Source organism: Uliginosibacterium sp. sgz301328, from assembly GCF_041807905.1.
In the GTDB taxonomy this organism is placed as follows: domain Bacteria; phylum Pseudomonadota; class Gammaproteobacteria; order Burkholderiales; family Rhodocyclaceae; genus JBGVSA01.
Genome location: NZ_JBGVSA010000011.1, coordinates 1 through 57671 on the forward strand (window position 1 = coordinate 1; position 57671 = coordinate 57671).

Annotated in this window: 45 protein-coding genes (1 of these 45 running past the window's edge); 21 read left to right on the forward strand and 24 right to left on the reverse strand. The window is 60.2% G+C overall.

Features of this window, described 5'->3' with window-relative positions; genetic code table 11:
• From ACDA63_RS09950 to ACDA63_RS09960, 3 genes are all read right to left on the reverse strand, one after another.
• Positions 1-648: endonuclease/exonuclease/phosphatase family protein (locus ACDA63_RS09950; RefSeq protein WP_373663080.1), on the reverse strand; the 648-nt coding region annotated here is incomplete at its 3' end.
• Positions 649-793: 145 nt separating this feature from the next.
• Positions 794-1789: a formylglycine-generating enzyme family protein gene (locus ACDA63_RS09955; RefSeq protein ID WP_373663081.1), complete on the reverse strand. Its 996-nt coding sequence runs from the start codon at positions 1787-1789 to the stop codon at positions 794-796.
• Between the two features lie 8 nt (positions 1790-1797).
• On the reverse strand, positions 1798-3036 hold the full coding sequence (locus ACDA63_RS09960) for a nucleoside recognition domain-containing protein (protein ID WP_373663082.1): 1239 nt from the start codon (positions 3034-3036) through the stop codon (positions 1798-1800).
• A 174-nt stretch (positions 3037-3210) separates the two neighbouring features.
• Between ACDA63_RS09960 and ACDA63_RS09965 the strand changes: the two genes are divergently transcribed.
• Positions 3211-4338, forward strand: a complete 1128-nt coding sequence (locus tag ACDA63_RS09965) for a methyltransferase (protein ID WP_373663083.1) — start codon at positions 3211-3213, stop codon at positions 4336-4338.
• On the opposite strand, the gene ACDA63_RS09970 is transcribed toward ACDA63_RS09965, so the two are convergent.
• The 4 genes from ACDA63_RS09970 to ACDA63_RS09985 are packed head-to-tail and all read right to left on the reverse strand — an operon-like array spanning position 4329 to position 8716.
• Positions 4329-5219 carry a Rossmann-like and DUF2520 domain-containing protein gene (locus ACDA63_RS09970; RefSeq protein ID WP_373663084.1) on the reverse strand — a complete coding sequence of 297 codons (891 nt, stop codon included), beginning with the start codon at positions 5217-5219 and terminating at the stop codon, positions 4329-4331. The genes ACDA63_RS09965 and ACDA63_RS09970 overlap by 10 nt on opposite strands.
• A gap of 9 nt (positions 5220-5228) precedes the next feature.
• A complete protein-coding gene (locus ACDA63_RS09975; RefSeq protein ID WP_373663085.1) occupies positions 5229-5498 on the reverse strand; it encodes a hypothetical protein in 270 nt (89 codons plus the stop codon).
• Positions 5499-5554: 56 nt separating this feature from the next.
• The gene (locus ACDA63_RS09980) at positions 5555-7990 is read right to left on the reverse strand and encodes an ATP-binding protein (protein WP_373663086.1); all 2436 of its coding nucleotides are present in this window, start codon (positions 7988-7990) and stop codon (positions 5555-5557) included.
• A gap of 60 nt (positions 7991-8050) precedes the next feature.
• Positions 8051-8716 carry an HAD family hydrolase gene (locus tag ACDA63_RS09985; protein ID WP_373663087.1) on the reverse strand — a complete coding sequence of 222 codons (666 nt, stop codon included), beginning with the start codon at positions 8714-8716 and terminating at the stop codon, positions 8051-8053.
• 246 nt (positions 8717-8962) lie between these two features.
• Here ACDA63_RS09985 and ACDA63_RS09990 point away from each other — a divergent pair, with 246 nt between their 5' ends.
• The 17 genes from ACDA63_RS09990 (at position 8963) to ACDA63_RS10070 (ending at position 34179) form a co-directional block, all read left to right on the forward strand.
• Positions 8963-9316, forward strand: a complete 354-nt coding sequence (locus ACDA63_RS09990; protein ID WP_373663088.1) for a hypothetical protein — start codon at positions 8963-8965, stop codon at positions 9314-9316.
• A 920-nt stretch (positions 9317-10236) separates the two neighbouring features.
• Positions 10237-11616, forward strand: a complete 1380-nt coding sequence (locus ACDA63_RS09995) for a YfjI family protein (protein WP_373663089.1) — start codon at positions 10237-10239, stop codon at positions 11614-11616.
• Between the two features lie 900 nt (positions 11617-12516).
• Positions 12517-13464 (forward strand): DUF932 domain-containing protein, encoded by a 948-nt coding sequence (locus ACDA63_RS10000; protein ID WP_373663225.1) that lies wholly within the window; start codon positions 12517-12519, stop codon positions 13462-13464.
• Positions 13465-13556: 92 nt separating this feature from the next.
• On the forward strand, positions 13557-14576 hold the full coding sequence (locus ACDA63_RS10005) for a YqaJ viral recombinase family protein (protein ID WP_373663090.1): 1020 nt from the start codon (positions 13557-13559) through the stop codon (positions 14574-14576).
• Positions 14577-14707: 131 nt separating this feature from the next.
• Positions 14708-15664, forward strand: coding sequence for a hydrolase or metal-binding protein (locus ACDA63_RS10010; protein ID WP_373663091.1), 957 nt, complete (start codon positions 14708-14710; stop codon positions 15662-15664).
• A 53-nt stretch (positions 15665-15717) separates the two neighbouring features.
• Complete coding sequence (locus ACDA63_RS10015) at positions 15718-15864, forward strand: hypothetical protein (RefSeq protein WP_373663092.1); 147 nt, start codon at positions 15718-15720, stop codon at positions 15862-15864.
• A gap of 292 nt (positions 15865-16156) precedes the next feature.
• Positions 16157-16372 carry a helix-turn-helix domain-containing protein gene (locus ACDA63_RS10020; protein ID WP_373663093.1) on the forward strand — a complete coding sequence of 72 codons (216 nt, stop codon included), beginning with the start codon at positions 16157-16159 and terminating at the stop codon, positions 16370-16372.
• Positions 16373-16459: 87 nt separating this feature from the next.
• The gene (gene brxF / locus ACDA63_RS10025; RefSeq protein WP_373663094.1) at positions 16460-16915 is read left to right on the forward strand and encodes a BREX-3 system P-loop-containing protein BrxF; all 456 of its coding nucleotides are present in this window, start codon (positions 16460-16462) and stop codon (positions 16913-16915) included.
• Positions 16916-16961: 46 nt separating this feature from the next.
• Positions 16962-20690 (forward strand): DUF6079 family protein, encoded by a 3729-nt coding sequence (locus tag ACDA63_RS10030; protein ID WP_373663095.1) that lies wholly within the window; start codon positions 16962-16964, stop codon positions 20688-20690.
• Between the two features lie 2 nt (positions 20691-20692).
• The gene (locus tag ACDA63_RS10035; RefSeq protein WP_373663096.1) at positions 20693-22141 is read left to right on the forward strand and encodes a hypothetical protein; all 1449 of its coding nucleotides are present in this window, start codon (positions 20693-20695) and stop codon (positions 22139-22141) included.
• A 26-nt stretch (positions 22142-22167) separates the two neighbouring features.
• Positions 22168-23823, forward strand: a complete 1656-nt coding sequence (locus ACDA63_RS10040) for a hypothetical protein (protein WP_373663097.1) — start codon at positions 22168-22170, stop codon at positions 23821-23823.
• A gap of 81 nt (positions 23824-23904) precedes the next feature.
• Positions 23905-26745, forward strand: coding sequence for a DNA methyltransferase (locus ACDA63_RS10045; protein ID WP_373663098.1), 2841 nt, complete (start codon positions 23905-23907; stop codon positions 26743-26745).
• 1 nt (position 26746) lies between these two features.
• Positions 26747-27973: an AAA family ATPase gene (locus ACDA63_RS10050; protein ID WP_373663099.1), complete on the forward strand. Its 1227-nt coding sequence runs from the start codon at positions 26747-26749 to the stop codon at positions 27971-27973.
• 2 nt (positions 27974-27975) lie between these two features.
• Positions 27976-28629 (forward strand): hypothetical protein, encoded by a 654-nt coding sequence (locus tag ACDA63_RS10055; RefSeq protein ID WP_373663100.1) that lies wholly within the window; start codon positions 27976-27978, stop codon positions 28627-28629.
• A gap of 2 nt (positions 28630-28631) precedes the next feature.
• A complete protein-coding gene (locus tag ACDA63_RS10060; protein WP_373663226.1) occupies positions 28632-31439 on the forward strand; it encodes a DEAD/DEAH box helicase in 2808 nt (935 codons plus the stop codon).
• Entirely contained in the window at positions 31436-33451 is a 2016-nt protein-coding gene (pglZ, locus tag ACDA63_RS10065; RefSeq protein WP_373663101.1) for a BREX-3 system phosphatase PglZ, read from the forward strand. Before ACDA63_RS10060 ends, pglZ begins: the two co-directional genes overlap by 4 nt.
• Positions 33448-34179, forward strand: a complete 732-nt coding sequence (locus ACDA63_RS10070) for a hypothetical protein (RefSeq protein WP_373663102.1) — start codon at positions 33448-33450, stop codon at positions 34177-34179. Before pglZ ends, ACDA63_RS10070 begins: the two co-directional genes overlap by 4 nt.
• Before the next feature lie 16 nt (positions 34180-34195).
• Here ACDA63_RS10070 and ACDA63_RS10075 read toward each other — a convergent pair whose 3' ends face one another.
• The 4 genes from ACDA63_RS10075 to rng form a co-directional block, all read right to left on the reverse strand.
• On the reverse strand, positions 34196-34852 hold the full coding sequence (locus ACDA63_RS10075) for an inovirus Gp2 family protein (protein ID WP_373663103.1): 657 nt from the start codon (positions 34850-34852) through the stop codon (positions 34196-34198).
• Positions 34853-35069: 217 nt separating this feature from the next.
• Positions 35070-35945, reverse strand: coding sequence for a DUF6387 family protein (locus ACDA63_RS10080; protein ID WP_373663104.1), 876 nt, complete (start codon positions 35943-35945; stop codon positions 35070-35072).
• Entirely contained in the window at positions 35923-37143 is a 1221-nt protein-coding gene (locus tag ACDA63_RS10085) for a tyrosine-type recombinase/integrase (protein WP_373663105.1), read from the reverse strand. The genes ACDA63_RS10080 and ACDA63_RS10085 overlap by 23 nt, the downstream gene beginning before the upstream one ends.
• A 159-nt stretch (positions 37144-37302) precedes the next feature.
• A complete protein-coding gene (gene rng / locus ACDA63_RS10090) occupies positions 37303-38757 on the reverse strand; it encodes a ribonuclease G (RefSeq protein WP_373663106.1) in 1455 nt (484 codons plus the stop codon).
• A gap of 49 nt (positions 38758-38806) precedes the next feature.
• Here rng and ACDA63_RS10095 point away from each other — a divergent pair, with 49 nt between their 5' ends.
• A complete protein-coding gene (locus ACDA63_RS10095; protein WP_373663227.1) occupies positions 38807-40072 on the forward strand; it encodes an NAD(P)/FAD-dependent oxidoreductase in 1266 nt (421 codons plus the stop codon).
• Between the two features lie 4 nt (positions 40073-40076).
• On the opposite strand, the gene pdxH is transcribed toward ACDA63_RS10095, so the two are convergent.
• From pdxH to hemF, 11 genes are all read right to left on the reverse strand, one after another.
• Positions 40077-40679, reverse strand: a complete 603-nt coding sequence (gene pdxH, locus ACDA63_RS10100; protein ID WP_373663107.1) for a pyridoxamine 5'-phosphate oxidase — start codon at positions 40677-40679, stop codon at positions 40077-40079.
• Positions 40680-40742: 63 nt separating this feature from the next.
• A complete protein-coding gene (locus tag ACDA63_RS10105) occupies positions 40743-41849 on the reverse strand; it encodes a glycoside hydrolase family 105 protein (RefSeq protein ID WP_373663108.1) in 1107 nt (368 codons plus the stop codon).
• Positions 41850-41990: 141 nt separating this feature from the next.
• The gene (locus ACDA63_RS10110; protein WP_373663109.1) at positions 41991-42908 is read right to left on the reverse strand and encodes a substrate-binding periplasmic protein; all 918 of its coding nucleotides are present in this window, start codon (positions 42906-42908) and stop codon (positions 41991-41993) included.
• A gap of 180 nt (positions 42909-43088) precedes the next feature.
• Entirely contained in the window at positions 43089-44105 is a 1017-nt protein-coding gene (locus ACDA63_RS10115) for an MBL fold metallo-hydrolase (RefSeq protein ID WP_373663110.1), read from the reverse strand.
• Positions 44106-44224: 119 nt separating this feature from the next.
• A complete protein-coding gene (locus tag ACDA63_RS10120; protein WP_373663111.1) occupies positions 44225-48148 on the reverse strand; it encodes a DUF3683 domain-containing protein in 3924 nt (1307 codons plus the stop codon).
• A 166-nt stretch (positions 48149-48314) separates the two neighbouring features.
• The gene (gene uraA / locus ACDA63_RS10125; protein WP_373663112.1) at positions 48315-49598 is read right to left on the reverse strand and encodes a uracil permease; all 1284 of its coding nucleotides are present in this window, start codon (positions 49596-49598) and stop codon (positions 48315-48317) included.
• A 97-nt stretch (positions 49599-49695) separates the two neighbouring features.
• On the reverse strand, positions 49696-50430 hold the full coding sequence (locus ACDA63_RS10130) for an ABC transporter permease (protein ID WP_373663113.1): 735 nt from the start codon (positions 50428-50430) through the stop codon (positions 49696-49698).
• 6 nt (positions 50431-50436) lie between these two features.
• Positions 50437-51129, reverse strand: a complete 693-nt coding sequence (locus ACDA63_RS10135) for an ABC transporter permease (RefSeq protein ID WP_373663114.1) — start codon at positions 51127-51129, stop codon at positions 50437-50439.
• A gap of 58 nt (positions 51130-51187) precedes the next feature.
• The gene (locus tag ACDA63_RS10140) at positions 51188-51970 is read right to left on the reverse strand and encodes an ABC transporter substrate-binding protein (RefSeq protein WP_373663115.1); all 783 of its coding nucleotides are present in this window, start codon (positions 51968-51970) and stop codon (positions 51188-51190) included.
• Positions 51971-52011: 41 nt separating this feature from the next.
• Complete coding sequence (locus tag ACDA63_RS10145) at positions 52012-52773, reverse strand: ABC transporter ATP-binding protein (protein WP_373663228.1); 762 nt, start codon at positions 52771-52773, stop codon at positions 52012-52014.
• Positions 52774-53123: 350 nt separating this feature from the next.
• Complete coding sequence (gene hemF, locus ACDA63_RS10150; RefSeq protein ID WP_373663116.1) at positions 53124-54110, reverse strand: oxygen-dependent coproporphyrinogen oxidase; 987 nt, start codon at positions 54108-54110, stop codon at positions 53124-53126.
• A 231-nt stretch (positions 54111-54341) separates the two neighbouring features.
• On the opposite strand from hemF, the gene ACDA63_RS10155 reads away from it, so the two are divergent.
• Positions 54342-55514 (forward strand): class I SAM-dependent RNA methyltransferase, encoded by a 1173-nt coding sequence (locus ACDA63_RS10155; RefSeq protein WP_373663117.1) that lies wholly within the window; start codon positions 54342-54344, stop codon positions 55512-55514.
• Positions 55515-55595: 81 nt separating this feature from the next.
• Here ACDA63_RS10155 and ACDA63_RS10160 read toward each other — a convergent pair whose 3' ends face one another.
• Positions 55596-55805, reverse strand: coding sequence for a hypothetical protein (locus ACDA63_RS10160; RefSeq protein WP_373663118.1), 210 nt, complete (start codon positions 55803-55805; stop codon positions 55596-55598).
• A 157-nt stretch (positions 55806-55962) separates the two neighbouring features.
• Here ACDA63_RS10160 and ACDA63_RS10165 point away from each other — a divergent pair, with 157 nt between their 5' ends.
• A complete protein-coding gene (locus ACDA63_RS10165; protein ID WP_373663119.1) occupies positions 55963-56619 on the forward strand; it encodes a hypothetical protein in 657 nt (218 codons plus the stop codon).
• Between the two features lie 39 nt (positions 56620-56658).
• Here ACDA63_RS10165 and ACDA63_RS10170 read toward each other — a convergent pair whose 3' ends face one another.
• Positions 56659-57671, reverse strand: partial view of a PilT/PilU family type 4a pilus ATPase gene (locus ACDA63_RS10170; protein ID WP_373663120.1) — the 3' portion only. It continues 121 nt past the right edge of the window; 1013 of the gene's 1134 nt are visible here — the last part of the coding sequence; its start codon lies off the right edge, out of view; it ends in the stop codon at positions 56659-56661.

Here is a 57671-nt window from a genome sequence, read left to right on the forward strand (position 1 = left end):
TAGCAGTGGGCGGCGTGAAGGGAACGTGCGCGCCGGGCGCCCATGCGCTTCATCGAACACTTCGCGCAGACCGCCCACATTCGCCAGCAACGGGTGTCCCTTCATGCGCCAGTCATTGAAGTCCCCGGCCACCACCAGCGGCGCGTCGTCCGGCACCTGCGTCTTGATCAGATGCGCCAGTGCGTGCAGTTGCTCGCGGCGGTGTGTCTCGCGCAGGCCGAGGTGAACGCAGATCGCATGCACCTGCTGGCGACGATGCGGCAGGTCGAGTACGCAATGCAGCAGCCCGCGTCGCTCGTGCTTGCCGAGTGAGACGTCGTGGTTCTCGTAATGCAGGATGGGGAATTTCGACAGGATCGCGTTGCCATGGTGACCGTGCGGATACACCGCGTTGCGGCCGTAGGCGTAGGCGGACCAGATCGAATCGGCGAGGAATTCGTATTGCGGCGAAGCAGGCCAGTTGGAATAGCGGCGCGAGTGGTGCTCATGGCTGCCGAGCACTTCCTGCAGGAACACCAGATCGACACCGGCGCCGCGCACCGCCTCGCGCAGCTCGGGCAGCATGAAGCGGCGGTTGAAGACGCTGAAACCCTTGTGCGCATTCACAGTGAGTACGCCCAGGGTCAGTTCGGGATCGCTGTCTCTCATTGTCGTCACCGTGCGGATCGGCGGTGCAGCCGGCCGCCGTGGCGGCGCATGCGACACCCTGCCGGATGACTTCAATGTACGCCAGGGCACGCAGCGCCGCCGACAGCGCGCGGCGGCGGCAATGTAGGTGCTGGTCCGACGCAGCTCAGGGATTCGCTTCGCGCACCAGTCGCATGCCGACCAGCGTGTAGCGCGTCTGCGGTGTGTTCCAGTTGCGGTAGCTGCACCGCGTGTAGAACGACCACGTGTGCCACGAACCACCGCGGCGCACGCGGACGTTGCCATCCGCCGGGCCTTGTGGATCGATTTCCGGCGAATGCGCGTAGTAATCCTCGCCGTACCAGTCGCCGGTCCACTCCCACGCGTTGCCGTGCATGTCGTACACGCCGAATGCGTTGGGCGCAAAGCTGCCGACCGGCGCGGTGAAGGGATAGCCATCGTGGCCGTCGAGGGCGCGATCCCGCCAGCGCGGCCAGTTGGCGGCCGCGTCCTGGTCGAAGGTATTGCCAATGCGCAACACGCCCTGCGGATCGTCGCCGTTGGCGTAGCGGGTGCGCGTGCCGGCGCGACAGGTGTATTCCCATTCCGCCTCGGTCGGCAGGCGATAGCGCACGCCTTCGCGCTGCGACAGCCACGCCGCCAAGGACTGGGCGTCGTTCCACGTTACGTTCAGAACGGGTTCATCGTCGCCCTGCGCGAAGCCCGGATTGCTCCAGCTATAGCGTGTGTCGCGTCCCTCGAACGCATCGCCGCGCTCGGTCGTCGAAGGATCGTAATCGGCGCGATAACCGTAGCCGCCGGTGCCGTCGCTGATCGATTCGGGCACATATCCCGATGCCTGCAGAAAACGCCGGAATTGCCCGACTGTGACTTCATACTGACCGATGTAGAAGTCGCGGCTGATGCGCACGCGATGCACCGGTGCCTCATCGGACAGCGCGACAAAGCGCTCGCGTTCGTAGCCGGGGTAGCTCGCCGCCAACGCCTCCAGCGACTCGTCGCTGCCCATGAGGAATTCACCCGCCGGGATGCGCACGAAGCGCATGCCCAGTGTGTTGTCGAGCGTTTCGGGCGCATGTCCGCCCGTTGCGCAGGCCGTCAACATCATGAGGGGCAGCACTGCACAGATGGCGCGGGCCATGTCGTTTCCTAGTAGGGTGGAAAGAAGAAATACGCCAGCGCGATCGCTGCGATCACGCCGGCAAGGTCGGCGATGAGACTGCAACCGATGGTGTGGCGCGTGTTGCGGATGCCCACCGCGCCGCAATACACGGCGACGACGTAGAAGGTCGTGTCGGTGGCGCCCTGGAACATGCTCGACAGGCGGCCGACGAAGCTGTCGGCGCCATAGGTCTTCATGGCGTCGATCATCATGCCGCGCGCGCCGCTGCCTGACAGCGGCTTCATCAGCGCCGTGGGCAAGGCCGGGACCACGTCCGCCGGCAAGCCCAGCAGACCGAGTACGGCAGCGACGCCGCGCATGACCAGATCCATCGCGCCGCTGGCGCGGAACACCGCGATGCCGACGAGGATCGCCACCAGGTAGGGGATCACCATGACTGCCGTATTGAAGCCCTCGCGAGCCCCCTCGACGAAGGTATCGAACGCGTGCACACCGCGTCGCGTCGCCAGCGCGAGAAAGCCCACTACCAGGCCGAACAGAATCAAGCCGCTCACCAGTGCGCTGCGATGTGCAAGCTGCTCTGCCGACAGGCGCGCGAAGTACCACAGCGTGCCGCACACGGCGGCCACCATGCCCACGATCCATGCCAGCACCACCGGATGATGCAGGCGGATCTTCTGCACCATGCTCACCGCCACCAACCCGGCGAGCGTGCTGCAGAAGGTTGCCAGCAGGATCGGCAGAAAGATGTCCGCCGGATTGGCGGCGCCGAGTTGCGCGCGGTAGGTCATGATGCTCACCGGGATCAACGTCAGGCCGCTGGCATTGAGCACGAGGAACATGGCCTGCGCATCGGTGATGGTGTCCGGGCGCGGGTTGAGTTCCTGCAATTCCTTCATCGCCTTGATGCCCAGCGGCGTGGCCGCGTTGTCCAGGCCGAGCATGTTGGCGCTGATGTTCATGAGGATCGAGCCGCTCGCCGCATGGCCCGCCGGGATGCCCGGGAACAGCCGGCGAAAGAGCGGATCGACCACGCGCGCCAGCATCTGGATGGCGCCGGCGCGTTCCCCCACCTTCATAATGCCGAGCCAGAAGGCCAGCGTACCGGTCAGGCCCAGGGCGATTTCGAAGGCTGTTTTCGACATGCCGAAAGTGTCTTGCACGATGCGGTTGAAGACTTCCGCGTCGCCCAGCACGAGCCATTGCACGAGCGCCGCGACAAAAGCGGCAAAGAAGAAGAACAGCCAGATGTAGTTCAGGACCATGAGGCGGCAGTGTAATCGCCTCGCCGGCGCGGATGGCGCCGTTTGCACGGAAACGACAAGGGGCGCGGACCGTGCACGTAGAATGGCGGCTTCGTCACGCATCCGCACCTTCAGGGCCGTCCTCATGCATCCATCGCTCGTTGTCTTCAGTTTCCACGCCGCGCGAGGTGCCGCATGAGCGATCTGCCGATGATCGAATGGGAAGAGGGCGGCGAACTGTGCCGTGCCCGTTGGCGTTCGGAAGCCGGTAATCCGCCGCCACGACGCGTGGTGGTCGCCGACGATACGCTCACGGCCGACGCCGCCTATCGGTTGGCCTGCGAAGGTACCGCGCTGCTGTGGCGGGCCGATTTCCAGAACGCCCGGCAACTCTTGCAGGCCATGGCGCGCCGCGCGGATCGTCGCCCTGCCAAGACATCCAAAGACCCTGCCGAAGCCTTTCACCTGCATCGCCAGGCCCAGGCGCAGCGCGCGCGCACATTGGGCATGCTGCTGATTCCGTTCGAGGCCGATCACAGTATTCCGCTGCGCCGTGCGCCAGATGCGCGCGACGCCTGCCAGCAAGTCTATGGTGAGGCGGACGGCCCGTACGCGACCTCGCTGCGCGAACTGCAGGGACTGATCGGCGCGTACGAATGGCGCCGCAAGGGGGTCGAAATACCTGCGCTCGGCGCCCGCATCCATCCGTACTACGGCGTGTTTTCGCCCGTGCGCGGCGAATACCTCGATCTCATTGCGCGGGCGCGTCTGCCGGCTGCCGATCTTGCCTTCGACATCGGCACCGGCACTGGCGTCATTGCCGCGCTGCTGGCAAAACGCGGCGTTGCGCGCGTGATCGCCACGGAACAGGATGCGCGCGCCATTGCGTGCGCACGTGACAATCTGTTGCGCCTCGGCGTTGCGGGGCAGGTGGACGTTGCAAAGGTCGATCTGTTTCCGGAAGGCCGCGCGCCGCTGGTGGTGTGCAATCCGCCGTGGGTGCCGGCGCGCCCCAGCTCGGCCATCGAGCACGCGGTGTATGACCCGGACAGCCGCATGCTGCGCGGTTTTCTGGCGGGGCTGCCGGCGCACCTCGAACCGGGCGGCGAAGGCTGGCTGATCCTGTCGGATCTGGCCGAGCACCTTGGACTGCGTACGCGCGAGGCGCTGATGGGCTGGATCGAAGCGGCCGGGCTGGTCGTGCTGGGCCGCGACGACATTCGCCCGCGCCATCCCAAGGCCACCGACGAGAACGATCCGCTGCACGCCGCGCGGCGCCGCGAAGTCACCTCGCTGTGGCGATTGGGGCTGCGTCAGTCCTGAGTATTCGGGGAATCGATCAACGCGGCGATCGCCGCCAGTGCCTGCGAATGTTGCGTGGCCGTGGGGCGCTGCCGCGCCAGTTCCAGTGCGCGGCGCGTAAGCGCGCGGTAGAGCACACCATGGTCGCCGCCCAGCGCATCCAGCGCTTCAAGGTGTCGAGCCACGATGCCCGTGTCGCCACGCGACACCGGACCCGCCAGGGCGTCCGATAACGGCCGGTCGTGTGCGGATTCGAGCGTACCGGTGACGAGCGGCCACAGCGCTCGCACCGTCTGGGCACGATCGATTCCGGCATGCGTCCACAAAGTGGCGGCTTCTTCGAGCAGGCTCAGGATGAAGCTTGCCGCGTAGTTGGCGCCCGCGTGATAGAGCGCGCGCTGGCCGGCAGGGATCGTCAGCGGCCGGCAGCCGAGGCTGTGCGCTAGTTGATTCAGTGTCTCGACGAGTGGCTGGGCGGCTTCGATCGTGATGCTGCAACCGGCCATGCGTTGCGCGTCGTCGTCGCGTCCGGCAAACAGAAACAGCGGGTGGAGTCCACCGACCTGCGCTCCTGCTTGGCGCGCAGCATCCAGCACCGACAGTTCGCTGGCGCCGGAGAGATGGACCACCGCCTTGCCGTGCAGCGTGCCGAGTTGTCCGGCGATTTCGGCGAGCAGATCGTCCGGCACGGCAAGGACGACCAGGTCGGCAAGCGCTGCCACGTCTGCCGGACTTGCCACCGCCACGCAGCCTTCGATCTGCGCAGCAAGTTGCATGGCACTTCCACCGTGCCGGCTGCATACTGCCACCACGGTTTGCCCGGTAGCGTGCCACCGCCGGGCCAACGCCCTGGCGATTCGGCCGGCGCCGACGAACCCGATGCGGGGCGCTGCGGCAGTCATGGGCGGCGTTCAGCCTGCCAGGCCGCGGCGCAGCAGTTCGGCGACCAGTTCGTTGATGTCGCGCTGCTGCGTTTCGGCCTGCGTGCGCAACTGGGTCACCAGATCGCCTTCGAGCTTGACGGCGAACGGAATCAGCCCGCGCGCCGCGTCGAGCTTGCGTTGCTCGCGACGGTCCGGCACCTCGCCCGATGCCGCGCCAAAGCGCGTCGCCGAGGCGCCTTGCTTGAGCTTGCCATTGATCTTCAGGCCAAGGTTCTTTTCGAGGTCGGTCTTCTTCATACGTGTCTTTCAGGGGCTGCGCCGAGCGATTCTTCGCGGGCCGCCATTGTACGCGCTCAGGCCAGCGCCGGGCCTCGGCGCGCCACTGCCTCGATGAGCCACGGATTGAGCCGGGCCGGATCGATCGGCTTGGTGCAGTGATGGTCGAAACCTGCTTCGGTCGCGCGACGCTGGTCTTCGGACGAACCCCATCCGGTTAGCGCGATCAGCATCATGCTCTTGCCCCAGTCCTGGTCGCGGATGCGGCGCGCCGCGTCATAACCGTTCAGGCAGGGCATGCCAATGTCGAAGATCGCCACATCCGGGCGCTCGCGGGCGGCCAGTGCGACGGCCTCTTCGCCGTCGCGCGCGCACAACACGTCGTGCCCGTCGAGCGACAGCAACAATGCAAGGCTCTCCAGCGCGTCGATGTTGTCGTCGGCGAGCAGGACCTTGCACGGTGCGGCTTCCGTGCGCGGCGCCGGGGCGGCGGCCGTCGGGGGCGCCGAACGTACTTCGGGCAGCGGCAGGCGGACGACGAACTCCGCGCCCTTGCCCAGCCCCGTGCTCATGACTTCAATCGTGCCACCGTGCAGGTCGACCAGGCCCTTCGTGAGCGCCAGCCCGATGCCGAGGCCGCCTTCGGAGCGGTCCATCACGGAGCTGACCTGCGAGAACATCTCGAAGATCAGCGGCAGTGATTCCGGCTCCAGACCGACACCGTTGTCGAGCACGCTGATGATGACGTGCGTCGCATCCGCGCCGACCGACAGCCAGATCCGTCCGCCCGCATCGGTGTACTTGGCGGCGTTCGCCAGCAGGTTCGACAGCACCTGCGCCAGCCGCAGCGGGTCGGCCTGCAGCGAGATGTCGTGGTCCGCCATGTCGATCGTCAGCGTGTGGCGCTTGCCTTCGATGATCGGACGCGAAGTCTCGAGCGCAGCGTCGATGACGTCCGCCAGCCGGACCTGCGATTTGCGCAATTCCAGGCGGCCTTGCGAGATGCGCGACACGTCCAGCAGATCGTCGAGCAGCAAGGCCATGTGTTCGACCTGCCGTTCGATCACGTCCTGGCTCCAGCGCAACTGACGCTCGGTGACATTGGGCGAGCGGCTGATGTGCACTGCCTGCCGGATCGGCGCGAGCGGATTGCGCAGTTCGTGCGCCAGCGTGGCAAGAAAACGGTCCTTGCGGCGGTCCGCTTCGCGCAGCGCTTCGACGAGCTGGTGCTGCTCGGTGATGTCCCAGATCACGCCGATGAATCGCCCCACGGCGTTCGAGCCGTCTTTCTGCTGCTCGAACCGGACGCGGCCGATGACGTGCGCCCATCGCACCGTGCCGTTGCGGTGAACGACACGGTGCTTCACTTCATAGCGTTCTTCGCCGTCGGACGCGATGCAGCGGTCGATGCTTTCCTTTACGAGTTCGACGTCGCCAGGATGGATGCGTGCATATGCGTCTTCAATGTGAATGACCTCCTGATCGACATCGAAGATGGCGCGCGCCTCGGCCGAGAAGCGCAATGCGCCTTGCGGAATGTTCCAGTCGAAGGTGCCCAGCGATGACGATTCGGCGGCGAGCCGGAAGCGCTCCTCGCTGTCGCGCAATGCCTGCGCAAAGCGATATGGCTCGGTGACGTCATAGCCCTGCGCAAAGATGCCGGTGACCGCGCCGTTGGCGTCGCGCACAGGCTGGTAGGTGAGGTCGATGAAGGCCTCGGTCAGCGGTCCGTTGGGCGCGCGCTGCAGGACGACGCGCAGATTGCGCCCCGAAAAAGGCTCGCCGGAGCGGTATACGGTGTCCAAGATCTGCTCGAAGCCCTGGTTGCGGACATCGGGCAGCGCGTCGAACAGCGGCCGGCCGAGCACCTCGCGATGGCCGATGAGCTGGTAATAGGCCGCGTTGACCTTTTCCAGCACATGGTTGGGCCCGCGCAGCAAAGCGATGAAGCCGGGCGCCTGGTCGAACCACTGCTGCAGGATGCGCTGTGAGGCGCGGCTCTCGGTCAGCAGCCGGGCGCTTTCGTTTTCGGCTTCGCGCCGGCGTGTCATGTCGATGAGCGTCACCAGCACGCCGGCAACGGTGCCGCGTTCGTCGCGTACGGGGCTGTAGCAGATGGTCAGGTAATAGACTTCGCGATCACGCGTGGGGTAGAGGATGTACTCCTGGTCTTCGAGATAGACCGTCTCGCCCTGCGCGACCCGCTCGTAGATCGGCCCATTGAAGTGCCATACCTCGGGCCAGCATTCCGCCGTCGGCTGGCCCATCGCGCGCGGGTGCTTGGCGCCAAGGATCGGCTGGTAGCCGTCGTTGTAGATCTGGATGAGTTGCTCGCCCCACAGCAGGATCTTGGGAAAGCGCGATTCGAGCACGAGGCTGGCGGCCACGCGCAGCGCAATGCTCCACTGTTCGAGGGGGCCAAGCGGCGTCGCCGACCAGTCGGTGGCACGGACCAGTGCGCCCATCCCGCCGCCACGTGGCGGCCAGCATTGACCATTGTCCGCTTCGTTCATGTGCAATCTTCTCCCCAGGGGCGGCATGGCCAGCGTTGTGCCACGCCGGCTCGCCGTACTTCAGACCGAGAGTGCCGCCAGGACTTCGCGCAAAGAGTCGACCACGGGTACGCCCAGCCGGCGGATGTCGGCGTCCGGGCGCAGCATGTCGGGCACCATCACGACTTTCATGCTCGCCGCCACCGCGCCGCGCACGCCGGCGTTGGAGTCTTCCAGCACCAGGCACTTCGTTGGCTGCGCGCCGATGCGTCGTGCGGCAAGCTCGAATATCTCGGGCGCGGGCTTGCCGCGCGTGACTTCATCGCCGCACGCCAACGCCTTGAAGTGCGGCAGGAGATGCGCGCGGATGAGCTTGGCTTCGGCCCGCGTACGGCGTGTCGACGTCGCCACAGCGCAGGGGATGCGCTGTGCTTCGAGTCGCGCGAGCAGCTCACGCACGTAGGGCTTGGGCTGGATGAGCCCGTCGGCGATGGCTGCTTCGTACAGTTCGCCGAAGCGCTGTCGCAGATCGGCCACCGGGTAATCGGCGCCGTATGCGTCGAGCATCAGCACGTCGGAGTCGCGCGAATTCAGGCCGACCATGCTGAAGCCGACCTCTGCTTGCCAGGGCAGCGAAAGCGAACTCGCCGCCTGGGCGAGCAGGTCGAGGGCGACCCGCTCGCTGTCGAGCAGCAGGCCATCCATGTCGAAGATCACCGCTTCGGGGCGGGCGAGAGTCAGGGGCATAGCCAGAGCGAAATCCCAGATGCAGGAATCAACCGGAGTGTGCCGCATTCATGAAGCAAATGAAGGGCATCCGACCAAGTGGGCAAGTGTAAGAGATACGCGCGCTGGCGGGGCAGGGCGAAAGGAAGCCGCCGCCCCGGAGCCGACTGATCGGGGCCCGAAGGCGGCCTAGCGGAATCGCCTGAGCTGAACCCGGCCGTCCGGCATGAACCATGTGCCGAAACGCACCAGCCCCGTCTGCCGTAGATGGCAGACCAGCGTGTAGGTGAGCGTGATTTCCTCGGTCGCCGGATGGAGTTCGATCTCGATGCCTTCGATGCGTGGCTCGTCGAGCTGAAGCTCAGCAAGGTCGCCGATCGCCTGGCGCGTCACTATCGCACGCGGCTCGAATACGACGGGCAGGTGTGCGATTACATTGCAGCAGCGTGCCTCGCGCCCGACACTGGCGCTCGAAACATCGATCACCTGCTCAATCAGCAATTGCTGCCCACGGTGTCGCAGGCGCTGCTGCAATGGCAGCGCGACACAGGCGATGCGCCGAGTGTGGTGCGATTGGCGTGGAATGAGGCCGAGGCGGCTCCGAGCCTCGTGATGGAGTAGCGGCAGAGCGGTATCGCCCTGCCCCTGCCGCACATTCCCGTTCGGCACTCGCTGCGCCCTCGCTGGGCGCAGGTATTGTCAGAGCAGGACGATGTCGAACTGCCATAAACAAAAATAAAAATAGCTATAAATCATTAGCTTACGTAATGCATTTTGTGATTTAAGCCTCCTGGCTACCCATACAGCTACCCAAACAGAGAGTGCTACGTCGAAGTGTCCCACACGAACGACGCGAACGCAGTCGCCACATGTGGCTCGTGATCATCGGTCAGTACCCGCTAGATACCTGTACCAGGTCGTACTCAGCATGCAGGCGCCTCTGTCTCCTCATGAGAGAAGACATACGCCGCCATCGTTGGCTCGATCATCTCGATCGAAGATGGCTGCAATCCATCCCTTAAGCACCACAGTTCTCACGAATGTCAAGGCATGAATTCTTGCGGAATTTCATGCCTCGCGAGATCCCGATGATCCGCGAACAATTCACTTCGACGCCAGCCACTCAGGATCAACTCAACGGCCCTGGAGTCTGCCCCAAACGACGGGTACGTGCTGACGATCATCAACGAACCTTGGAGATCCATCTATGACATGTAATGACGCAATCAATTTCGACGACCTGCCAGATGCTGCTCATGTGGATGTGCATGCAGTAGCGGTGCTGTTCGGATGCAAGGTACCGACGATTTGGGCAAGGCTGCGGCGCCACGAATTGCCCGCGCCTCGAAAGTTCGGAGCGCATACGCGCTGGAATGTTGGAGAACTCAGGGTTCTTCTTGCTGGCAGCAACCAACATTCTGCCGTCAGTGCTTAACGAGTCTTTTCCTTCCTAACCGATAAAAGTTGCAGGCTGAGCGAGGGCCCCGCGAAGCTTCAGCGATGTCATTAAATGACAAACACATTGCCTGAAGGGGCTTTTCATGCACAACCAATTCCCTGTACTAAACCCGACTATCTTTCCCGTCGAAAAGCTTACTCCCAAGCTCCGTGCCGCAGTTGAGGAGGCTGCATTGTCAACCAAGGCGCCTGTCGCGCTCATCGCCAGCACTGCGTTGGCATCAGCATCACTTGCAGTGCAAGCCAGGTTCGATGTCAAACGCATGAAGAATCTGAAGTCGCCCTGCTCGTTGTATTTCCTGACCTTTGCCGAGTCTGGAGAAAGAAAAACAACGATCGATGAGATGTTTTTCCGAGCATTCCGCGAGTTTGAGAAAACCTGCAAGCTCAAGGCAACCGATACCGATGACGAAATCGAACAGGATCCGCAAGACAAGCCCCAAAAACGGCTGCGCTTGCTGTACAGCGACACCACACCCATTGCCTACCTGGAAGGTTTGTCAAAGTACGGCTGCTCCGCTGGTGTAATCGAAGATGAAGCGGGTCGAATCTTCAAGAGCCGGATGGTTGATGACATTGGACTGTTGAATAAACTGTGGGGCGGTCAAGACCTAAGCGTCGATCGCAAGAGCGGAAGCTTTGTCATCCGATCACCTAGGTCGACGATCAACTGGATGGTGCAGCCATGGATCTTCAAGGAATACATGGAGCGCAAAGGCGAAAGCATTAGAGGGATTGGGTTCCTCGCAAGATGCCTGGTTTGTTACCCCCAATCCACACAAGGCTGGCGGTTCATCGATTTCGATGCCGTTGAACTGCCAGCCATTGAAGCATTTGGCAAAAGAGTCTCGGATCTACTGAATGATCAGCTCAACTACTTCATCAATCCCGATGAGCATACCAAGACAGAATTGCATTTCTCTCAGAATGCTCAGCACGAGTGGGTGAACATCTTCAACGGCATCGAGCAAGCGCTACAGCCAGGCGGGCAATTCTGCGAAAACCGCGACTACGCCTCCAAGGTTTCGGAGATGATCGCTAGGGTGGCCGGCGTCCTTCATGCCTTTGAAGGCTACGACGGCAGCGAGATTTCGTTGGGAACGCTTCGGTCTGCGACCGGCATCGTTCTGTGGTACGCGAATGAGTTCCTTCGCCTCTTCTCGCCTCCCAGCCCAATGGACGTGCACAACAGGAATGTGGCAATGCTGGACAACTGGTTGCTCGGGTGGGCACGGCAGGGCGGCGCTCGTGAGATTCGGAAGAATGATCTGCTCCAGTTGGCTCCCAAGCCCCTCCGGCTGCGTGCCGTCATGGATATGTGCTTGGCAACCCTGAATCAGTGGGGGCGTCTGGATTACGGCCAGGCTTTCATTCAGCCTCCCACTGCAATGACAGCACCGCCGAGGCGTCCGACTCAGTTCGTTATCCTTCGCGACTATTACTACTACCAACAACGCGTGTGATTTCTTGTCTCGTTGAAGCGCCTCTGCGGAGGCGCTTTCTTTTGACACTCCGCCAGCTACAGTTGGCTGTTCGCATACAGCGGAAGTCCTCATTCATGCTGCAAGTGGTGCTATTCGGCTATTCAGTAGCCGAATAGCACCACTCATCGCTTCGACGAGGTCTCGCAGCGTTGTGAAATGACATGCGGGTGTTGTTAGCGCCATCGGACATCGTTTTCGATTTCTAGATTTTTTCAGACACATATCACTCTCCTGAGAACGGGAATGGCTCGCCCAAAGCGAGCTCGATCCGGACTCTCCTGCAGCCCATTTCCTGATCGTCGGTAGCTGTGGTCAGGGATGGGCTCCTTTCTGTGTACTTGTCCTCAGGAGATTGTCATGTCTGTTCAATGCCCTCGTTGTGAATCCTTCCGCATCGCTACCCGCGACGTTGCCAAACGTGCCGGTGGTGTTATAGGTGCGGCGAGTGGTGCCGCGACAGGTGCGGCTGGCGCTGTGTCCGGCGCGGAAGTGGGTGCGGCAGCTGGTGCTGTTGCCGGGCCGATTGGTATGGCGTTGGGAGGTTTGGCCGGAGCCTTAGTCGGAGGTCTAGTCGGCGGAGCTGCCGGTTGTGTGGCGGGAGCCAAATTCGGTGAAGTCATCGATGAAAAGGTGCTTGGCAACTGCGAGTGTCTTGATTGCCGCTACGTCTTCAGCAATCCCATGCAGCATCACCAGTAGCTCTCAAATCCAGCCGGGACAATCAACGCCCTGGCTACCCATACATCTCATCGATCAGCAGCGCCCCCACTCATCCCCCTCAATGCGTGATCCGTATCAGCTCCACACAGGCTGAGGGCATGTCACGTGTTGTGGACTTCATCTGAAAGGAGGCCCACCATGGCCCATCTTGTTTCTCAAATGGCATACGTTGGTGATACTCCGTGGCACGGCCTCGGAAATCGCCTGCCCACCAAGCAATCTCTCGATGTCTGGCAGGAATCTGCCGGCATGAACTGGGCGATTGAAGAGTCGCCCGTGCGCTACATGGCTGACAGCATCGGTAGTCTCGGCACCATCCATTCCTTCCCTGAACAGAAGGTGCTGTATCGCTCCGACACCAAGGAAGCGCTGTCGGTTGTGTCGCAGCGCTACCAGGTCGTGCAGCCGCGTGAAGTCTTGGAGTTCTATCGCGATCTCACCGAAGTCTCCGGCTACGAGCTGGAGACGGTTGGCGTGCTGAAGGGCGGACGCAAGTTCTGGGCACTGGCCCGTACCGGGCAATCCACCGCCTTGAAGGGGAAGGACGAGGTCAATGGCTACTTGCTGCTGGCTACCAGTTGCGACGGTACGCTGGCAACGACGGCGACACCGACCACCATTCGCGTGGTGTGCAATAACACGCTGAGCATTGCGGTGAATGGCGCCGCCCAGGCTATCAAGGTGCCGCACAGTACGCGCTTCGATTCCCAGCTCGTGAAGCAGCAACTGGGAATTGCCGTAGGCCAGTTCGAGAGCTTCATGTACCGCATGCGCATCCTCGCCGAACGCAAGGTGAAGTCGCATGAAGCCATGGCTTACTTCCTGCGCGTGCTCTGTGAAACCCAGCCGGGCAACACCGAGCCGCAAGGGTTGGCCAACGAGCGTGCCTTGAAGCGGGTGCAAGCCCTCTACGACGGCGCGGGTCGCGGTGCGGAGCTGGATGCCGCAAAAGGTACGGCTTGGGGACTGCTCAATGCTGTCACCGAGTACGTTGACCACGAGCGTCGTGCGCGCAGCAACGAGTACCGCCTTGACTCTGCATGGTTCGGTCAAGGTGCGGTGCTCAAGCAACGCGCACTTGACGCGGCGCTGCAGCTCACCGCCTGACTGGCTGACGCCTTGTCTGTATTCCCTCAACCACCCCGAGCCCCGTGATTGGCTGATGCCATCCGGGGCTTTTCTTTTTTCTGGAGACCCCCATGGCTCAGCCGATCAATTCCAACCCTTCCACACAACAACCTAGCTCACGCAGGCGCGCTGCATTGCGCCTCGTTCCCACAGTCGATCTGCCGCGCGAAGACTGGCTCGAAGTCCGCAAGCGTGGCATCGGCGGTTCCGATGCTGCTGCCAGTGTTGGGCTCAATCCTTACAAGAGTCCGCTTGAACTGTGGCTGGAGAAAACCGGCCGTGATGCACAGCTTCCCAAGATTGATCCCCACGACGAGACGGATCCGACGTACTGGGGACACGTCCTTGAACCCTTCGTGGCAGCCCACTACACCAAGCGCACAGGGCGCCGTGTCCGCAAACTCAACGCCGTGCTTCAGCATCCTGATCCCGACTTGCCTTGGATGCTCGCCAACATCGACCGTGAGGTTATGAGCTGTCCCGATGTTCAGATCCTCGAATGCAAGACGGCTGGCATTCAAGGAGCCAAGCTCTGGCGAGACGGCGTGCCCGAGTACGTGCAACTCCAGGTTCAGCATCAACTGGCGGTCACCGGCAAGCAGGCCGCCGATGTTGCCGTGTTGATCGGAGGGCAGGAGTTGGAGATTCATCGCATCGAACGCGACGAGCTTCTGATCCATCGTCTCATCACGCTGGAGCGCGAGTTCTGGCGCTATGTTGAGACTGACACGCCACCGCCTGCGGATGGCTCGGATTCGTCCGAGCTCGCTTTGCGCTGTCTCTTCCCTCAAGACTCAGGTGCAGTGCAGGACTTCCGGCAGGACCGTGATCTGTCAGCAGCATTCGCTGACTTGATATCTGTACGGGAAACCCTTGCCGAGCAGGAGAGGCTGGAAGCGCAATTGAAGCAGCGCATCCAGCAGGCTATGGGCGAAGCGACCACGGCGCTGTTCGAAACGGGGCGTGTGACCTGGCGCCGCTCGAAGGACAGCGCCGCACTCGATACGAACCGTCTGCTGGCCGAGCACCCCGAGCTTGCCCAGGCCTACGCCACCACCAAGGCAGGGAGTCGGCGCTTCCTGATTGTCTGAGCTTCACCTGGCGGCTTCGAGCCTGAACCTGCCTTCCTATCCACCCGCTTCACACGTCCACCGACACGACGCCACGCAACCCGAAAGGGCGACGTGGCGTTTTTCTTTTTCTTACGCAGACGAGGTTTCTTATGTTGAAAGGACTGTGCATCACCCCGCCGATCATGGGTCGCATTTCCATCGGCAAGGTCGTTGAACGGCAAGGCAAGCGCTTGCCGGAGAAGGACGATCAGTTCACGCTGACCAGCCAGATCCAGGGCAGGGACGGCTGGCTTCCTCATCCCTTCGATGAAGCCCTGCGCAAGGCCCAGGGCGGCAAGATCCGAAGCATCCCGATCCGTCTGCTCTTCAACGATCCCGATCTGAACTTTCGTGCGCACTACACACTCTTCGACCGCAAGACCGGACGTCAGCTATGCGTAGGTAACGGAGAGCAATGCCGGCGTCGCAGTCAGGACGGTATCTCGGTCCTGACTTGTCCCTCACCCGATCAGTGCACGTTTGGGGAGGGTAGCTGTAAGCCCTATGGGCGGCTCAATGTCGTGATCGGCGACGACGATCCGCTCTGCAGCTTCGTCTTCCGCACCACCGGCTTTAACTCCATTCGCACACTGATCGCTCGCCTGCAGTACCTCCAGGCCGTGTCGGGCAATAAGCTCTCCTGTATGCCGCTGGAACTGAGGCTGCGCGGCAAATCCACCCGGCAGAGCATGGGCACACCGATCTTCTACGCCGACATCACCGTGCGTGCTTCCATGACTTTGGAGGAGACGCTACTAGAAGCTGCGCGTACGGCGCGTGAGCGTGAAGCCGCTGGTTTTGATCAGGCAGCGCTGGAGCAGGCCGCACGCCAAGGGTTTGCAAATGGCGAGTTCGAGGACTCGGAGGAAGAGCGTGGGGAGGTAATTGAGGAGTTCTATCCGCTAAGCACTGAAGACGTGGCCACGAAAGCCGCAATGCAGGGCGCTACCAGCACAGCCCAGCTCAGTTTGGCGGAAAAGTTGGGTAATAGGCTGCCTCTTGCCACACCTGAGTCCGTAATGTCAGGGGCAGCCGAGAAACCGGAAGGAACGCCAAGGAGCTTGTGATCAAGCTTTGCACGCCATTGCCGGCTACACCGCTAAGAAAGGAGTTGTTCGCCATGATGAATCAACCTTCCCCGCTGGAGACGCTTGCCTCTTATGCGATCGCCTTCATTGCTGGTGCCGTGGCGACCGTATGTGTCGCCGCCTATGGGCGCTGGATGATGGCGAAAGGGCGTGCCCCCAATCCTACCAAGCATGTATGAACTGCCATCTCTGTAAACAGCAAGAATGTTGGAACTGAGACGTACATAAGACACGCACGGAGGGGCCAAGCCCTTCCGTGCGTGTCTCTCTGTGCGTCTTTTCTTTTTTTTGCGATCAGCATCGTGCTCAGTACGCGATTAGTCATTCTGGAGCCGGGTTACCGGTATAACTGACCTAAATCATGCTTAACACGACCTAACCCTGTCTAACCCTTGTTGATATGGCTGAAGAGGGAATAAACTTAGTTCCGCTGCCGCCAATCTGGCGGCGTATTTCTGTTTGGATACAGACATGGAAGATCGCTGGCTCTCTGTCGACGAAATCGCCGATTACCTCGGCGTAGCAAAAGACACCATCTACACCTGGGTTACCTCCAAGGGCATGCCGGGGCACAAGGTTGGGCGCTTCTGGAAGTTTAAGAAGGAAGACGTGGATGCCTGGGTACGAGAGGGCGGAGCCGCTGCTGGCAGCGATGATTATGAGGACAAGGAGCGCCCCAATGTTTGAGCGGCGCCGCACTCCCAGCAGCAACAAAATGAGCGAGCTGAATCGGGAATGTCAGGTGTTCAAAGTCTCTGAAGAACAGAGGCTCAATTGATCGCCCAGCTCGAACGTTTCGTTGGCGAAATAGGCGACATCAACAGCAAGCTGATCCTGTTGGTTGGTCCCAGCCGCAGTGGAAAAACCCAACTACTCCGTCAACTCGGCGCGAAGGTTAATGTCGACCCGCTTAACGTCAGCCTGGAGCTGGGGCGCCGTTTGGCTGCCACGCCGAACCACAAGCGTGGCTTTTCGGCAGGCGAACTGCTGCGGGAAATCGCGGACAAGGAGCGCGATGATGACCCACTACTGCTCGACAACCTGGAGTTGTTGTTCGAGCCGAGCCTGCACATCAACCCGCTCGATATTGTCAGGCGGCTGGCTCACTCCAAACGAGTCGTTGCCGTCTGGCCCGGCGACTTACGTGGCGATCACTTGGTGTATGCCGACATGAGCCATCCAGAACATCGTGACTACAGCCGCGACGGCGTGGTCGTACTCGAAATTTGACCAGATTCAGATACTGAGGGGGAGATTGAACCAGATGTCAAAGAACATGAAATACGGAGACTTGATCCAGTTCGAGCAGATCGAATCAGTCATTCAGCTGCTTGATGCTGGACGCCCGGATGAAGCGAAGAAGCTCGTCGCGACCTACGTCATTTCCGACGACATGGCTGAGCGGATCTCCAAACTCATGGTCCCCCAGCTCAGTTTCGACGACTCGGTCGATCACAAGGGCGTGCTGATCGTCGGTAACTACGGCACAGGTAAGTCGCACTTGATGTCGGTGCTGTCGCTGGTGGCAGAAGACGCCGCTTACGCGCCGATGATCCGCCACCCGAAGGTCGCCGAAGCGGTTACTCCGATCGCAGGCCGCTTTAAGGTGCTGCGTATCGAGGTGGGTGGTCTGCAAATGCCGCTGCGCCAGATCATCACCCTGCAGCTTGAGCGATTCCTCGAAAAGCTCGGCGTCGACTACACCTTTCCGACTGCCGACAAAGAGCTCAACAACAAGGACTCCTTCGAGGAAATGATGGCCGCGTTCGGTGAGAAATTTCCGGACCAAGGTGTGCTGCTGGTTGTCGACGAGTTCCTGGAGTACCTGCAGTCCCGTCGCGACCACGAACTGGTGCAAGACCTGGCCATCCTGCGTCAAATCGGTGAAGTCACCAAGCACCTGAAGTTCCGTTTCGTGGCCGGTGTGCAGGAAGCCATTTTCGACAGCGTGCGTTTCCAGCATGTGGCCGACAGCATGCGCCGCGTCAACGAGCGCTTCACCCAGATCCTGATCGACCGTCAGGACGTCAGTTTCGTCGTCTCAGCGCGCCTGCTCAAGAAGACCGCAGACCAGCAGAACAAGATTCGCGAATACCTCACGCCGTTCGCCAAGTTCTATGGCTCCATGAACGAGCGCATGGACGAGTACGTGCGGCTGTTCCCGGTTCACCCGGACTACCTGAAGACCTTCGAGCAGATCCACTTCACCGAGAAGCGCGGCGCACTCAAGACCATCGAGGCCGCGATGCTGGCCATCCTCGCCCAGGAGGTGCCTGCTGACAAGCCGCTGTTCATCAGCTACGAAAGTTTCTGGAACACGGTCAAGGCCAACTCGGTCCTGCGCGCCGACCCGAACATCAAGGAGGTCATGCGCGTGTCCGAAGTGCTGGAGTCGCGCGTACAGCAAGCCTTCACGCGCCCGCCCTACAAAGCCATGGCGCTGCGCGTGATCAACGCGCTGGCCGTGCACCGTCTGACCACCGGCGGCGACATCCATGTGCCCATTGGCCCCACGGCTGCCGAGCTGCGCGACGCCCTGTGCCTGTTCCAACCAGGTGTGGAGGACATGCCGGGCGATCCGGCCGAGAACCTGCTGTCGATGGTCCAGACCGTCATGCGGGAGGTGCTGAAGACCGTCAACGGACAATTCATCTCCAAGGCACCGGACACCGAGCAGTACTACCTCGATCTCAAGAAGGACATCGACTACGACGCGCAGATCGAGAAGCGCGCCGAAGCCCTATCCGACGACGCGTTGGACCGTGCCTACTACAGCGCCATCAAGGCACTGATGGAGTGCAGCGACGACCTGCGTTACCCAGGCTTTCAGATCTGGCAATACCAGATTGAGTGGCAGGAGCGCCGTGTCGAACGCATGGGCTACCTGTTCTTTGGTGCCCCGAATGACCGCCCCACGGCCCAGCCCGAGCGCGACTTCTACATCTACTTCATCCAGCCCTTCGACAAGCCGAAGTTCAGCGACAACAACCTGGCGGACGAAGTGTTCTTCCGTCTGAAATCTCCAGACGAGGACTACAAGCGCTACTTGTCCCAATACGCAGCAGCTCTCGATTTGGCGTCCACCGCCAGCGGCAGCGCAAAGACTGTCTACCTCTCGAAGGCTCAGGAGTCCTTGCGATTCATGAGTAAGTGGCTGCAGGAAAAGCAGATGACGGCCTTCGAAATTACGCACCAAGGGAAGACAAAAACACTGCAAAAGTGGGTTGAGGGCGTGTCGCTGCGCGACCGTGCGCGGCTAGGGCCAGATGAGCGCATCAACTTCCGCGACGTGGTAAACGTCGTCTCTGGCTTGGCGCTCGGCCAGCGTTTTGCCGACATTTCTCCAGAGTACCCCAGCTTCTCTGTGCTGGTTACCGAGGCCAACCGCAAGCAGCTAGTCGGCAATGCACTGCGTGCTCTGGCCGGCGGCACTCGCACCAAGGATTCGCTTGCCGTGCTTGATGCGCTGGAGCTGCTCGATGGTGACCGCATCGATTCGGCCAATTCCCGCTACGCGCAGGAAGTTCTCAACCGCCTCAAGGCCAAAGGCCACGGCCAGGTGCTCAATCGCAGCGAACTGCTGTCGGGCACCTCAGACGTCGAATATTTCGCGCCGATCAAGTATCGGCTGGAGCCCGACCTGCTGGTCACCGTACTGGGCGGCTTGGTCTACTCGGGCGACATCGTGCTATCGATCACAGGCGACAAGATCGATTCCGGCAAGCTGGTGCAACTTGCGGAGCGTTCGTTGGAAGAGCTCAAGCAGTTCAAACATGTCGAGGCGCCCAAGGAGATCAACCTCGCAGTTCTGCGCGCCCTGTTCGAGTTGTTTGACTTGGCGTCCGGCCTGGCCCAGAAGGCCGGCCAAGGCGATACTGAGCCAGTCGTCAAACTGCAAGAAAAAGTCAGCGCACTCGTTCCGCGCGTACTTAAGGCCGGCTCCGACCTTCAGCAAGGCAAGCTTAGCTTTTGGGGCCAGAGCTTGCTGCGCGAGGAAGAAGCCAAAGATTGGCACGCCCGGCTTGATTCGCTCAAGAAGTTCACCGAGTCGCTGGCTCCGTACAACACCGTTGGCAAGCTTAAGAACCTGCGCGTCACTCAGGAAGACATCGACAGCCAGAAGAAGAATCTAGAGACCCTGGCAGCCGTCGAGCGTCTGCTCGAACTGATTTTGGAACTGGGCAGCACGGCGTCCTACCTCTCGCAAGCCGAGATGGTGTTGCCCCCCGAGCATCCGTGGGTAAAACAGGCCGAGGCGGCCCGCAAGGCGCTGCAGGACAAGCTAAGCCAGGACCGCACGGCCGAGCATGCCTCCGAGTACCGGCAGACGCTCAATCAGCTCAAGAAGGACTACATCACTGCCTACATCGCCAGCCACAGTAAGGCGCGGCTGGGTGTAGCCGAGGACAAGACCCGCAACGCCCTGCGCAAGGACGACCGCCTGCTGGCGCTGCGCGTGTTGGCTGGCGTGTCGCTGATGCCCACTAGCCAGCTCACCGCCTTCGAGGAGTCGCTCAGCGGACTGAAGAGCTGCTCTTCGCTGGATGAGCCGACCCTGGTCACGGCAGCCGTATGCCCGCACTGCCAGTTCCGCCCGTCTGCCGAGCAGTTGGAGCTAATCCCGGCGGCTAACCGCCTGCACAAGCTGGACGATGATCTGGACGAACTGCTGACCAACTGGCAGCAGACTCTGCTGGAAAACCTCGAAGACCCGTTCACACAGGACAGTCTGGGCCTGTTGCCGCCCGCCTCCAAGAAGCTGATCGATACTTTTCTGACGTCACGCACGCTGCCAGACCCGATGACGACTGAGTTTGCCAACGCCGTGCAGGAAGCACTGTCGGGGCTGGAGAAGATCTCGGTAAAGGGTGACGAGATCAAGCAGGCACTGCTTCAAGGCGGCTCGCCGGCCACGCCGGACGATCTGCGCAAACGCTTCGACACCTTCATGAACGAGCGCTGCAAGGGCAAGGACTCAAGCAAGCTTCGCTTCGTGGTGGAGTAAGAATGACGAATGATATTTCCAACCAGCTTCTCGATGACTTCGCAAACGCGGAGCATCCGGATGCTCGCGTTCAGGCGCTGACGGATTTGATGACCCACAAGGTCATCCCCAAGCAGGCTGCTGATGCCCGCTTCGAGAAGGGCCTTGAATGTTGGGTCTTGTTGGCAACGCAAGCGGATACAGTTCCCAGCGTTCGGTTGGTAGCCATCGCAGAGTTGGTCAGGGCGACTCAACAGCTCAAAAAGCGTCAGCCGGATTTGCTCAAGCGGCTTCAAACGAGCATGGGCGTACCCTTTTCACCGCTCAACGAGCTTACTGACCCTGAAGATCGCCTGAATGTCGCGAGGGCCTGCACATTCCTGACGGCTGATTGGCTCAAGCCGTACTTGGCAGCAAGCATCGCTGCCGAGCAGGGTGCCAAGGTACGTTCAGAGTTGATGGCGGGACTAGTTACCCGTTCCTCCTCCATAGCAGATGTCCTCGAGCATTTGATCTCGGCATTTGATGCGCTTCAACTGGAGACGGAAACTCCTGCTGATTCGCGCGCCAGGCGACTCACTGCCACGCTCGAAGCATTCCGAACGACTGTTCTGGGAGCTCTGCTTGATGCCGGCGACGAAGTCGGAGGCAAGCTCAATAGCTGGTTGGTCACTACGTTCTCGAAGACTGGGCGCCCTCAGGAAGAGTCCGCACAGCTTGCGCTGACCCGTGAAGTCGCGCTGGCGCTGCATGACTTGGTTCGATCGCGTTTCTCTATCTCAACGGAACCTCAAACCTTCCAGGCGTTGAAATACTGCAGGGGGTTTTTCACAGGTATCTCGTGGCCCGCAGCCGTTCGAAACGAAACTGACTTGCTGGTCCAGGACGTTTCCGAGGCTCTGGTCTTGCTAGGACGAATGGGTATCCCAAACCAGGCCTTGCTCGAACGCCTTGAGCTGGTCTGTGGCATCAAGGAACGCGCGCGTGCGGTGGCGTCATCACTGGCGGAAAAGCACACAGAGCTGAGCGAAGAGATTCGGTCGTGGCTGCGTCTGGGTCGAACCGTCAACACCGTTGCAGCCAGTGACGTGTTGCAAGAGACCTTGCTGGATGCCAGCGATGAAGCCTTGGGGCTGGCCTTGATCGAAAGTCGGGAGCTGCTGCGACAGGGCGAGTCGATTCGCAAACTCGTGCTGACATCTCTTCAGATCCTTGATCCGTCGATGGCTTCCGTTTTGCATGACTACCTCTCTCAAGCAGGCAATGCAGGCGCAGCGCTTGAGGAGCTCGCAAAGCGTCGTGGGCTGGATCTCTATGGCAAAGCAGGTGATGACATCCCGTTCGCACCAAAATACTTCGATGCTATCGGCAGTATTCGCGGCACCCAAGTCACCATCGTTCGGCCTGCCATTGTGAGAAGCACGTCAGACAACACGGTTGGACAGGTCGTCAAAAAAGGTCTGGTTGAATAATTACATTCACGGGGGAGATGACAAGAATGGATATTTCGCAGGCATGCATGCTGATTGAGAATCTGCTTGATCGCATTGAACGGAACCCTGAAACGGGCAAATACCATCTGGGAGTGATCTCCAGCAAAGAGAAGGAGGCTTTGCAAAGCGCACTCGCCAGCTTGAGGGGAGACGATGGCGAAACCATCGGCACTCCGACCACGGGCGTCCAGGTGCCCGAAGTGCCTCAGCCGCCCCCTCCTGTTCCTGCCTTGCCGGAAGTCATTCTGAATGTGCAGGCTATGGAACGCACGCAGCCCGAGAGTCCCGAAATCACCCTGTGCCTGGATTTCGGAACGGCCATGTCCAAGGCCTTTGCCATCGCAGGTTCATCCACTCCGGTAGAGCTTGCTCTGGGAAAGCGTGCTGGTAGCAGCGGTTACCCGGTGGAATCATCTCTGTTCATCTCAGATGATGGCGTCCTGCATTTTGGGCCGCAGGCAGTGGAGCTTGGGACCCATGCGATTACCCTGGGCCGGACCCGGTTCGACTCGCCAAAATCGCGTCTCTCCATGGGGAAAAAGCTCGACATCAATCGTGTTCCTTTGGCCAAAGACAAGAACCCGTTTGAATCCATCCCGATGTCTGAGGGTGAAATGATCACCCTGTACCTGGCCTACCTGACCGATCTGGCCGGTACTGAGCTTTCCGATAAAGGCTACTCACGTTATTGCGCCCGTCGTTTCGCGCGCCCCTGCTGGGACGATGACCGCAATCAGTGGGCGGAGCCCTTGCTGCGTCGCATGCTTGCGCAAGCCCAGATTCTGGCTGACACATTTACGGGGCGCTGGCTCGAAGGCATTCCGCTTGCCGAAGCCAAGCAGGCTTTGATCAAGCTGAATGAATTGGCGGTGCAACCCGATTATCTGCTTGCACAAGAGGGGATTCCGGAGCCTGTCGCTGCAGCTTCCAGTCTGATGCTGGCCGATGAAGCGCAGCGCGAGCTCTTCTTAGTCGTGGATGTGGGGGCTGGTACGACAGACTTTGGCGTATTCCTGCTCCAACACAATCCGGACAAGGAGGTTTGCAAGGTCCGCATCATCCCGGACACCATCAAGTACTTGCCTCAGGCCGGTAATCGCGTCGACGAACTCCTCAAGCTGCATGTGCTGGATCTTGAAGGCGTCGACATCGCCAGCCCTGAGGGGCGACACAACGCGGACTTCCTGGACAGCACGATCCGTCTGCACAAAGAAGCCTTATTCCGCGATGGCACGGTCGCCGTGCCCATGGCAAACAAGTCTCGCGTCACGGTAGAACTGCCGACATTCATGGAAAGCCCACGCGTCAAAGCCTTTACGCTGCTGCTGGAGAATGAGTTGGCGGCTGTGCTTGAGTGCGTGAAAGACGGCTATCTCGATCTCATGCGAGGCACCCATCTCAATGTCGTACTCACAGGCGGTGGTGCCACGCTGCCGATGATTCAGCGGCTTGCCACTGGCGTGATCGAGGTGCGAGACCGAAAGATCATGCGCCGTGCTGCACCCAAAGTGCCGTCGTGGGTAACAGAAAGTTACCCCCAGTTTGAATCGCAGTACCCACAGTTGGCAGTCGCTATCGGCGGTGCGAATCCAGATCTGCCAGAGCTGGCTGAGAGCGTCGCGGATTTCAAGGGGCTGTCCGGCCGTACGTACTCGATCTGAACGTAAGGGGCGAGGACTTGCGGTGCAATTGCCGATTGAAGCTTGGTCGTAGATCGTAAGAGAAGAATCGAAGGAAGAGTAATGGGTGATCTTTTTGGTAATCAGGTGGCCAAGTCAGGCCCGGTTGAATGCCTTGGGCAGACGTTCCCAAGCGACAAGGCTCGTCGTGAGCACTACCTGAAGCTGCTTGCCGAGAAGCTCAAAGACCCTGAGTTCCGGAAGATCGAAGGTTTTCCTATTGGCTCAGACGACGACATCCTCGCGCTATCTGATCCACCGTATTACACGGCGTGTCCGAATCCTTTTCTTGAGGACTTTGTACGTGAGTACGGGAAGTCATACGACTCATCGCGGCCGTACAGCAAAGAGCCCTTCGCTGCAGATGTTAGCGAGGGGAAAAATGATCCGGTCTACCTTGCTCACAGCTACCACACAAAAGTCCCGCATAAGGCGGTCATGCGATACCTGTTGCATTACACGAACCCCGGAGATCTCGTACTAGACAGTTTCTGCGGGACGGGTATGACCGGGGTTGCATCGCAGCTTTGTGCCGACAAATCGGAGGTTCAGTCGTTAGGCTATCGAGTAGATACAGACGGAACGATCAGTTCTCTCGAGAAGATCGAAGGAAAGGATTCTTGGGTTTCGTTCTCCAAACTCGGAGCGCGCCGAGCGGCTCTGAATGACCTATCACCTGCTGCGACCTTTATTGCTTACAACTACAACAGCCCAATTGATGCATCGTCATTTGAGTACGAAGCGGCTGGTGCTCTTAACGAAGTTGAGAAAAATATTGGTTGGATGTTTCAGACGCTTCACAAGCCTTCTGAAAACGATGTCAACGATGCTGTGGCCGCACTGGAAGGCGCAAATCTCTCTCTATCAGGTTTGAAAGCGTCGATCGGGAAGATCAACTACGTAGTTTGGTCTGATGTATTCATTTGCCGAGAATGCGTCGGGGAAATCGTTTTCTGGGATGCCGCCGTCGAAAAAGAATCGGGACAAGTGTCGGAGCCGTTTGATTGCCCTCATTGCGGCGCATCAACTACGAAGCGATCCCTCGATCGGGCTTGGGAAACTAAGTATGACCAACTCTTGGGTCAATCAGTCAAGCAAGCCAAACAGGTTCCAGTCCACATCAGCTACAAGGTCGGGCGAAGCAAATACGGAAAATCACCAGACCAGTTTGATTTCGCGTTGTTGAAAAAGATTGATGAAGTATCTCCCAGCGTCTGGCTCCCTGCTTTACGTATGCCAGAAGGTGATGAGGCGCGTCGAAACGATGAGTCAGGAATTACTCATACGCATCAGTTCTTCACTCGCCGGAATCTTATGGGGCTTGGTTTTTTCCGGCACAGTCTTGGGAAGGTCTATCGTGGCGTGAATCTCACCTCCACGGCGTTGGTTGCTTCAAAGCTCTACCGCTTTCGTTCGCAAGGCGGGAGTTTTGGTGCAGGAGGCGGTCCCATGAGCGGGACTCTCTATATCCCGTCACTCATCAAAGAAATACCAGTCACAAAACTTCTGAAGGAGCACATAGACAAACATGCGCGCCTCAAAGCGTCGCGTCCTTTGGCAGGCAGTGCCTTCGCGACTACAGGATCAGCGAGCAAGCTCCCATTGCCTTCAAGCTCCGTCGATTACATCTTCGTCGATCCTCCTTTTGGGGCGAATATTCAGTACTCTGATCTTAACTACCTTTGGGAGTGTTGGCTGGCAGTTTCAACGAAAGTGGACTGCGAGGCGGTTGAGAGCAAGACGCAGGGCAAGTCGATCGATAAGTATCGGATGCTCATGGCGGAAACTTTCAAGGAAATGCATCGAGTATTAAAGCCCGGCCGCTGGATTACGGTCGAGTTCTCTAACACCCAGGCTAGTGTGTGGAATGCGATTCAGACCGCGATCCAAGAGGCCGGTTTTGTTGTTGCAAACGTTTCGGCTCTTGATAAGAAGCAGGGTAGTTTCAAGGCGGTGACAACAACAACGGCGGTAAAGCAGGACTTGGTGATTTCCGCGTACAAGCCAAACGGTGGTCTTGAAGACCGGTTCGTGAAATCCGGCGGCACCGAAGACTCAGTCTGGGATTTCGTTAGAACCCATCTTGGCTATCTGCCGCGAGTGAAAGTTAAAGGCGGAGAACTAGAGTTTATTGCCGAACGCGACCCACGCATCATCTTTGATCGGATGGTTGCTTGGTTTGTCCGACACAACGTGCCGGTGCCAATGTCGACGCATGAATTTCAGGCCGGACTCGCTCAGCGATTTATTGAGCGTGACGGAATGGTATTTCTTCCTGATCAAGTCTCCGAGTACGACAAGAAGCGACTGCAAGTGGCAGTGGCGCCGCAAATGGAAATGTTTGTCTCTGACGAACGCAGCGCTATTGACTGGCTGACAGACTATTTAAAGCGGAGGCCATCAACGTACCAAGAGGTGCACCCGGAATTCATCAGTCAACTCGGTGCGGCATGGAAGAAGCACGAGTCAAAGCCAGAACTGTCTTCGTTGCTTGAAGACAATTTCATTCAATACGACGGCACGGGTGAGGTTCCAAGCCAAATCCACAGCTACCTCTCGACCAACCACAAGGATCTGCGCGGTTTGGAGAAGAACAGCCCAGCCCTTGTGGCCAAGGCCAAGGATCGCTGGTACGTGCCCGACCCGAACAAGGCACAGGACTTGGAGAAGAAACGCGAGAAGGCGCTGCTCAAGGAGTTTGACCACTATCGAGCATTCACGGGTCGCCGTTTGAAGGAGTTCCGCCTGGAAGCGCTGCGGGCTGGCTTCAGAGCAGCTTGGGGCAATAAGGACTACCAGACGATCATCGACATAGCGAAGAAGGTGCCCGATGAGGCCTTGCAAGAGGACGAAAAGCTGCTGACGCTCTATGACCTCGCCTTGACCAGAACGGAGGAGATCTAAAATGGCGATTATCGAAGGGTTTCGCGTCCAGAATTTTCGCGCTTTACGTGATGTGTCACTGGGCAAGCTGTCCGGGGAACAGGTCGGCGAGCCACTCACGCCGTTCACGGTGGTGATCGGCAAGAACGGGGTTGGCAAAAGCACTTTGTTTGATGCCTTCGGTTTTGTGGCGGATTGCCTTGTCAACGACGTGGAAACCGCCTGCGACATGAAGCAACGCGGTGGCTTCGAGCGCATGCGCTCAAAAGGTGTTTTTGCGCCGATTCGATTCGAGATCTACTACCGAGAAGCGCAGAACGAGCGACCCATTACTTATGAGCTGGCGATTGATCTGGATGCCAATGGCCGTCCCTTTGTTCTTTCTGAGGTGCTGAAACAACGCCGCAAAGGTGAGAAGTATGGTCGCCCATTCCCCTTCCTGCGTTTGGAGCATGGCAGAGGCACTGTATGGGCAGGTGAATATGCCGTAGAAGGCGGCCAGGAGGACAGTACCAGTAGCCCGGTGGAGCTGACAGATCCCCGTGAACTGGGCATTTCAACTTTGGGGACGCTGAAAGAACATCCCCGCATTCGAGATTTCAGGGACTTTCTAAAAGGTTGGTATCTCTCGTATTTCTATCCTGACGCTGCTCGTAGCTTACCCAGCGCAGGGCCCCAGCGGCATTTGAACATTCACGGGGACAACATTGGCAATGTGGTTCAGTTCATGGAGCGAGAGCACAAGGATCGCTTCAAGAGCATTCTGGATCGCATTGCCAGCAAGATTCCGGGCGTCGCCAAGATTGACACCAAAGTGACCGATGACAAGCGTGTGCTGTTGCGGTTCAACGATGGCGCCTTTGGCGATCCTTTTTTTGCCCAGCAGATGTCCGACGGCACGCTGAAAATGTTTGCCTATCTTCTTCTGATGGAAGATCCAGAGCCGCCACCGTTTATTTGTATCGAAGAGCCGGAGAACGGTCTTTATCACAAGCTGCTGGAGGCACTCGCACAAGAGTTTCGGACACATGCCACCGGCAAAAAAAATGCGCCGCAGGTATTTGTGACTACGCATCAACCTTACTTCGTAGATGCCTTGTCACCTGAGGAGGTGTGGGTCCTGGAAAAAGGGCCGGATGGCTTCTCTGCGATTCGCCGGTCGTCCGATCTGGAGGTTGTCAAGAATTTGGTAGCTGAAGGCTTGCCGCTGGGTGGGCTGTGGTACAGCGACTATCTCGATGCGAGGTAAGTATGCACATCGAGATATTGGTAGAAGACAGCTCTGGGGAGAAGCTGCTGGAAGTGGTGCTGCCCAAGCTGCTGGGTGAATATGGGAATCCGCACACATGGAACATGCACTCCTACAAAGGCATAGGTCGCATTCCAAAAAACCTTAAGGGTAGTGCCGATCCAGCCAAGCGGATTTTGCTCGATCAGCTCCCTCGGCTGCTGCAGGGGTATGGACGAACGCCAGGTATTGACGCGGTGGTGGTTGTGCTGGACACAGACAGGCGAAGCTGTGTGGATTTCTTGAATGAGTTAAAAGCGTTGGCCGCAGGCTGCCACCCGGCACCGAACACACTGTTTCGGCTAGCTATCGAGGAGGTTGAGGCTTGGTATTTGGGCGATAGACAGGCTCTGACGGACGCATATCCGCGCGCCAAGGCTGATGTGTTGAATCGCTATGTGCAAGACAGTGTTTGCGATACTTGGGAGTTGTTGGCTGATGCGGTGTACCCAGGTGGTTCTGCGGCGATCAAAAAAGCCGGCTGGCCTCTGCCGGGACAGGTGAAGCATGAATGGGCGGAGAGAATTGGCCCATTGTTGGAGCCGGACCGAAATGTCTCTCCGAGCTTCGGCAAATTGCGTGATGGACTGCGTCGCTTGGTCGCGGAGGCTGTTTGAGCGTGACCAACGGCAAATTCGACATCGGTGACTGGTGCTGGATCACCCGGCAGGGATCGCCCTGCCGGGTGATCGAACGCCAGGACGTATGGGGTGAAGTGGCTTACCGGGTCTGGCTGCCCGCCAAGGATGCGGTGGTACGCGCGCGGGCGGTGGACCTGGCATTGCTGGAAAGCGTGCCTCCAAGTGTGGAGCAGATCCTGCACACCACGGCGGCTGCCAAGCTGCTGGATGCGCTGGAGGACAACCTGCTGTTAGCGCCCATTCAGTCAAGCGTAGTGCCGCTGCCGCATCAGCTCTACGCACTGAACCGCGCCATCAGCCGCGACCGTATCCGCTACCTGCTGGCCGATGAGGTGGGCCTCGGCAAAACCATCGAGGCCGGTTTGGTGCTGCGCGAATTGAAGCTGCGTGGCAGGGTGAAGCGCATCCTGGTGGTGGCGCCTAAGGGTCTGGTGCGCCAGTGGCAGGCTGAAATGCGCCTGCACTTTGGCGAGAAGTTCCAGTTCATCGAACCGTCAGAGTTGGCAGCTTTCCGGCAGTGGCGCAGCGGCGATGCAGGTGAGGAAGAGAACCTGTGGCGCATGCACGACCAAGTGATTTGCTCGCTGGATTCGGTGAAGCCGCTGGAAGGCCGTCGCGGCTGGAGCTTGGAACAACTCAATACCTACAACCGCGAGCGCTTCGAGGACCTGATCTCGGCGTCGTGGGATCTGGTCATCATCGACGAAGCGCATCGCATGGGCGGCAGCACCGAGCAGGTTGCCCGCTACAAGTTGGGCGCGGCGCTGGCCGAAGCCTCGCCCTACCTCTTGTTGTTGTCCGCCACTCCGCACCAGGGCAAGACCGACCAGTTCATGCGGCTTATGCAGTTGCTGGACCGCGAAGCTTTCCCGGACGAGAGCAGCGTTAGCCGCGAGCGGGTGCGGCCCTTTGTAATCCGCACAGAGAAGCGTATGTCCATCAATGCCGAGGGCCAGCCGCTCTTCAAGCCGCGCGTCACCCGGCTGCAGGCTGTAGCTTGGCAGGCCCGGCACGACGCACAACAACAGCTGTATGAGGCGGTGACCGACTACGTGCGCCACGGCTACAACCAGGCGATAGCGGCCAAGCAGCGCCACATTGGCTTCTTGATGATCTTGATGCAGCGCTTGGTCACGTCCAGCACAGCCGCCATCCGCACCACGCTGGAGAAGCGCCAGGCGTTGCTCGATGCGCCGCAGCCGCAGGCCAACCTGTTCGAGAACACCGGCGCCGATGAGTGGGCGGACCTCGACGGCCAATCGCAAGTGGATCTGGCGATGCAGTCTAGCGGCTGGGAACTTGAGAAGTCCGAAGTTGAGACGCTGCTGGAGCTGGCGCGGAAAACCGAGGCGGCGGGAACGGATGCGAAGGCCGAGGCGTTGCTGGAGCTGATCTACAAGCTGCAGCAGGAGGAAGGCGAGCCGGCGTTGAAGGTCTTGATCTTCACCGAGTTCGTGCCCACTCAAGCCATGCTGGCCGACTACTTGGAGAGCCGTGGCTTCTCTGTGACGACGCTCAACGGCAGCATGGATCTGGAAACCCGCACACGCGCGCAGCATGCGTTCTCCAAGGATGTACGCGTGCTGATCTCAACGGACGCCGGTGGTGAAGGTCTGAACCTGCAGTTCTGCCACGTCATCGTTAACTTCGACATGCCGTGGAATCCGATGCGGATTGAGCAGCGCATTGGCCGAGTAGACCGGATCGGACAGAAGCATGTGGTTCGCGCCATCAACTTCGTGCTTGAAGACACCGTGGAGCACCGCGTGCGTCAGGTGCTGGAAGAAAAGCTGGAAGTCATCGCACAGGAGTTTGGCGTCAACAAAGCGGCCGACGTAATGGATTCGGTCGAGGCAGACCCGGTCTTCGACGAACTGTTCGTGCACGGCTTGCAGAACCCGGACACCATTGAGCAGGAGTGCGACGCGGTGGTGTCGCAATTGCGATCCACGCTGGCGGAGTCGAAGAAGAGCAGCGACCTGCTCACGACCGAGCACGATCTGGAAGCCGACGATGCGCGCAAGTGGCGTGACCACCCAGCGCAGTTCTGGCTGGAACGCGCCATCACCAGCGGATTGGCTGCGCGCGGCGGCTCGGCCACGAAGGTTGGCAATGCGTGGCGGGTGAAATGGGCGGACGGCAGCGAGTCGGCACAGGCTTGTTTTGACGCCCGCACGGCAGATGAGAACCCGGAGTTGGAATGGGTCACTATGGAAGACCCACGCGCTCGGGCCGTGATCAGCGAGCTGCCGCGCTTTGTCGCTGGCCAACCACTGCCGGTGATCCGCGTGACCGGGCTGCCGGATTCGGTACGCGGCATCTGGTCGCTGTGGGAGATCAGCCTTGCGGCTGAGGGCTTGAGCCGGAAGCGCTTCCTGCCGGTGTTCATCAACGAGGACGGCCGCCCCTTCGTGCCGACCGCCAAGCGCGTCTGGGATCTGCTGTTGACTGAAGCCGTGGACGTGCATGCCGTGACAGGTGCCGAGGAGTCGGTGAGCTGGTTCGATGCATCGCAGGCGGCTGCCAGTACGCAGGGTGAACGGATCTTCACTGAGCTGCTGACCGAACACCGCGCCCGGCTGAAGGAAGAACGCGAACGTGCGGTGTATGCGTTCGAGGCCAGAGATCAGGCGATAGGGCGAATCGGATTGCCCGCAGTGCGGGAGCACCGGCGCAAGCGGCTGAAGCAGGAACACGATGAACGCATGGCCACCCTAGATGACATGGAGGCCAGCGTGCCGGATTTGAATGCTGTGATGATGGTGAGCGTCGGAGGTGATGCATGAGCCTTTGGACGGAGCGCATCCTGAGCCACTTCACTGCTGACCTGACCCGGCTGTGGGTGGCGTGCGACCCTGACGACGTCTTGCTCGACGAGAAACTGTTGCCCGAGCTGCGCAGTCGCGGCTTTGAACTGATGCTCTACGAAGACCCGTTTGCCTTCCGCGCGGAGTATGAGGAGCGCTACCGTGCCGCGTGGGATCGGGGTGAGCAAGGGCCGGCACCTTCGCTAGTTCTGCATCTGCGCAGCGCCGATGCGAATGCGTTGCCTTGGGACATCGTGCATCACGGTCGTGTGGTGCGCCTCAGCCTTGCCGATCTGTTTCCCAAGCTGGCTTACAGCGCCGTGCAGCAAGTCGAGCCGGAGCATCTTGCCGGGCTGTTTCATGCCCATCAGACCGAGTTGCAGAATGCGCGCGGCGAGAACGAGTCGAAGGACTTCATCCTCGAACACGTCTACCAACTGGCGCCGAGGTCGATTCGCAACCCGGTGGACTTCTGGCGCGAGATACTGCGAATGCACTTTGCCAATCGATCGTTGCCGCCGATGTTCGCCCAACACGCTGCAGGCATCATTCAAGGCAAGGGGCTGTTCACGGACTTGCCCATCGCCACATGGCTCGCATCCAGGAGTGCGCTGCTGCGCGTGGTGCAGGATGTGTGGTTCCGCTACCTGAAGACCTTGGGGTTGGACGGTACCCGTACTGCTGAACCGCCACCACCCGACTACATTGCCAAGATCGAGATCCCGTTCGACCATTCCGATGTACAGGTACTGGTTGATTCCATGTTCCTGAACGGCAGCTTGCATCCGTTGGCGGTGCACAGCATTCCCGCAGGGATGCCGAGCTGGATCAAGGCGGGGATTGTCCAGGACGCAGCCGCGTATAAATCATTGCTCCAAAGCGGCCTTGAAAAACTGCTGATTAGTGTCCCTGGAGCGTCGGCGTCTTTCAAGGACTGGATCGATTACTCGAAGAGTCTCGGTGAGTTGCTTGCCCGAGCTTACGAGCTACCGCCTGACAGCGATTGTGAAGTCCAGACAGTCATAGATAGTCTCATCAAGTCGATACAGACGAAGTCAGATGAGTCGCTGACTGCGTGGATAGACGCTCAGCACTATTCCGATTTGATTTTGCAGCCGGCCGTAAAATCACCGGCGATGGTTCATCATATCCCGCGATATTTACAGAGGCGCCGTAATTCTGGTGAGACCAAGATCGCTCTTTTGGTATTTGATGGACTTGCTCTTGATCAATGGATTCAGGTTAGAGAGTTCTTAATCCATAAGTCGAGCCCTTTTGCTTTTGAAGAGGGCGCTACATTCGCGTGGTTACCAACTGTTACGTCGGTATCGCGTCAGGCGATCTTTTCCGGGCTCAAGCCTCGTGAGTTCGAGAGTTCTATCGATGGAACAGACAAAGAGTCTACGTTGTGGAGCTCGTTTTGGCAGAACGAAGGAGTTTCTTTAAAAGACGTGATGTATCAACGAGCCTTGCGAAGTGTGAGCCAATTGGCGGAGCTAGAGGCTCGCATTGATCAGTCGTCTCCTAAAGTAATTGGCCTGGTCATTGATGAAGTGGATAAGCGAATTCACAAGGAGCGTTCAAAAAAGGACGTGTCTATGTGGATCCAGCACTGGTTAGAAACGGGCTTCGTCCATAAGCTTTTTGCGCTGCTGTTAAAGAACGGGTATCACATCTATCTCACGGCGGACCACGGCAACGTGGAGTCAACCGGCGTCGGTAGACCCAACCAGGGCGTCATTGCCGAGACGCGTGGCGAGCGCGTACGAGTTTATCGTAGCGGACCGTTGTTGGCCGATTCTGCTGCGGCCTATCCCACTACAGTGAGGTTGGACGTCGCTGGACTACCCGCGAACTTCATGCCGTTATTCGCAGGCGGACGAACCGCCTTTGTGCCGGAGGGCGACCAGGTGGTAGTCCACGGCGGGGTATCGATCGAAGAGTTGATCGTGCCCTTTGTGAAAGTCAGTTACGTTATTGGTACCGAATGAATTCATCAGCCCCAAAAATAGGCTTTGATCGGTTTATTCAGTTTGATTGGGCAGCTGCAGCACTGAATATTCGTGCGGGCGTGGCTGGGCTGGATGATCTGAATGCACTGTTTGATGCAGCCGAGCTTGGCGAGGAAGCCAGGAAGAAAACACGCACAGTACTGAATCGGCTGTGGCTGGAGCCGCGCGCAGAGCTGGTTGACTACGCTGATCGTGGTGTGGCCATCTACAAGTCTCAACCAGACGTTTCGATTGCAGCGCTGTGCTGGGGCATGTCCGCGGCGACCTATCCGTTCTTTGGCAAAGTGGCCGAGCTGGTCGGACGCCTGTCAGCCATCCAGGGCGACTGCGCGTCCGCCGAAGTGCATCGCCGAATGAGCGAAGCGTACGGAGAACGCGAAGGCACTAGGCGCATGACCAACATGGTCATTCAAAGTCAGGCGAATTGGGGTGCGGTAGATCGGGTCGAAAAAGGCAAGCGCGTTATTCGGCTCGGAGCAACAGAGATCGACAACGACGAACTCACTGCCTGGTTGATCGAGGCCGCAGTGCGCTATGCCGGCAAGCCTGTTGCCATCCCTAGCCTACAGTCGCAGCCCGTGCTGTTTCCCTTCAGCCTGACCCGGCCACTGGCATATGTCGTTTCAAACAGCGCGAATCTGGTCCTTCGATCGGAAGGGCCAAGCAACCTGTTTGTTACCTTGCAGAATGCCATTGAGCGAGGTTGAGATTCATCAACGCTGATCAGAATCGGCTTGTACCAAAGCCGTGCAATCCGTTTCCATACTCTTTTGTAGCTGCCTTGCACAGATAAGAGGCAACGTAGAAGAAGTCCGCGAAAGATTGTGGATTCCGTGCGTTCAGCCGATGCGCCCCTCCTTCAGGGAAGTGCAGCAATCCCACAACCCCATCTTCCGGCAATCGCAGGGCACTCGCCCAAGCTTCATGCAGGAAATTGAATAGGTTTCTGTGGCCTAGCTCGAACAGTCCCAATGTATGGAAAGCGTCGTGGTTTAAGAAGAAGGCAAAATGAAAGTGGGGCTTGCCATGAATGCCATGCTCTCTAGCCCATGCAAACCGGACATCCGTGTCATGCGCTCTCTCCAAGCGTCGCTGTGCTGACATTCGGTTGTGTTCGACTTTAGCTTTGAAGGAATCTACAAACCGTTGCAGGATAAAGTTGGAGGTGTCTTCATCGACGGTCATCCATTCAGGAAATCGCAGATCAACTCGAAAGGCGAGGGTTCTTGGATGGGCAGCTACCGCTCTTTGCATGGTCTGATGCAGGCGGCCCAAGTACTGTGCAATCAGAGGACCTTTCTGGACTTGTACCTGCATGCCCTTGTAAAGGGGCTCATACCAAAGGATGAGATTGGTGTTGTAGGGGTTACGAACGTACATGATTAGCTCCACGGTATTTGTTCATACCGTTAGCTATCTCAGTAAAAATTTACGTAAGTTCGTTAGCTGAAAATGTAACTTCGTATATCGTTTCTGTAGTATTCATATTAAAAATAAGAATATATTCTTTATATTACTAATCCGACATGCCGGCAGCCATAATGGCTGTGCCCATTAAACTAAAGAGGCGAGAAATTGCCTCAAATTCCAGGAGGCACTACTCCTGCAATTTATTACTTGAACAGGTGTTCAGTTCTTTTTCCAAGGCGGAAGCAGTTGTCGCGGAAACGACTTTCAGAGCATTTGGCATGACGGTCCGGCGTAAGCGGTTTTCGTCATGCCAGCTCTTGTTTGGCCATTTGTCATTCGGGAATAGCGCGTCGTTGAGTTCCGATAATTTGAAATGCCCGTTGTGTATTTCTTGATAGAGCAGCAAGTCAAAGCATGGCAATACACGGTCATTGTGCCAATCTGAAAATGTAAACTCGTTTATGCCGCCAAGCGGCTTTTTTAAATTCATTTCCTCTCTTGTTGTCTTGAGCCAAGCAGAGAACTCTTTCTTGATAGCCTCGTCGTCGCCAGACATGTTGATCGTGATCGTGGCAGATCGAGTGGGGCCGTAAACGTCCTGCATCATTTTCCAAGTCGGCATTTTTTCTATCAGATTAACAAGTTCCCGCGAGCCTTCTATTTCATAGCGCGTGAAGTAATCCATCGCGTTCCACGAATTGAACTTATCTACCCATGAGCTGCTCGTGATTCGCTCGTCGTCAAGTGATTCGAACAAGTCTGCCACGGTGTAGTCGCGAACAAGGCGTTTTGTGCCAACAGAATGCACCGTGTACTTACAAAAAGGCTTTTTAATCAAATTCTCCACATGGCCTTTGTAATTGACGTAAATGTTCTCGACATCCTCAATGTCAAATTCTCTTTTTGTTGATTTTTTCCAGTCAGCCGAGAGAAAAACCCGGTACTCGATCGCTCGATGCCATTCCAGGACACCCCACCGCTTACATGCGTCGTATTTTGAAATATCGAAAATGGGTGGAATTGACAAGAGGCGTTGCTCGTCAAGCCGGATTTTTGCGCGCATCTGAGCCTTTCATTTTCAACAGATGGTCAGTCCACTTTTCCAAGGCGGCTCGCCGCTCGTCAAAATAGGTGTGTTGATCATAGATTCCTTCTACGCCCGGCATCTTGTGGTTAAGGCACATCTCAGAAATTTCTCTTGATACGCCAAGCCTGCGCATGTGGCTTTTCATTGTGCTTCTAAGGTCATGCGGGGTGAATCGTCGGATCTTGGGTGAGTACTGAGCTATCCAGTAATAAATCGCTTCGCGAAGCGCGTCTTTATTGCGATGGGTATCGCCATCAAAACGTGCCATGCGGGAGCGCGAGTGCGCGGGAAAAACATAAGCCGACTCACCTCCAAGGCCGATCAAGGACTCAAGCCATTCTGAGACGGCGGGCACGAGTGGGATGTCGATGGCCGGGCCGGTTTTTGTGCTCGGTATATGCCATCGGCCTTCAGCCAAGTGCACATCTTCTCGCCTTGCTGTGTTGAGTTCTGAAACACGAACTCCAGTAGCCAGTAGGATCCACACCACAAGGCGGTTTTCGAGCTTCATTTGGGCGTTCATCAACACATGCAGTTCGTCGTCGGAAAGCATCAAACGAGTTCGTACTTCCGGCCGTTTGCCAATGACGGACTCAAGTTGGATGCCTGCACAGGGAGTGGCAACGATCAGCCTCTTTCCCGCTGCGTGCTTAAATATTCCCCGCAGCGCGCACCACAACGTAAATCTCTCAACCCACCCGACTTTGACGCGTTCAATCTGCGAGACGATGTCAAGCGCAGTGACTGACTGGACGGACATGGCCCCCATGCCATGCTCTATGCGTTTCAGATTTCGGCCGTAACTGCGCTGTGTGCTGTCTGCAAGGGTGACGAGTACGAGTTGTCGATAGTCGTTGATCAGTTCGCGGACAGTCCAATCTCGATGCGTCTTCGCGCGCCGAAGCTCATCTGCGGGGTTGACTCCATCCGTTAGCGCTAATCGATTTTTTATGGCCAGGGTGCGGGCTGCTGCAAGCGATAAGTCAGGGTAGCGCCCAAGCGTGATCTCCTGCCTGCGGCCGCCGTGCCTAAACCGGAGAATCCAAGTGGCAGTGCCATTGGGGGACAGCGTAAAGGTCAGTCCTCCGCCATCCGACTTGGCGATAGGGGTGCCAGCGCGCACCCACTTTCGAAGCTGTATATCCGTGAGTTGGTTCGCTTGCACTCTTGCCATGACTGCCTCGTACGCCGTGGGTAGCTACCCAACTAGCTACCCAATATGGGGGTGATGCAATTGTACGAGGATGACTGCAGATCAACTAGATGTTCAATAACATATTGACGTATAACACCAAATTTCTTTGGTGGTGGCCGTGCATGGGTGCAGATCAACTCACAGCAGCACAATGTCGAATTGCTCCTGCCCGTAGCCCGATTCGGCGTGCAGCGAGATCGGGCGCTCGATGAAGTCCTGCAAGCCCGCGAGCGCCTGCGCTTCTTCGTCCAGGAACAGGTCGATGACGTTGGGCGCGGCCAGCACGCGGAATTCCTTTGCGTTGAACTGGCGCGCTTCGCGTACCAGCTCACGCAGGATTTCGTAGGCCACGGTGCGCGAGGTTTTCACTTCGCCGCGACCGCTGCAGGTCGGGCACGGTTCGCACAATACGTGCGCCAGCGATTCGCGCGTGCGCTTGCGCGTCATCTCGACCAGCCCGAGCGAGGTGAAGCCGTTGACCGATACCTTGGTGTGGTCGCGCGATAGCGCCTTGGCCAATTCGGCCAGCACGGCCTGGCGATGCTCTTCGCTTTCCATGTCGATGAAGTCGAGCAGGATGATGCCACCGAGATTGCGCAGGCGAAGTTGCCGCGCGATGGCCTGCGCCGCCTCGAGATTGGTCTTGAAGACAGTGTCGTCGAAGGTGCGCGCGCCGACGAAGCCGCCGGTATTCACGTCGATGGTGGTGAGCGCCTCCGTCTGGTCGATGATGAGATAGCCGCCGCTCTTGAGGTCGACGCGACGGGCCAGCGCTTTCTGGATTTCTTCTTCGACGCCGTACAGATCGAACAGTGGGCGCTCGCCCGTGTAATGGTCGAGCAGGCGGACGACTTGCGGCATGTACTCGGAGGCAAAGGACTTGAGTTTCTGGAAGTTCTCGCGCGAGTCGATGACGATGTGCTCGGTTTCGTGCGTAACCAGGTCGCGCAGCACGCGCTGCGCGAGAGTCAGGTCCTGGTAGAGCACGGTGGCTGGCTGCGCGGTTTTGCGGCGATGGCCGATCTCGTTCCAGAGCTTGCGCAGGTAGGCGATGTCGGCAGTGAGTTCTTCGTCGCTGGCCTGTTCTGCCTGTGTGCGTACGATGAAACCGCCTTGCTCGTCTCCCGGGATCAGCCGTTGCAGGCGCTCGCGCAGCGCTTCGCGGTCGGTTTCGCTTTCGATGCGTTGCGAAATTCCGATGTGATGGTCCTGGGGCAGGTACACCAGCAGGCGACCGGCAATGGACAACTGCGTCGATAGCCGCGCGCCCTTGGTGCCGATGGGGTCCTTGAGCACTTGCACGAGCAGGCTCTGGCCTTCGGCCAGGATGCGCTCGATCGGCTTGTGCGATTCGCCGTGCTGCCGGTCGATCCAGATGTCGGCCACGTGCAGGAACGCCGTGCGTTCCAGTCCGATTTCGATGAATGCCGATTGCATGCCGGGCAGCACGCGCACGACCTTGCCCAGGTAGATGTTGCCGACCAGTCCGCGCGAATGTTCGCGCTCGATGTGCAGTTCCTGCACTTGGCCGTGCGTGATCAGGGCGACCCGCGTTTCCTGCGGGGTGAAGTTGATCAGGTATTCCTCGCTCATGGGTCACGGTCTTGCGGATTGGGGTTGCCCTCGATTCTACCGATTGACGGTGACTGTGCGCCGGAAAAGCTGGCACCCCGATGGGCGAGGCGCGCTGCGCCAAGTATCATCGCCCGCTGGCAAGGAGGAGCAACGGGTGGATCGATTCGACGTGGCAGTGATTGGGGCGGGCGCGGCCGGCATGATGTGTGCGGCGGTGGCCGGGCAGCGCGGCCGCAGTGTCGTGCTTATCGACCACGCCGAAAAGCTCGCGGAAAAGATCCGCATTTCTGGCGGCGGCCGCTGCAATTTCACCAATATCGATGCGGGGCCCGCCAATTTTGTGTCCGAGAACCCGCATTTCTGCCGCTCCGCGCTTTCACGCTACACGCCGCAGGATTTCATCAAGCTCGTACAGTCCCACGGCATTGCGTGGCACGAGAAGCATAAGGGCCAACTGTTCTGTGACGACTCCAGCGGCCGCATCATCGACATGCTGGTCGACGAGTGCCGCGACGGCGGCGTCGCCTGGCGCCGTCCCTGCCGCGTGACGGACGTGCAACCCATCGCTGGCGGTTGGCGTCTGGACACCGACGGCGGGTCGATCGAGGTGGCTTCGGTGGTGGTGGCGACCGGCGGATTGTCGATTCCGAAGATCGGCGCGACGGATTTCGGGCACCGCCTGGCGCGCAAGTTGGGCGTCGCGGTCATCGAGCCCCGCCCGGCGTTGGTGCCGCTGACGTTCGATCCCATGCAATGGGCACCCTTCGCCGAGCTGGCGGGGTTGTCGCTGGAGGTGGATGTGCGATGTGGCGAGGGCGGGTTCCGCGAGGATCTGCTGTTCACGCATCGCGGCCTCTCCGGGCCGGCGATCCTGCAGATATCGTCGTTCTGGCGGCCGGGCGAGTCGCTGTGCATCGATCTCGTGCCGGGAGCCGATCTCGGCAATGCGCTGGTGGCGGCCAAACCGGGCAATCGTCAACATGTGCCGAGCGTGCTGGCGCAATGGATGCCGCGTCGGCTTGCGGACGCCTGGTGCGGTCGTCATGGTCTGGCGGGACGCCCCATCTCCGATACCGCCGATAAGGCGCTCCGCGCGCTGGCGGCCAATCTGCACGACTGGCAGCTTACGCCGTCGGGGTCGGAAGGCTACCGCAAGGCGGAAGTGACGCGAGGTGGGATCGATACCCGCGCGCTCGACCAGAAAACCATGATGGTGCGGGCCCATCCCGGTCTGTACTTCGTCGGCGAAGTGATGGACGTTACCGGCTGGCTCGGCGGATACAACTTTCAATGGGCCTGGGCCAGCGGCTACGCCGCCGGGATGGCGGTGTAGCCGCTCAAGGGTAGAGCGTATCGCCCGTCCATTGGTCCGTGGCAGGGGCGCTGCGCACGTAGCGGACGCGGTCGTGCAGGCGGAAGGGCTTGGCCTGCCAGAACTCGATGGCCTTCGGCACGACGCGGAAGCCCGACCAGAACTCGGGCCGGGGCACGGTGCCAATGTTGAACTTGAGTGCGTATTCCGCCACGCGTTTTTCAAGGTCGAAGCGACCTTGCATCGGCTGCGATTGCTTTGAGGCCCAGGCGCCGATGCGTGAGTCGCGCGCGCGGCTGGCGAAGTAGGCGTCGGCCTCGGCGTCGGTCACCGGCTCGGCGATACCTTGCACGCGCACCTGCCGTTGCAGTGACTTCCAGTGAAAGCACAGAGCCACCTGCGGATTGGCGGCAATTTCGTGCGCTTTCTGGCTGCCCAGATTGGTGTAGAAGACGAAACCGCGCTCATCCACGTCCTTGAGCAGCACCATGCGCACCGACGGCATGCCGTCGGCGCCGACGGTGGCGATGGACATGGCGTCCGGATCGTTGGGTTCGCCGCCCTTGGCGTCTTCCAGCCAGGACTTGAAGCGGGTGACGAGTTCGGTTGTCGTGGCGCTGACTGACATGATGCTCAGGGGGATTGGCGGAGCCCGTCATTATCGGACTTACTCCCCGCTTTTAACAGCGCATCAACTGGTTGCCTGCAGACGTTCTATTTCGGTGGCCGCCAGGATGAATGCCGCCACGCCCTTGGGATCGTTGTCTACGCGTGGTTCGCTCACGTAGTAATCGAACGAACCATCGCGCTCTGGCGTCAGGCCGAGCCCGGCACTCTTGCAGGTGTTGTGCAGCGTCAGCCAGCCATTGGCATCGCTTTCCACGTCATGATCGAGCAGGCCGGCAAAGGCGCGTTCCGCGCGGGCGCGGACATCGCTATCCACCACGTAACCGTGACGCACGCCACGAGCCATGGCGTAGATGAACATCGCTGAGCCCGAAGATTCCAGGTAGTTGCCAGGACGCCCGCCCTGGTCGAGCACCTGCCACCACAGGCCACTGTCGGCGTCTTGCACGGCAAGCAAGGCGCGGACGAGGCGGCGCAACGTGTTGGTCAGCGCCGGCCGTTGTTCGTGCGTCGAGGGCAAGAGGTCGAGCGTGTCGACCAGCGCCATGGCGAACCAGCCTGTCGCGCGGCTCCAGAAAGAGGCCGAACAGCCGCTTTCGGGATCCGCCCAGGGTTGGCGGCGCGTTTCGTCCCAGCCATGGAAATACAGCCCGGTGACAGGGTCCTGATGTTTTGCCGCCATCTCGAGCAACTGGTTGCCGGCGTCGAACAACGCCGGCTTGTTGCGTTCGCTGCGGGCGCAATCGACGTAGAACGGCACGGCCATGTAGGCGCTGTCGAGAAACACCTGATCGGGAAATTCGCGCTTGTGCCAGAAGCTGCCGGACAAGGTGCGCGGTTGGCGCAGGTACTGCGTGCGCAAGACCGAGGCAGCCTTGAGGTAACGCGCATCGCGGGCATGCTGGAACAGCCGGTAGAGCACGCGGCCGCACATCAGGTCGTTGAGGCTGTAGCGGCGCAGGTCGTAGCCGGCGATGTGGCCGTCCGGATCGACGACTGCGTTCATGTGGCCGCGCACGAAATCCAGGTAGCGCGTCTCGCCCGTCATGCGCCATACGTGGAGCAGGGACTTGAACAGCACACCGTGCTCATGCGACCACTCCGCCGGCAGCTTGCGCCAGCGGTGGAGGGCCGTGTCGGCCATGCGGATGGACCAGGAAGGGTGTGTCATGGTGAAGCCGGGTGATTCTGTATTGCGACGACCAACGCCCATTAAGGACTTGCCGTGGCGCTATCGTGATGCGTCAGATCAATGGGGGCGGAGCCATGCCCTCCAGGACACTCAATATGATCGATTTGCACACAACTGCCATTACCGCTGACTGGCGCTGGCCGGCGGCGTCAGCAACAGCCGGCGCCGCTTGTCGAGCTTGAGCGGTGCCAGCGTCGGCAGGATGTACTGCGCGATCAGTCTTCGTTTCAGTCCGTTGCGGTCAGCGCGCGCCAGCGCATCTTCAATGATCGGTGCCAGCGCGGCGTTCGCAGGCGACAGGTAGAAACGCATATCCCTGTCATGCACCAGTACGAGGTTCGGTTCGATCACCAGGCCCGGCAGCGCACTGATTTCGTCGACAGCTTCATTCACACCGCGCACGACGTAATCGACATTGCGGTCGCCATTGCCAACCATGCGATACATCGCCTGCCAGTCGCCGGACTTGATGAGTACGGGCAACCGGTTGAACTGCCATAGTTCTGCGTCATACCAGCCTTCGCCCACGCCACCGATCTTGCCGGTGGCGCGCAGGTCGGCCAGTGTATTCACATCTGCATAAGCGGATTCCGTGCCTGCATGGATGACGAACACGCGCTGCGCGATGATTCCCGAAGTCAGCGCATTGGCGATCGACGGGAAATCCCGATCGCGCGTCTCGGTCTGCACGCCCCACACGGCCGATATCTGCCCTGCGGCCAGCGCGTGCCAGATGCGCGGCTGCGGCATCGGGTCGATCAGCGTGATGCGCGGCACATAGCCTGCAGCCTTGAGCGATTCCTCGAGCAGCTTCACGTAATAGACGTGTCGCCCGGACGATAGCGTGGGCAAGCGCAGATCGATCACCTCGCCCGCGGCACGAGCCTGGGGGCCATACGCAAAGGGAGTGATCAGCAGCAGGCAGCAGAGGAATCGGCGGACAAACGCCATCGCATCGGACGGGTGGGTTCGGCGAAAGGTGTACTTTGCCTGCAAGCGCGCGTCGACGAAATGGGAAAAGATCGTACTTCGTGTCACGTTTCGTGTCGGCTTTATGATCCGACTATCCGAAAAATGTCTTTTGCGTCAGTCCCTTCACGCGAGTGTCATGCGGCTGACGAAGTCGTCGGACGTGCGGATTTGTCGGACAAAACGCTTGGCCCCATGCGCTGTCATGTGTGGCGACGGCGCATGGGGTGGCAGGGCTGCTGGCGCGGACTACTTGGCCTTCATCGGAGTGAATTCCACGGGCACCCAGCTATACCCTTGATCGTCTGCGCGCACGTGGCCGATGCCGGGGAAAGGCAGATGTGCGCCGCCGATCCAGAATTTTTCCTTCGCCACGTTGGCCAGCAGTCGCTTGCGCGTGGCAATGGCCGTCTTGCTGTCGACGTCGAAATCGAAAGCGACCTCCGGATGCGCGAATTGCACCGCATGGTTGTGGATGATGTCGCCCCACAGCAGGATGCTCTGTCCTTTCGACTGGAACAGGTAGCTGGTGTGACCCGGCGTGTGCCCCGGCGTCGGCACGATTGCCAGGCCCGGCAGCAAGGTTTCTCCGGCGGAGTAGGTCGAGAACTTGCCTGCAGTGACGTAGGGCGCCACGGCGTCGCGCGCCATCTTGAAGAAAGCCTGCGCATCGGCCGGCGCCTTGGCCGCGATGCTCTCGCTCAGCCAGTAGTCGGCCTCGACCCGGGACGCCCGTACCACCGCGTTGGGGAAGGCGGCCTTGCCGTCGGCATTCAGAAGTCCGCAGGCGTGGTCGGGATGCAAATGCGTGAGCAGTACGAGGTCGACCTGCTCCGGCGTATAGCCCGAAGCCTTCAGGTTGGCAGCGATGTTGCCCAGGTTCGGCCCGAAACACTGTGCCGTGCCTGTATCGACCAGCACGAGGTGCGTGCCGGTATTGACGAGGTAGGCGTTGACCGCGGTCTGCGTCCCTTCGGTCGTGCTCAGGAACATGCGCGCCAGCAGCGACTGGATGTCCTTGGCGCTGGCGCCCTTCATCAGTTTCTGGTCGAGCACGACGAACCCGTCGTACAGCGCCGTGACTTCAAAGTCGCCCAACTGCATGCGGTAATAGCCGGGCACTTGCGTACCGGCCTGCGCAACCGGCTGGGCGGGCTTCGTCGTTTGGGCTGCCGCAGGAAGCGCCGTGACGCTGGCGCAGATCATCAGGGCCGGTAACGCCACCTGGAGAAGGGTTCTAAACGCTTTGTGGCACGTGGTAGACATGGTCGCTCCTATGCAAAGAGAGAGGCCGCCATGGCTGGCGGCCTTTCGCTACGGATGGTGAACAACAACGTGGGTGATGCGCGGGACGGACGCGTGCTGCAACGTCCGCCCGCTGAGGCTTACAGCAGAACGCGCTCGATGCCGCCCTTGTTGGCGCGTTCGACGTACTCGCTCATCCAGTTCTCGCCGAGGACGCGCTTGGCCATTTCGATGACGATGTAATCGGCGTCCATGCCTTCCACATCATCCTCGTAGCGCGTCAAGCCTTGCAGGCAGGCCGGGCATGAGGTGAGCAGCTTCACGGGGCCGTCGAAGCCGTCGGCACGCAGCTTGTCGGCGGTGCGCTTGATCGACTCTTCCTTCGAGAAGCGGACCTGCGTCGAAATGTCGGGGCGCGCCACGGCCAGCGTGCCGGCCTCTCCGCAGCAGCGGTCGGTCTTTTCCACACGGCTGCCGTCGGCCAGCTTGAGCAACTGGTTGGTGGTCTTGGTCCCGTCCTGCAGCTTCATCGGTGTGTGGCACGGCTCGTGGTACATGTAGCGCACGCCGCTGATGCCGTCGAGCACCACGCCCTTTTCGAGCAGGTATTCGTGGATGTCGATCATCCGGCAGCCCGGGAAGATCTTCTCGAATTCATACATTGCGAGCTGGTCGTAGCAGGTGCCGCAACTGACCACCACGGTCTTGATGTCGAGATAGTTGAGCGTGTTGGCGACGCGATGGAAGAGCACGCGGTTGTCGGTGCTCATCTTCTCGGCCTTGTCGTACTGGCCCGCGCCGCGCTGCGGATAGCCGCAGCACAGATAGCCCGGCGGCAGCACGGTCTGTACGCCGACGTGGTACAGCATCGCCTGCGTGGCAAGGCCGACCTGCGAGAACAAGCGCTCCGAGCCGCAGCCGGGGAAGTAGAACACCGCCTCGGAATCGCTGGTGGTCTTGGCCGTATCGCGGATGACCGGAATGACGTCGGCATCCTCGATGTCCAGCAACGCGCGCGAGGTGCGCTTGGGCAGATTGCCCGGCATCTTCTTGTTGAAGAAGTGCACCACCTGCGCCTTCATCTCGGGGCGGCCGAGCGACGAAGGCGGCAAGGCCGTCTGGCGTTTGGCGACGGGCTTCATCAGGCTGGCGACGAATCGCTGCCCCTTGAAGCCCCATTCCATCATGAGGGTGCGAACCGTCTTGATGGTCTGCGGGTTGGTGGCGTTGAGGAAGAACATCGCCGCCGCCTTGCCCGGATTGAACGTCTGCTTGCCCATCTTGCGCAGCAGATTGCGCATGTTCATCGACACGTCGCCGAAGTCGATGTCCACCGGGCACGGGTTGTAGCACTTGTGGCATACGGTGCAGTGATCGGCGACGTCTTCGAACTCAGCCCAGTGCTTGATCGACACGCCACGGCGCGTCTGCTCTTCGTACAGGAAGGCTTCGATCAGCAGCGACGTAGCGAGGATCTTGTTGCGCGGGCTGTAGAGCAGGTTGGCGCGCGGCACGTGCGTGGCGCACACGGGTTTGCACTTGCCGCAGCGCAGGCAGTCTTTCACCGACGTTTGAATATCGATGAGGTCCGACTGCTGCATGATGAGCGACTCGTGGCCCATCAGGTTGAAGCTCGGCGTATAGGCGTGCGTGAGGTCGCCGCCTTCCATGAGCTTGCCCTTGTTGAAACGACCTTCCGGGTCGACCTTGTTCTTGTAGGCGCGGAACGGCGCGATTTCGTCTTCGGTGAGGAATTCGAGCTTGGTGATGCCGATGCCGTGTTCGCCCGAGATCACCCCGCCGAGGCTGCGCGCCAGGTGCATGATGCGCACGACGGCCGCGTTGGCTTCCTGCAGCATCTCGTAGTGGTCGGAGTTGACCGGCAGGTTGGTGTGCACGTTGCCGTCGCCCGCGTGCATGTGCAGCGCCACGAACACGCGGCCGCGCAGCACTTCGGTGTGCACCTGCTCGAACTTGTCGAGCACCGGCTTGTAGAGGTTGCCCTCGAAGACCTCTTCGATCGGTTCTTTCAGCTCGTCTTTCCACGAAATGCGGACGGAATAGTCCTGCACGCGGTGGAACAGCGTCGGGTTGGCTGCCTTGTTGGTCAGCTCGCCCGCTTCGATGCCCAGTTCGGCGAACTTCGCCTCGGCTTCGGCCAGCGGCGTGTCGAGGTTGTCGTAGATCCACTGCCAGCGGGCGCGCACGTGCGACACCAGTTCGAGCGCGCGGGCGCGACGATCCGACAGGAGCACTTCTTTCTCAAGCTGCTCATCGTTGCTGCGGATGGGCAGGTCGCCATCGAGGAATGCTGCGATGGCGTCGGTCAGCTTGAGTTTGTTGGTGATCGACAGCTCGATGTTGATGCGCTCGATGCCGTCGCAATAATCGCCCATGCGTTCGAGGGGAATCACCACGTCTTCGTTGATCTTGAAGGCGTTGGTGTGCTTGGCGATGGCGGCTGTTCGGCCGCGGTCAAGCCAGAACTTCTTGCGCATGTCCGGCGTGACGGCGATGAAGCCTTCCGCGCCGCGGCGGTTGCAGATGCGGACCACTTCGGATGCGGCCTGCATGACGGCTTCGTCGTCGTCGCCGACGATGTCGCCGATCAGCACCATCTTGGGCCGGCCATGGCGCTTGGCCTTGGTGGCGTAGCCGACGGCCTTCACGTAGCGCTCATCGAGGTGTTCGAGGCCGGCCAGCATGACGCGGGCGTTGCCGGTCTTGGGCAGCCGGTCGATGTAATCCTTGATCTCGACGATGGCGGGCACGGCTTCGCGTACCTGGCCGAAGAACTCCAGGCACACGGTGCGCGTGTGCGGAGGCATCTTGTGCAGAATCCACACGCACGACGTGATGATGCCGTCCGTGCCTTCCTTCTGGATGCCCGGCAGGCCACCGAGGAACTTGTCCGTCACGTCCTTGCCGAGGCCGACCTTGCGGAAGCGTTCGCCCGGCATGGTCAGCGTTTCTTCGGACAGCAGCTTCTTGCCGCTGGCGTCGAAGCGACGCAACAGGAAGACGACTTCTTCCTGATCGTGGATCTTGCCCAGGTTGTGCGACTGGCGGATCACTTCCAGCCAGTTGCCGTCCGGCATGACCATCTTCCACGAGGCCAGATTGTCGAGCGCGGTGCCCCACAACACGGCCTTTTTGCCGCCGGCATTCATGGCGACGTTGCCGCCCACACAGGACGCATCGGCCGAGGTCGGGTCGCAGGCAAACACAAAACCGGCTTCTTCGGCGGCGTCCATCACGCGGCGCGTTACCACGCCGGCGCCGGTAAACACGGTTGCGTAGGGTTCTTCCACGCCTGGCAACTGCACCATCTGGACCTTGTCCAGTTGTGTGAGTTTCTCGGTGTTGATGACTGCCGAGTACGGCGTCAGCGGCACTGCACCGCCGGTGTAACCCGTGCCGCCCCCGCGCGGGATGATCGTCAGCCCGAGTTCAATACAGTCGCGCACCAGATGACCGATTTCTTCTTCGGTATCGGGGTAGAGCACCACGAAGGGATATTCGACGCGCCAGTCGGTGGCGTCGGTGACGTGCGCGACGCGGGCGTAGCCGTCGAAGCAGATATTGTCGCGGCGCGTGTGGCGCGTCAGCAGTTTCTGCGCGCGCTTGCGCAGGTCGTAGGTTTTCTCGAAGTGGCGGGCGAAGTCGTCCACCGCGCCGCGGGCAGCTTCGACCAATAGCCCGACCTTGGCGGCGCGATCATGATCGTCGCCTTCGGATTCGATCCGGCGCTTTTCGACTTCATCGAGTCGGTGGCGCAGGGCCGAGACCAGCGCGCCCCGGCGGCCGCGGTTGTCGACGAGATCGTCTTCCAGGTACGGATTGCGCTGCACGACCCAGATGTCGCCCAGCACCTCGTACAGCATGCGCGCGGAACGCCCCGTGACCCGTTCGCTGCGCAGCGATTCGAGCACCTCCCACATCGGCGCGCCGAGCAGACGGATGACGATCTCGCGGTCGGAGAACGAGGTGTAGTTGTACGGGATCTCGCGCAGGCGTGCCGGTGCAGCCGGCTGGTGGGTGGCGAATTCTGGGGCGGCTTGCATCGTGGTGGCGGGCTGGCGGCTTCGCAGCGGCTAAAAGTTCAGCATTTTACCTGCTTGGACGCCTAAAGCGGCCCCGCCGCCAGTGGGGTTTCTGCCTGTATGGCCAAAACCGGCCCCGACCGACCACGTAGAACGGGCTGCCGGTCGGGGAAAGCGCAGATCGCGCTCAGTGGCTGCCGCCGAGGTCTTCGACGATCTCTTCTTCTTTGCGGTAGTGGCTGATCAGGCGGAAGACGATGCTCATGGCGATGCCAACCACCGTCGCCAGCGCCATGCCTTTGAGCTCCGCCGCACCGATCTGGATCTTGGCGCCCGAGACCCCGATGATCAGGATCACGCTGGTCAGGATCAGGTTCTGCGGGCGGTTGTAGTCGACTTTCGACTCGATCAGCACGCGCACGCCGGACGCGGCGATCACGCCGTACAGCAGCAGCGACACACCGCCCATGACCGGTACCGGGATGGCCTGGATCGCCGCCGCCAGCTTGCCCACGCACGACAGCAGGATCGCCAGCACGGCCGCGCCGCCGATCACCCAGGTGCTGTAGACCTTGGTGATGGCCAGCACGCCGATGTTCTCACCGTAAGTGGTATTGGGCGACGAACCGAAGAAGCCCGAGAACATGGTCGACAGGCCATTGGCGAACAGCGAGCGATGCAGGCCCGGGTCTTTCATCAGGTCCTTCTGCACGATGTTGGCCGTGACGACCAGGTGCCCGATGTGCTCGGCGATGACGACCAACGCGGCCGGGATGATGGTGATGATTGCCACCCATTCGAAGCGCGGCGTGTAGAAGGTCGGTAGCGCGAACCACGCGGCGTCCTCGATGCCCGAGAAGTTGACCATGCCCATCGCGCCGGCCAGCGCATAACCTGCCAGCACGCCGATCAGGATCGGGATGATCGCCAGGAAGCCACGGAACAGTACCGAGCCCAGTACCGTGATCGCCAGCGTGGCCAGCGAAACGAGCACGACCTTGCCGTCGGCCATTGCGCCTGCCTTGGGCAGCAGGCCGGCCATGTCGGCGGCGACGCCGGCCAGTTCAAGGCCGATCACCGACACGATGGCGCCCATCGCCGCAGGCGGAAAGATCACGTCCAGCCAGCGCGTACCGGCTTTCGAGATGATCAGCGCGACGATGCAGAAGATCGCGCCCGATACGATGAAACCGCCCAGTGCGGCTTCATAGCCATGCGTGGGCAGGATCAGCAAAACGGGCGACAGAAAGGCGAAGCTCGAACCCAGGTAAGCGGGAATCTTGCCGCGGCAGATGAACAGGTACAGCAGCGTGCCGATGCCGTTGAACAGCAGAATGGTCGCCGGATTGACCTTGAACAGGATCGGCACCAGCACGGTGGCGCCGAACATGGCAAAAAGATGCTGCAGGCTCAGCGGCAGCGTCTGCAACAGCGGCAGACGCTCGTCGACCCCGATAACGCGACGCGTCATGAAAAATCCCCCCTTTGTTATTGGCAAACCGGCGCGATTATCCGCGCGAATCAAACATGACGCGAGTCGCCGCCACGGCGACGGGCACGGCGCCGGATCAGGCCGACAGCGTGCGTGTTTTCAGATGGCGGAAGTAGCGCTTTTCCAGCAGGCGGAAAGCGAACACCACCACACTGGTGATCAACAGATACAGCAGCCCGGCCATCATGAAAGGCAGGTAGGGCTCGGAATAGTTGGCATAGACGTCGCGCGCCACGCCGGTGATGTCGGCGATGGTGATGGTGCTGACGATGGCCGAGCCCTGCAGCAGGAAAATGATCTCGTTGCCGTAGGCGGACATGGCGCGGCGTGCCGCGCTCGGCAGCACGATGCGGCGCATGGCGAGCCCGGGCGACATGCCCATTGCGCGGGCCGCTTCGATCTCGCCCTGCGGTGTCGTTTCAATCGCGCCGCGCACGATTTCCGACGTGTAGGCGCCAGTGTTGAGCATCAGCGCCAGCAATGCCCAGGGCCAGGCTTCGCGCAGGATCGGCCACACGGCCATCTCCTGGATGGCAGGGAAATGCAGCGACAACTGCAGGCCGACGCCGTAATAAATGATGTACGCCTGCACCAGCATCGGCGTGCCACGGAAAAAATGGCTGTATCCCGCCACCAGCCAGCGCAACCATGATTTTTCGCTGCGTGCCAGCACGATCCCGGCTGGAACGGCGATCAACAACCCCAGTAGCAGGGCCGTGCCGACCAGCCAGATGGTCGTCCACGCGCCCGCGGCAAAGGCGCCGAGGTTATCGGTGATGCTGGGCAGGCGTTCGATGAAGTAAGAGAACATGGCTGATCAGCCCTCGCGCACGGCAAAACCGCGGTTGAAGCGTCGCTTGAGTCGGCGCAGCACCAGCACTGAAATGCTGGTGAAAACGAGGAAGATCAACGCCACGACCATGTAGAAGAAAAATGGCATGGTCTTCTTGGCGGCCAGATCGGCGCGGAACACCATGTCCGACAGGCCGATGATCGATACCAGTGCCGTCGTCTTGAGCAGCACCAGCCAGTTATTACCGAGCCCTGGCAGTGCGTTGCGCAGCATCTGCGGAAAGACGATGCGACGGAAGATATGGCGCTTTGATAGCCCGAACGCCTGCGCCGCTTCGATCTGCCCATGCGGGATGGCAAGGATGGCGCCGCGAAAGGTCTCCGCCATGTAGGCGCCGAAGATCAGCCCGAGCGTCACGCAACCGGCGATGAAGGGGTTGATCTCGAAGTAGTCGAGCTGAAAGTGGTCAGTGATGTTGTTGGCGACGTCCTGCCCGCCATAGAACAGCAGGAACATCAGGACGAGATCGGGCACGCCACGGAACAGCGTGGTGTACAGCGTCACTGGCGCGCGCAGCAGCGGATTGGGCGACAGCCGCAGAGGCGCGACCGTCACGCCGATCGCCAGCGACAGCGCGAGCGACACCAGGGCCACGGCAAGCGTGATCCAGGCGCCGTGGAAAATATTGGCCAGGTAACCGGGCAGCTCGGCTGGCATAGGGATAGAGGGGTCGAACGGGCACCGCGCGCGGCGCCCGGTTTCAATCAAGCGTGAATCAGTTTGCCGACTTCGGCATGACGTAGATGTCGCGGCCGAAGTACTTGTTGCTGATCTTCTGGTATTCGCCGCTGGCTCGGATGGCCTTGATGGCGGCGTTGTATTCCTCGACCAGCTTCTTGTCGTTCTTGCGTACGGCGATCGAAATGCCGTTGCCGAAGTAGACCGGGTCGGTGATGGCCGGGCCGAAGACTTCATAGTCCTTGCCTTCCGGACGGTTCAGGAAGCCGTCTTCCAGCACTAGTGCATCGGCGAAGAGCAGGTCGAGGCGACCCGAGCGCAGATCGAGGTTGGCATCGGTCTGCGAGCTGTAGCGCTTGAGTTCGACCTGGCCCTTGAGCTTTTCGGTGGCATAGCGATCGAACACGGACGAGCGCAGCACGCCCAGCGTCTTGCCTTTGAGGCCTTGCGGGGTGATTTCGATCTTCGCGCCTTTCTTGCGCACGAAAATGCCGGGGTTCTGATAGTACGAATCGGTGAAGGCAACGTTCTTCATGCGCTCCGGTGTGGCGTTCATCGAAGCGATGATGGCGTCGATCTTGCGCGTATTGAGCGCCGGGATCAGGCCGTCCCAGGCGATCTGCTTGATCTCGCAGCGCGCCTTCATCTGCGCGCACAGCGCCTTGGCAATATCGATATCGAAACCCGTCATCTCACCGTTGGCAGAGGTCTCGGAGAACGGGGGGTAGCTGCCGTCGGTGGAGACGCGCAGCACGCGCTCCTGCGCGTGGGTGGTCAGGGCCATGCAGCCCAGGACGAGAGCGATCAGATAACGTTTCATGGTTGGACTCGGTGTGGAAACGGTTGGTCGGCGGCGGGGCGTCAGCCCTTGAGCGTGTTGGACAGAAATTGCCGGCAGCGCTCGGATTCGGCGTGGTTGAACACCTTGTCCGGCGTGCCTTGTTCTTCGATACGACCTTCGTGCAAAAAGACGACCTGCGAAGACACTTCGCGGGCAAAACTCATCTCGTGGGTGACGACGATCATCGTGCTGCCTTCCGATGCAAGGTCTTGCATGACCTTGAGTACGTCGCCGACCAGTTCGGGGTCGAGCGCGGAAGTCGGTTCGTCGAACAGCAACGCTTCGGGCTCCATCGCCAGGGCGCGGGCAATGGCTGCGCGCTGCTGCTGGCCGCCCGAAATATGTGCAGGGTAATAGTCGCGGCGTTCGTACAGGCCGACCTTGGAGAGCAGCGCGTTGGCCCGCTCGATGGCTTCATTGCGCGGCACGCCCAGCACGTGGATGGGCGCTTCGATGAGATTCTCCAGAATCGTCATGTGCGCCCAGAGATTGAAATTCTGGAACACCATCGACAGCCGTGCGCGGATACGCTCGATCTGGGCAGGGTCTTCCGCCACGCGCCGGCCGCGACGATCCACGCGCAGGCGGACTTGCTCGCCATCGAGCACCACATCGCCCTGGTCGGGCATCTCAAGAAAGTTGAGGCATCGCAGGAAGGTGCTCTTGCCGGACCCCGAAGAGCCGAGAATGGAGATCACGTCGCCCTTGCTGGCGGCCAGCGAGATGCCCTTGAGCACTTCATGTTGGCCGAAACGCTTATGGATGTCGCGCGCTTCGAGCATGAGGGGGCTGGATGGCATGGGGTCCTGGTGTTCTTAATGGATAGCGCGTTGAGACAGAGGACTCGACAGCCGGCACCTTTCGTGCGGAATCGCCAGCGCCTTGAATATCAGATTCAATCTGACATGCGACGGATCGCACAACCCGGCTCAGGCTCTGACGAGTCGCCCGGCAAATTCCGACGGGTTTGTGGGCATTGTCACCCGCCTCTGATCAACACGACTGAAAACAATAGCGGATGTCAATCTAGCAGCCATCGAGTGGCGTCAAAAGTTGGCGAGATCCCGCTTGCGGGACCGCGCCAGACATGCTCCACCCGGGTTTGCTGGACGCGTGCCTGCCGCCGAACTCGCTACACCCAATCCTTGGGGGGCAGGAATTGTTCGTACAACGCGGCCTCTGGCGAGCCGGGCAGCGGGTGCCAGTCATAGCGCCAGTTCACCGCCGGCGGCAGCGACATCAGGATCGATTCGGTACGTCCGCCCGATTGCAGGCCGAACAGCGTGCCGCGGTCGTAGACCAGATTGAATTCGACGTAGCGCCCGCGCCGGTAGGCTTGAAAATCGCGCTCCCGCTCGCCATAAGGCATATCGCGGCGTTGCTCGATGATGGGCATGTAGGCGTCGAGGAATGCGTCGCCCACGCTGGCCATCATCCCGAAGCTGTGCTGGAAGTCGCCTTCGTTGAAATCATCGAAGAACAGGCCGCCCACGCCGCGGGCCTCGTTGCGGTGCCTGAGAAAGAAGTACTTGTCGCACCAGGCCTTGAAGCGCGGGTAAAGCTCGGGGCCGAACGGCGCGACGGCACGTTGGCAGGTGCGGTGAAAGTGCCGCACGTCTTCTTCGAATGCGTAATAGGGCGTCAAGTCCATGCCACCGCCGAACCACCATGTCGGCGCACCCGCATCCGGTCGTGCCGTGCCGGACAGGCCTTGCGCCATCGCGCGACTATTTGGGCGTGGTGCGGCGGCGAAGCGGGGGCCGTCCTCCATCTGGCCTTGTGGGTGGGCCACAAAGTACCGCACGTTCATGTGGACGGTGGGGCAGTACGGATTGCGCGGATGCAGCACGAGCGACACCCCCATCGCCTCGAATCCGGTGCCGGCAAGGTCCGGACGATGCGCCGTGGCCGAGGGCGGCAAGCCCTTACCCATAACGTGCGAAAAATTCACGCCGCCGCGCTCGAAGAAATGTCCGTCTTCAATGACGCGCGTGATGCCGCCCCCGCCTCCCGGGCGCTCCCAGGCTTCCGTACGGAAGGGCTTGCCATCGAAAGCTTCGAGCGATCTGACGATGCGCTCCTGGAGATCGAGCAGGTAGTTGCGGACGGCGGTGACCATGGCGGTACTTGCGAATGAAAACAAATCGCAAGAATAGCGCGAAAGGGGCAGAGTGTTGGGGACAACGTTCATGGAGGCTGGCGTGCGACCTTTCCGTGCGTTCATGGCAGATGGCCTCCAACGGCGCGATGGCAACGATCCAAATCCGCCACAACGATGCCAAAACCGTTGTCAGCACGGCCTTTCGCCCAATAAGCGGTACACTTCGCCCCTCGAATCGAAAGCACAGCCATGTCCGAAACCTTCTTCTCCCCCTGTCCCCGCGGTCTTGAAGACCTCCTCTTCGACGAGCTCTCCGGACTGGGCGCCAGTGACATCGCCAAGGTGCCGGGCGGGGTGCAGTTCGGAGGAGACTGGGCGGTGGCGTACCGCGCCAACCTCGAAAGCCGCATCGCCACGCGCGTGATGTGGCGCGTCGGGCATACGCGCTATCGCAGCGAAGAAGAAATCTACAAACTCGCCTACGCGACCACCTGGGCAAAGTGGTTCACGCCGCAGGACACGATCCGCATCTATGTCACGGCCATTCGTTCGCCGCTCAAGAGCCTGAACTTCGTCACGCTGCGCATCAAGGACGGCGTGTGCGACCACTTCCGTACCGTCGCCGGCGCCCGGCCGAGCGTGGACACCGAAGCGCCGGACATGCGCATCCACGCCTTCATCACCGCCGAGACGTGCACGCTGTATCTCGATACCTCCGGCGAGCCGCTCTACAAGCGCGGTTTCAAGCGCGCCAAGGTCGAAGCGCCGCTGAAAGAGAATCTCGCCGCTGGCATCCTAAAGCTGTCGGGCTGGACCCCCGCCGAGCCGTTGCTCGATCCGATGTGCGGCAGTGGCACTTTCCTGATCGAAGCGGCACAGATCGCGCTGGACGTCGCCCCCGGACTGGGCCGCAGTTTTTCGTTCGAAAAATTCCGCCATTGCGAGCAGGCGGTGTGGCGCCGCATACGCACCATGGCCGAGCAGCGTCGGGCGCCCAAGCGCAAGCTGGACATCTACGGCGCCGACATCGACCGCAGGCAGATCGATGCCACCGGCCACAACCTCGCCGCGGCGGGCCTGGCAGATCTGGTGCAATTGCGCGTCGGCGACGTGCTGGAACTGGATGCGCCCGCGCCGGCCGGCGCCCTGGTGAGCAATCCGCCCTACGGTGTGCGTCTGGGCGAGGAAAGCGAACTGGTTGAGTGGTATCCCAAGCTGGGCGACGCGCTCAAGCGTCATTTCGCCGGCTGGCATTGCCATTTCCTGACCGCCGACAGCGCCTTTCCGAAACACGTCGGCCTGAAGGCCAGCCGCCGTACTCCCCTGATGAACGGCGAACTGGAATGTCGCCTCCTGGAATATCGGATCGTCGCCGGCTACAACCGGCGCGAGAAAGCCATGCCGGAAGGCGAGCAGGGCTGATCCTGCCATCCGCGCGGCTGGGCCAAAAACAGAAGGGCGCTCGTGGCGCCCTTTTTTCTTGCTTCGACGTGTGAGGGCTTGCTAGCGCAGTACGCCCCAGGCCAGCCAGCTTTCGCAAGGTGTGTTGGCACGCATGCCGGAGCCGAGATGTTCGGACTGGGGACGCAGGCAACGCCCGACGGACCCTGTCGATTCGATGATCGCGTATTGGCGAGTGAAATCCGGGCGGCGTTGGCCGTGCCAGTAATTGCATGTGCCGCAGCAGTGTTCAGCCTTGGTGTATTGAGGCATGGTATTCCCTCCAGAAGATTGCTCACTATGTACGAGCCCATGTGAGTACTTTCTGCGGCAAGTCAGTTTCCTACACACTGTTTGTGAATTCTCCCTCCGCGCTAACATTGCGTTCGACAAATAAGAACGGCCTGTCCAGGCCAACCGGGGGAAAGTCATGAAAATGCGGAATATGTGCGCGGCTGCCTTAATGGGCATGGCTGCCGCAGGGGCCGTGCACGCGGAGTCGGGGTTCGAATCGGGTGCGGCAGTCGTCGTACCGGCGCCGGAGCCGCAAGCCGCCGCGAATGCACCACAACGCTACCGCTGCACGCGAGAGCAGTGGAATATCGTCGGGACGGCCGCCAAGACTCACTATGTGTCGGTCAGCCTGGTGGGTCTGGGCGAGTTCTGGCTGTGGAGAGGTGACAAACCGTGCGGAACGATTCTGCTGGATGGCGCCCCGTTCCAGCACGACACAGCGACGGCCATGCTATTTCCCAAGCGGATCGCCAATGGGGCCGGGTGGCGCAACATGCTGACGGTGCAGTATGCGGGTGACGGCACGTATGTGCCCGAAACGTTGAATGCGCGCTATCACGTCGTGCCCAAGCGCGTCAGCAACACCATCGAATTGCGCATCGACGTGAAGTACGACCTGCATCGTGCCGGCAACGGCGCCTACAACGGCGTAGGGGAGCAGCTCACGGTGGTGTATGGCAGCGACGGCAGACTGTTGAGCCTGAAGATGGACGCCAGCCGGAGCGACCACGACAACGCCAAATACACTTTGCTCGATTGCCGTGATCCGGCGGCTCAGTGCGCCGCGCCCTGACGAAACCGGGGCGCTGTCCATGACGGCCCCCGAACGGTTTCAGATGATGTCCAGGTTCTGAACGCCGGCGAGCAAGTCCTTCGCCGCCAGCTTGCTGTTGAGTTTGATCTGCAGGCGCAGATCGTTGACCGAGTCGGCGTTGCGCAGGGCGTCCTCGAACGTGATGAGCCCGGCTTCGTAGAGATCGAACAGCGCCTGGTCGAAGGTCTGCATGCCCAGCTCGCGCGAGCGGCGCATCACTTCCTTGATCTCGTGGACCTCGCCCTTGAAGATCAGGTCCGAGATCAGCGGCGAGTTCAGCATCACTTCGATGGCTGGTACGCGGCCCTTGCGATCGCGCATCGGCAGCAGGCGTTGCGACACCAGCGCGCGCAGGTTCAGCGACAGGTCCATCAGCAATTGCGCGCGACGATCTTCGGGGAAGAAGTTGATGATCCGGTCGATCGCCTGGTTGGAACTGTTCGCGTGCAGCGTCGCCAGACACAGGTGGCCGGTTTCGGCAAACGCCACGGCGTAGTCCATGGTCTCGCGGTCGCGGATTTCACCCATCAGGATCACGTCCGGCGCCTGACGCAGCGTGTTCTTCAGGCCCGCTTCCCACGAGTCGGTGTCCAGCCCCACTTCGCGCTGCGTGATGACGCAGTTCTTGTGCTGATGGACGAATTCGATCGGGTCTTCCAGCGTGATGATGTGGCCCTGGCTGTTCTCATTGCGGTAGTCGACCATCGCCGCCAGTGAGGTCGTCTTACCGGTGCCCGTACCGCCCACGAAAATCACCAGACCGCGCTTGGTCATGGCGATTTCCTTCAGCACGGCCGGCAGGCCCAGCTCATCGAGCGTCGGGATCTTCTGCGCGATGGTCCGCGCCACCAGTCCGATGCGGCCCTGCTGTACGAAGGCATTCACGCGGAAGCGCCCGATACCCGACGGCGAGATGGCGAAGTTGCATTCCTTGGTCGCTTCGAATTCCGCCGCCTGCCGGTCGTTCATGATGGCGCGCGCCAACTCCGCCGTGTGCTGCGGGCTGAGCAACTGGTTCGACTGCGGCACGA

Coding starts and splice junctions, on each gene's coding strand:
- ACDA63_RS09955 (WP_373663081.1), bottom strand. CDS start 1,789: ATGGCCCGCGCCATCTGTGCAGTGCTGCCCCTCATGATGTTGACGGCC.
- ACDA63_RS09960 (WP_373663082.1), bottom strand. CDS start 3,036: ATGGTCCTGAACTACATCTGGCTGTTCTTCTTCTTTGCCGCTTTTGTC.
- ACDA63_RS09965 (WP_373663083.1), top strand. CDS start 3,211: ATGAGCGATCTGCCGATGATCGAATGGGAAGAGGGCGGCGAACTGTGC.
- ACDA63_RS09970 (WP_373663084.1), bottom strand. CDS start 5,219: ATGACTGCCGCAGCGCCCCGCATCGGGTTCGTCGGCGCCGGCCGAATC.
- ACDA63_RS09975 (WP_373663085.1), bottom strand. CDS start 5,498: ATGAAGAAGACCGACCTCGAAAAGAACCTTGGCCTGAAGATCAATGGC.
- ACDA63_RS09980 (WP_373663086.1), bottom strand. CDS start 7,990: ATGAACGAAGCGGACAATGGTCAATGCTGGCCGCCACGTGGCGGCGGG.
- ACDA63_RS09985 (WP_373663087.1), bottom strand. CDS start 8,716: ATGCCCCTGACTCTCGCCCGCCCCGAAGCGGTGATCTTCGACATGGAT.
- ACDA63_RS09990 (WP_373663088.1), top strand. CDS start 8,963: ATGGCAGACCAGCGTGTAGGTGAGCGTGATTTCCTCGGTCGCCGGATG.
- ACDA63_RS09995 (WP_373663089.1), top strand. CDS start 10,237: ATGCACAACCAATTCCCTGTACTAAACCCGACTATCTTTCCCGTCGAA.
- ACDA63_RS10000 (WP_373663225.1), top strand. CDS start 12,517: ATGGCATACGTTGGTGATACTCCGTGGCACGGCCTCGGAAATCGCCTG.
- ACDA63_RS10005 (WP_373663090.1), top strand. CDS start 13,557: ATGGCTCAGCCGATCAATTCCAACCCTTCCACACAACAACCTAGCTCA.
- ACDA63_RS10010 (WP_373663091.1), top strand. CDS start 14,708: ATGTTGAAAGGACTGTGCATCACCCCGCCGATCATGGGTCGCATTTCC.
- ACDA63_RS10015 (WP_373663092.1), top strand. CDS start 15,718: ATGATGAATCAACCTTCCCCGCTGGAGACGCTTGCCTCTTATGCGATC.
- ACDA63_RS10020 (WP_373663093.1), top strand. CDS start 16,157: ATGGAAGATCGCTGGCTCTCTGTCGACGAAATCGCCGATTACCTCGGC.
- ACDA63_RS10030 (WP_373663095.1), top strand. CDS start 16,962: ATGAAATACGGAGACTTGATCCAGTTCGAGCAGATCGAATCAGTCATT.
- ACDA63_RS10035 (WP_373663096.1), top strand. CDS start 20,693: ATGACGAATGATATTTCCAACCAGCTTCTCGATGACTTCGCAAACGCG.
- ACDA63_RS10040 (WP_373663097.1), top strand. CDS start 22,168: ATGGATATTTCGCAGGCATGCATGCTGATTGAGAATCTGCTTGATCGC.
- ACDA63_RS10045 (WP_373663098.1), top strand. CDS start 23,905: ATGGGTGATCTTTTTGGTAATCAGGTGGCCAAGTCAGGCCCGGTTGAA.
- ACDA63_RS10050 (WP_373663099.1), top strand. CDS start 26,747: ATGGCGATTATCGAAGGGTTTCGCGTCCAGAATTTTCGCGCTTTACGT.
- ACDA63_RS10055 (WP_373663100.1), top strand. CDS start 27,976: ATGCACATCGAGATATTGGTAGAAGACAGCTCTGGGGAGAAGCTGCTG.
- pglZ (WP_373663101.1), top strand. CDS start 31,436: ATGAGCCTTTGGACGGAGCGCATCCTGAGCCACTTCACTGCTGACCTG.
- ACDA63_RS10070 (WP_373663102.1), top strand. CDS start 33,448: ATGAATTCATCAGCCCCAAAAATAGGCTTTGATCGGTTTATTCAGTTT.
- ACDA63_RS10075 (WP_373663103.1), bottom strand. CDS start 34,852: ATGTACGTTCGTAACCCCTACAACACCAATCTCATCCTTTGGTATGAG.
- ACDA63_RS10080 (WP_373663104.1), bottom strand. CDS start 35,945: ATGCGCGCAAAAATCCGGCTTGACGAGCAACGCCTCTTGTCAATTCCA.
- ACDA63_RS10085 (WP_373663105.1), bottom strand. CDS start 37,143: ATGGCAAGAGTGCAAGCGAACCAACTCACGGATATACAGCTTCGAAAG.
- rng (WP_373663106.1), bottom strand. CDS start 38,757: ATGAGCGAGGAATACCTGATCAACTTCACCCCGCAGGAAACGCGGGTC.
- pdxH (WP_373663107.1), bottom strand. CDS start 40,679: ATGTCAGTCAGCGCCACGACAACCGAACTCGTCACCCGCTTCAAGTCC.
- ACDA63_RS10105 (WP_373663108.1), bottom strand. CDS start 41,849: ATGACACACCCTTCCTGGTCCATCCGCATGGCCGACACGGCCCTCCAC.
- ACDA63_RS10115 (WP_373663110.1), bottom strand. CDS start 44,105: ATGTCTACCACGTGCCACAAAGCGTTTAGAACCCTTCTCCAGGTGGCG.
- ACDA63_RS10120 (WP_373663111.1), bottom strand. CDS start 48,148: ATGCAAGCCGCCCCAGAATTCGCCACCCACCAGCCGGCTGCACCGGCA.
- uraA (WP_373663112.1), bottom strand. CDS start 49,598: ATGACGCGTCGCGTTATCGGGGTCGACGAGCGTCTGCCGCTGTTGCAG.
- ACDA63_RS10130 (WP_373663113.1), bottom strand. CDS start 50,430: ATGTTCTCTTACTTCATCGAACGCCTGCCCAGCATCACCGATAACCTC.
- ACDA63_RS10135 (WP_373663114.1), bottom strand. CDS start 51,129: ATGCCAGCCGAGCTGCCCGGTTACCTGGCCAATATTTTCCACGGCGCC.
- ACDA63_RS10140 (WP_373663115.1), bottom strand. CDS start 51,970: ATGAAACGTTATCTGATCGCTCTCGTCCTGGGCTGCATGGCCCTGACC.
- ACDA63_RS10145 (WP_373663228.1), bottom strand. CDS start 52,773: ATGCTCGAAGCGCGCGACATCCATAAGCGTTTCGGCCAACATGAAGTG.
- hemF (WP_373663116.1), bottom strand. CDS start 54,110: ATGGTCACCGCCGTCCGCAACTACCTGCTCGATCTCCAGGAGCGCATC.
- ACDA63_RS10155 (WP_373663117.1), top strand. CDS start 54,342: ATGTCCGAAACCTTCTTCTCCCCCTGTCCCCGCGGTCTTGAAGACCTC.
- ACDA63_RS10160 (WP_373663118.1), bottom strand. CDS start 55,805: ATGCCTCAATACACCAAGGCTGAACACTGCTGCGGCACATGCAATTAC.
- ACDA63_RS10165 (WP_373663119.1), top strand. CDS start 55,963: ATGAAAATGCGGAATATGTGCGCGGCTGCCTTAATGGGCATGGCTGCC.